The 55031-nt window shown below is 68.2% G+C and carries 53 protein-coding genes and 1 pseudogene (1 of these 54 running past the window's edge); 25 read left to right on the top strand and 29 right to left on the bottom strand.

The genetic code is table 11. The features are described 5' to 3' along the window. On the bottom strand, positions 1–207 hold the 5' end (the start) of the coding sequence (locus PIJ50_RS08705) for a hypothetical protein (RefSeq protein ID WP_271974453.1). It extends 561 nt beyond the left edge of the window; 207 of the gene's 768 nt are visible here — the first part of the coding sequence; the start codon lies at positions 205–207; its stop codon lies beyond the left edge, outside the window. A 108-nt stretch (positions 208–315) separates the two neighbouring features. Here PIJ50_RS08705 and PIJ50_RS08700 point away from each other — a divergent pair, with 108 nt between their 5' ends. After that, entirely contained in the window at positions 316–1266 is a 951-nt protein-coding gene (locus PIJ50_RS08700; RefSeq protein WP_271974452.1) for a stealth family protein, read from the top strand. On the opposite strand, the gene PIJ50_RS08695 is transcribed toward PIJ50_RS08700, so the two are convergent. Next, positions 1209–2456 (bottom strand): glycosyltransferase, encoded by a 1248-nt coding sequence (locus PIJ50_RS08695; RefSeq protein ID WP_271974451.1) that lies wholly within the window; start codon positions 2454–2456, stop codon positions 1209–1211. The two genes, PIJ50_RS08700 and PIJ50_RS08695, sit on opposite strands and share 58 nt — an antisense overlap. Before the next feature lie 134 nt (positions 2457–2590). Here PIJ50_RS08695 and PIJ50_RS08690 point away from each other — a divergent pair, with 134 nt between their 5' ends. The 5 genes from PIJ50_RS08690 (at position 2591) to PIJ50_RS08670 (ending at position 6595) form a co-directional block, all read left to right on the top strand. After that, the gene (locus PIJ50_RS08690; protein ID WP_271974450.1) at positions 2591–3394 is read left to right on the top strand and encodes a glycosyl transferase; all 804 of its coding nucleotides are present in this window, start codon (positions 2591–2593) and stop codon (positions 3392–3394) included. Positions 3395–3440: 46 nt separating this feature from the next. Beyond that, a complete protein-coding gene (locus PIJ50_RS08685) occupies positions 3441–4199 on the top strand; it encodes a TSUP family transporter (RefSeq protein ID WP_271974449.1) in 759 nt (252 codons plus the stop codon). Between the two features lie 10 nt (positions 4200–4209). Next, the gene (locus PIJ50_RS08680) at positions 4210–5127 is read left to right on the top strand and encodes an AEC family transporter (RefSeq protein ID WP_271974448.1); all 918 of its coding nucleotides are present in this window, start codon (positions 4210–4212) and stop codon (positions 5125–5127) included. Between the two features lie 65 nt (positions 5128–5192). Next, the gene (locus PIJ50_RS08675; protein ID WP_271974446.1) at positions 5193–5795 is read left to right on the top strand and encodes a hypothetical protein; all 603 of its coding nucleotides are present in this window, start codon (positions 5193–5195) and stop codon (positions 5793–5795) included. A gap of 65 nt (positions 5796–5860) precedes the next feature. After that, on the top strand, positions 5861–6595 hold the full coding sequence (locus PIJ50_RS08670; protein WP_271974444.1) for a sulfite exporter TauE/SafE family protein: 735 nt from the start codon (positions 5861–5863) through the stop codon (positions 6593–6595). Between the two features lie 31 nt (positions 6596–6626). On the opposite strand, the gene PIJ50_RS08665 is transcribed toward PIJ50_RS08670, so the two are convergent. Genes PIJ50_RS08665 through PIJ50_RS08655 form a run of 3 tightly spaced genes read right to left on the bottom strand, consistent with a single transcriptional unit; the run spans position 6627 to position 9829 of the window. Beyond that, on the bottom strand, positions 6627–7721 hold the full coding sequence (locus PIJ50_RS08665) for a TRAP transporter substrate-binding protein (RefSeq protein ID WP_271974505.1): 1095 nt from the start codon (positions 7719–7721) through the stop codon (positions 6627–6629). A gap of 28 nt (positions 7722–7749) precedes the next feature. Then, positions 7750–9279, bottom strand: a complete 1530-nt coding sequence (locus PIJ50_RS08660; protein WP_271974443.1) for a TRAP transporter large permease — start codon at positions 9277–9279, stop codon at positions 7750–7752. Between the two features lies 1 nt (position 9280). Further along, positions 9281–9829: a TRAP transporter small permease subunit gene (locus PIJ50_RS08655; RefSeq protein ID WP_271974441.1), complete on the bottom strand. Its 549-nt coding sequence runs from the start codon at positions 9827–9829 to the stop codon at positions 9281–9283. Between the two features lie 208 nt (positions 9830–10037). On the opposite strand from PIJ50_RS08655, the gene PIJ50_RS08650 reads away from it, so the two are divergent. Further along, entirely contained in the window at positions 10038–10448 is a 411-nt protein-coding gene (locus PIJ50_RS08650) for a hypothetical protein (RefSeq protein WP_271974439.1), read from the top strand. Here the strand turns inward: PIJ50_RS08650 and PIJ50_RS08645 are convergent. The 5 genes from PIJ50_RS08645 to PIJ50_RS08625 form a co-directional block, all read right to left on the bottom strand. Continuing rightward, complete coding sequence (locus PIJ50_RS08645; protein WP_271974438.1) at positions 10393–11418, bottom strand: ABC transporter ATP-binding protein; 1026 nt, start codon at positions 11416–11418, stop codon at positions 10393–10395. The genes PIJ50_RS08650 and PIJ50_RS08645 overlap by 56 nt on opposite strands. Beyond that, complete coding sequence (locus tag PIJ50_RS08640; protein ID WP_271974436.1) at positions 11415–12194, bottom strand: ABC transporter permease; 780 nt, start codon at positions 12192–12194, stop codon at positions 11415–11417. The genes PIJ50_RS08645 and PIJ50_RS08640 overlap by 4 nt, the downstream gene beginning before the upstream one ends. Continuing rightward, a complete protein-coding gene (locus PIJ50_RS08635; RefSeq protein WP_271974434.1) occupies positions 12194–12982 on the bottom strand; it encodes an ABC transporter permease in 789 nt (262 codons plus the stop codon). Before PIJ50_RS08635 ends, PIJ50_RS08640 begins: the two co-directional genes overlap by 1 nt. Further along, on the bottom strand, positions 12979–13794 hold the full coding sequence (locus PIJ50_RS08630) for an alkaline phosphatase family protein (protein ID WP_271974432.1): 816 nt from the start codon (positions 13792–13794) through the stop codon (positions 12979–12981). Before PIJ50_RS08630 ends, PIJ50_RS08635 begins: the two co-directional genes overlap by 4 nt. A 69-nt stretch (positions 13795–13863) precedes the next feature. Next, positions 13864–14928 (bottom strand): ABC transporter substrate-binding protein, encoded by a 1065-nt coding sequence (locus PIJ50_RS08625; protein WP_271974430.1) that lies wholly within the window; start codon positions 14926–14928, stop codon positions 13864–13866. A 179-nt stretch (positions 14929–15107) separates the two neighbouring features. On the opposite strand from PIJ50_RS08625, the gene PIJ50_RS08620 reads away from it, so the two are divergent. Both PIJ50_RS08620 and PIJ50_RS08615 read left to right on the top strand, forming a co-directional pair. Continuing rightward, a complete protein-coding gene (locus PIJ50_RS08620; RefSeq protein ID WP_271974428.1) occupies positions 15108–15902 on the top strand; it encodes a DeoR/GlpR family DNA-binding transcription regulator in 795 nt (264 codons plus the stop codon). Between the two features lie 125 nt (positions 15903–16027). Next, positions 16028–16672 carry a DedA family protein gene (locus tag PIJ50_RS08615; protein WP_334212721.1) on the top strand — a complete coding sequence of 215 codons (645 nt, stop codon included), beginning with the start codon at positions 16028–16030 and terminating at the stop codon, positions 16670–16672. A 1-nt stretch (position 16673) separates the two neighbouring features. On the opposite strand, the gene PIJ50_RS08610 is transcribed toward PIJ50_RS08615, so the two are convergent. Both PIJ50_RS08610 and PIJ50_RS08605 read right to left on the bottom strand, forming a co-directional pair. After that, complete coding sequence (locus tag PIJ50_RS08610) at positions 16674–17324, bottom strand: anti-sigma factor (RefSeq protein ID WP_271974426.1); 651 nt, start codon at positions 17322–17324, stop codon at positions 16674–16676. Beyond that, on the bottom strand, positions 17321–17863 hold the full coding sequence (locus PIJ50_RS08605) for a sigma-70 family RNA polymerase sigma factor (protein WP_271974424.1): 543 nt from the start codon (positions 17861–17863) through the stop codon (positions 17321–17323). The genes PIJ50_RS08610 and PIJ50_RS08605 overlap by 4 nt, the downstream gene beginning before the upstream one ends. 183 nt (positions 17864–18046) lie before the next feature. Between PIJ50_RS08605 and PIJ50_RS08600 the strand changes: the two genes are divergently transcribed. Together PIJ50_RS08600 and PIJ50_RS08595 are read left to right on the top strand one after the other, a co-directional pair. Then, the gene (locus PIJ50_RS08600) at positions 18047–18835 is read left to right on the top strand and encodes a DUF4394 domain-containing protein (protein ID WP_271974422.1); all 789 of its coding nucleotides are present in this window, start codon (positions 18047–18049) and stop codon (positions 18833–18835) included. 145 nt (positions 18836–18980) lie between these two features. Next, complete coding sequence (locus PIJ50_RS08595; protein ID WP_271974420.1) at positions 18981–20744, top strand: SLC13 family permease; 1764 nt, start codon at positions 18981–18983, stop codon at positions 20742–20744. Between the two features lie 6 nt (positions 20745–20750). On the opposite strand, the gene PIJ50_RS08590 is transcribed toward PIJ50_RS08595, so the two are convergent. From PIJ50_RS08590 to PIJ50_RS08580, 3 genes are all read right to left on the bottom strand, one after another. Further along, positions 20751–21701 carry a cation diffusion facilitator family transporter gene (locus PIJ50_RS08590; RefSeq protein WP_271974418.1) on the bottom strand — a complete coding sequence of 317 codons (951 nt, stop codon included), beginning with the start codon at positions 21699–21701 and terminating at the stop codon, positions 20751–20753. A gap of 63 nt (positions 21702–21764) precedes the next feature. Next, the gene (locus PIJ50_RS08585; RefSeq protein WP_271974416.1) at positions 21765–22514 is read right to left on the bottom strand and encodes a cytochrome c oxidase assembly protein; all 750 of its coding nucleotides are present in this window, start codon (positions 22512–22514) and stop codon (positions 21765–21767) included. Beyond that, on the bottom strand, positions 22511–22933 hold the full coding sequence (locus PIJ50_RS08580) for a DUF2243 domain-containing protein (protein ID WP_271974415.1): 423 nt from the start codon (positions 22931–22933) through the stop codon (positions 22511–22513). Before PIJ50_RS08580 ends, PIJ50_RS08585 begins: the two co-directional genes overlap by 4 nt. A 142-nt stretch (positions 22934–23075) precedes the next feature. On the opposite strand from PIJ50_RS08580, the gene PIJ50_RS08575 reads away from it, so the two are divergent. The 3 genes from PIJ50_RS08575 to PIJ50_RS08565 all read left to right on the top strand — a co-directional run bounded on the left by PIJ50_RS08575 (position 23076) and on the right by PIJ50_RS08565 (position 25651). Then, complete coding sequence (locus PIJ50_RS08575; RefSeq protein WP_271974413.1) at positions 23076–23618, top strand: L,D-transpeptidase; 543 nt, start codon at positions 23076–23078, stop codon at positions 23616–23618. A gap of 72 nt (positions 23619–23690) precedes the next feature. Further along, positions 23691–24353 (top strand): response regulator, encoded by a 663-nt coding sequence (locus PIJ50_RS08570; protein WP_271974411.1) that lies wholly within the window; start codon positions 23691–23693, stop codon positions 24351–24353. Further along, positions 24350–25651, top strand: a complete 1302-nt coding sequence (locus PIJ50_RS08565; protein WP_271974409.1) for an ATP-binding protein — start codon at positions 24350–24352, stop codon at positions 25649–25651. Before PIJ50_RS08570 ends, PIJ50_RS08565 begins: the two co-directional genes overlap by 4 nt. Positions 25652–25655: 4 nt before the next feature. Here PIJ50_RS08565 and PIJ50_RS08560 read toward each other — a convergent pair whose 3' ends face one another. The 8 genes from PIJ50_RS08560 to putA form a co-directional block, all read right to left on the bottom strand. Next, on the bottom strand, positions 25656–26840 hold the full coding sequence (locus PIJ50_RS08560) for an MFS transporter (protein WP_271974407.1): 1185 nt from the start codon (positions 26838–26840) through the stop codon (positions 25656–25658). Beyond that, positions 26837–27547 carry a VOC family protein gene (locus PIJ50_RS08555; protein WP_271974405.1) on the bottom strand — a complete coding sequence of 237 codons (711 nt, stop codon included), beginning with the start codon at positions 27545–27547 and terminating at the stop codon, positions 26837–26839. Before PIJ50_RS08555 ends, PIJ50_RS08560 begins: the two co-directional genes overlap by 4 nt. Continuing rightward, on the bottom strand, positions 27544–29625 hold the full coding sequence (locus PIJ50_RS08550) for an FAD-dependent oxidoreductase (RefSeq protein ID WP_271974403.1): 2082 nt from the start codon (positions 29623–29625) through the stop codon (positions 27544–27546). Before PIJ50_RS08550 ends, PIJ50_RS08555 begins: the two co-directional genes overlap by 4 nt. Before the next feature lie 319 nt (positions 29626–29944). After that, a complete protein-coding gene (locus tag PIJ50_RS08545; RefSeq protein WP_271974401.1) occupies positions 29945–30829 on the bottom strand; it encodes a LysR family transcriptional regulator in 885 nt (294 codons plus the stop codon). A 63-nt stretch (positions 30830–30892) separates the two neighbouring features. Next, on the bottom strand, positions 30893–32545 hold the full coding sequence (locus tag PIJ50_RS08540; RefSeq protein ID WP_271974399.1) for an OFA family MFS transporter: 1653 nt from the start codon (positions 32543–32545) through the stop codon (positions 30893–30895). A 266-nt stretch (positions 32546–32811) separates the two neighbouring features. Beyond that, on the bottom strand, positions 32812–33138 hold the full coding sequence (locus PIJ50_RS08535; protein WP_271974397.1) for a hypothetical protein: 327 nt from the start codon (positions 33136–33138) through the stop codon (positions 32812–32814). Further along, on the bottom strand, positions 33128–35419 hold the full coding sequence (locus PIJ50_RS08530; RefSeq protein WP_271974396.1) for an FdhF/YdeP family oxidoreductase: 2292 nt from the start codon (positions 35417–35419) through the stop codon (positions 33128–33130). Before PIJ50_RS08530 ends, PIJ50_RS08535 begins: the two co-directional genes overlap by 11 nt. Positions 35420–35858: 439 nt before the next feature. Beyond that, the gene (putA, locus tag PIJ50_RS08525) at positions 35859–39233 is read right to left on the bottom strand and encodes a bifunctional proline dehydrogenase/L-glutamate gamma-semialdehyde dehydrogenase PutA (protein WP_271974395.1); all 3375 of its coding nucleotides are present in this window, start codon (positions 39231–39233) and stop codon (positions 35859–35861) included. 112 nt (positions 39234–39345) lie between these two features. Here putA and PIJ50_RS08520 point away from each other — a divergent pair, with 112 nt between their 5' ends. Continuing rightward, positions 39346–39804: an Lrp/AsnC family transcriptional regulator gene (locus tag PIJ50_RS08520; RefSeq protein ID WP_442900719.1), complete on the top strand. Its 459-nt coding sequence runs from the start codon at positions 39346–39348 to the stop codon at positions 39802–39804. Between the two features lie 85 nt (positions 39805–39889). Next, the gene (gene map / locus PIJ50_RS08515) at positions 39890–40639 is read left to right on the top strand and encodes a type I methionyl aminopeptidase (protein ID WP_271974392.1); all 750 of its coding nucleotides are present in this window, start codon (positions 39890–39892) and stop codon (positions 40637–40639) included. 96 nt (positions 40640–40735) lie between these two features. On the opposite strand, the gene PIJ50_RS08510 is transcribed toward map, so the two are convergent. Beyond that, positions 40736–41101: a DUF305 domain-containing protein gene (locus tag PIJ50_RS08510; protein WP_271974390.1), complete on the bottom strand. Its 366-nt coding sequence runs from the start codon at positions 41099–41101 to the stop codon at positions 40736–40738. Between the two features lie 394 nt (positions 41102–41495). Between PIJ50_RS08510 and PIJ50_RS08505 the strand changes: the two are divergent. The 8 genes and pseudogenes from PIJ50_RS08505 to PIJ50_RS08470 form a co-directional block, all read left to right on the top strand. Further along, positions 41496–41883, top strand: a pseudogene (locus PIJ50_RS08505) (ABC transporter ATP-binding protein); the annotation flags it as partial. 136 nt (positions 41884–42019) lie between these two features. Continuing rightward, the gene (locus PIJ50_RS08500; RefSeq protein ID WP_271974388.1) at positions 42020–42376 is read left to right on the top strand and encodes an AGE family epimerase/isomerase; all 357 of its coding nucleotides are present in this window, start codon (positions 42020–42022) and stop codon (positions 42374–42376) included. A gap of 115 nt (positions 42377–42491) precedes the next feature. After that, entirely contained in the window at positions 42492–43391 is a 900-nt protein-coding gene (locus tag PIJ50_RS08495; protein WP_271974386.1) for a LysR family transcriptional regulator, read from the top strand. A 102-nt stretch (positions 43392–43493) separates the two neighbouring features. Continuing rightward, the gene (locus tag PIJ50_RS08490) at positions 43494–44423 is read left to right on the top strand and encodes a VOC family protein (protein ID WP_271974384.1); all 930 of its coding nucleotides are present in this window, start codon (positions 43494–43496) and stop codon (positions 44421–44423) included. A gap of 4 nt (positions 44424–44427) precedes the next feature. Continuing rightward, positions 44428–44988, top strand: a complete 561-nt coding sequence (locus PIJ50_RS08485) for an alpha/beta hydrolase (protein WP_271974382.1) — start codon at positions 44428–44430, stop codon at positions 44986–44988. Then, complete coding sequence (locus PIJ50_RS08480; RefSeq protein ID WP_271974380.1) at positions 44985–45665, top strand: pirin family protein; 681 nt, start codon at positions 44985–44987, stop codon at positions 45663–45665. Before PIJ50_RS08485 ends, PIJ50_RS08480 begins: the two co-directional genes overlap by 4 nt. Beyond that, positions 45662–47236 (top strand): MFS transporter, encoded by a 1575-nt coding sequence (locus PIJ50_RS08475; protein ID WP_271974378.1) that lies wholly within the window; start codon positions 45662–45664, stop codon positions 47234–47236. Before PIJ50_RS08480 ends, PIJ50_RS08475 begins: the two co-directional genes overlap by 4 nt. A gap of 3 nt (positions 47237–47239) precedes the next feature. Beyond that, the gene (locus tag PIJ50_RS08470; protein WP_271974377.1) at positions 47240–48166 is read left to right on the top strand and encodes a pirin family protein; all 927 of its coding nucleotides are present in this window, start codon (positions 47240–47242) and stop codon (positions 48164–48166) included. On the opposite strand, the gene PIJ50_RS08465 is transcribed toward PIJ50_RS08470, so the two are convergent. Then, entirely contained in the window at positions 48167–48994 is an 828-nt protein-coding gene (locus PIJ50_RS08465) for an aldo/keto reductase (protein WP_271974375.1), read from the bottom strand. Positions 48995–49010: 16 nt separating this feature from the next. Then, a complete protein-coding gene (locus PIJ50_RS08460) occupies positions 49011–50192 on the bottom strand; it encodes an MFS transporter (protein WP_271974374.1) in 1182 nt (393 codons plus the stop codon). A gap of 99 nt (positions 50193–50291) precedes the next feature. On the opposite strand from PIJ50_RS08460, the gene PIJ50_RS08455 reads away from it, so the two are divergent. Next, on the top strand, positions 50292–51239 hold the full coding sequence (locus PIJ50_RS08455) for a LysR family transcriptional regulator (protein ID WP_271974373.1): 948 nt from the start codon (positions 50292–50294) through the stop codon (positions 51237–51239). Here PIJ50_RS08455 and PIJ50_RS08450 read toward each other — a convergent pair. From PIJ50_RS08450 to PIJ50_RS08440, 3 genes are all read right to left on the bottom strand, one after another. After that, the gene (locus PIJ50_RS08450; protein WP_271974372.1) at positions 51176–53032 is read right to left on the bottom strand and encodes an amidohydrolase; all 1857 of its coding nucleotides are present in this window, start codon (positions 53030–53032) and stop codon (positions 51176–51178) included. The genes PIJ50_RS08455 and PIJ50_RS08450 overlap by 64 nt on opposite strands. A gap of 107 nt (positions 53033–53139) precedes the next feature. Beyond that, complete coding sequence (locus PIJ50_RS08445) at positions 53140–53976, bottom strand: alpha/beta fold hydrolase (RefSeq protein ID WP_271974501.1); 837 nt, start codon at positions 53974–53976, stop codon at positions 53140–53142. Between the two features lie 98 nt (positions 53977–54074). Next, entirely contained in the window at positions 54075–54755 is a 681-nt protein-coding gene (locus tag PIJ50_RS08440; RefSeq protein ID WP_271974371.1) for a hydrolase, read from the bottom strand. Positions 54756–55031 lie beyond the last annotated feature (276 nt).

Raw genomic sequence — 55031 nt, 5'->3', positions numbered from 1 at the left:
GCGCACGATCACGTCATAGGCGTCCACGTCCACACCGGCCAGATCGTCCGTCACCGTGTCCGCCGGACCGATGAGGATCACGCGCCGTCCCGCGAACCGTTCCGGCTTCAGCGTCGGAAGCCGGCGCGGGTTCAGGGGGGATGCCGTCAACGCGAACCGCAGCCGCCGCTGCGCCAGATCCAGCCGGCGCGAAAGGGATGAGAGCATGGCGTGCGGTCCTTCATGCTGGGGCAGGGCCGTCACCCGGCGGGCTTTGACTTGATAAACCCCAGGCCGAATGTCAAGTTTCCCCGCTGGCAGCCGGAAGGAACGGGAATGATCGACGCGGTCGTCACATGGGTGGACGGGGATGATCCGGCGCATGCCGACAAGCGCCGGCGGTTCGCGGGCGGCGCGGTGCATCCGAACGCCCGATCCTCCACCCGCTTCGCCAGCCGGGGAGAGATCCGGTACAACGTCTGGTCGATCCTGTCCTTCTGTCCCTTCGTGGACCGCGTCTTCATCGTCACCGACGCGCAGACGCCCCGCGCGCTGGAGGTCCTGTTCGCGGACCGGCCGGACTGGCGCGACCGGGTGCGGATCGTGGATCACCGCGACCTGTACCGCGAACACGCGGACCTTCTGCCGGTGTTCTCCTCCCGCTCCATCGAGACGATGCTGTTCCGCACCCCGGATCTGGCCGAGCACTTCCTCTATCTGAACGACGACATCTTCATCGGACGTCCGGTTGCGGAGGATCTGTTCTTCCAAAAGGGGCAGCCGGTGCTGCAGGGGCGCCTTCACCGCTTTCCCAACCCCGTCCTCGCGCGGCTGAAGGCGTGGGTGAAGCCGGGGCCCGCGCGGGCCGGGTTCAAGGACGCGCAGCAGCGCGCGGCCCGGCTGGTGGGGGTGCGGGACCGCTATTTCCTAGCCGAACACCGGCCCCATCCGATGCGCCGGTCCACCTTCGAACGCTTCTTTGACGCGCATCCGGACCTGCTGCGCGCGCAGGCCGCGCCACGTTTTCGCAGCGCCGACCAGTTCTCCCCCATCGGCCTTGCCCATCATCTGGAGCTTGGGGCCGGGGCGAAGGTCGTGCCGCCCAGCCCCTCGGGCTATCTGAAACCCACCAGCCGGCCCGACAAGCGCAAGGCCGTGCTGGAGGCGTTGCGGCAGGGGCGTCTGGACACGGTGTGCATCCAGAGCCTTGATGCCATGGCGCCCGCCGATCAGGACGCGGTGGTGGCCGCGCTGGACGCCTGGGTGGCGGCGGGCAGCACCGCCTGACGGAAGGCGCGGGCGCGGACATCAAGCCCCGGCGGATGGACGACCTCGCCCCCCATGCGGCGCAGCAGCGTGTCGGTGCTGAAGCGCGCCGCCGCCTCGTCCCGGCAGGCGGCCAGGAAGTGCAGGCGTTCGGCATCGTTCGCCGCCAGCCGGTCAATCACGCCCCCCACCTCCGAAGGCTCGCAATACAGCGCAAGGTCGCCGAAGGTCGGTTCGAAGAACGGGGGCAGGACCACGGGCAGGCCGGACATCACCGCCTCGATCACCGTGCGGCCGAACGCCTCGTCCCGGGTGCGGGCGGGGAAGTAGACGAAGATATCAAGTGACGCCAGATACGCCTCCACCCCCGTCGTGCCGAAGGGCAAAACGGTCCAGTTTGCAGGCAGCGCGCCCAGCCGGCGCTGCGCCGTGTCGGCCCCGCCCATGATGGACACGCGGATGTCCGCGCGGTCGGGATAGGCGGCGGCCAGTTCGGCCGGATCCTCCAGCCACTTGCTGGCATGGTCGCGGGCGTGGCGCCCGATCACGATGGGCGCGGTCAGCGGCGCACGGGGGCGGAACTGGAACAGGTCCGTGCGGAAGGCGGGGGGCCAGTCCTCCGTGCTCAGCCGGTCGGGGATGCCGGTGCCGGACAGCGCCTTGTCGGACTCGGCCCGGATGATCGGACTGATGGGGTGGATCCGCGACCGCGGCAGCCCGATGGCCGCCACCCGGCGGTGCAGGCCGGGCCAGTCGAACAGGGGCTTCCCATCCTCGTTCCAGGCGGAGTTGTTGACGATGTAAAGCGCGCGTTCCGCCCGGATGCGCGGGATCAGCCGGGCGAAGTTCGGCGTCATCACCATGCGGGGGCCCCGCGCGATCAGCGTCCGGCAACGGATCCGCCCGACGGCATGCGCCGGCACGATGGCGTGCTGGTAGGACACGAAGCGTTCTGCGATCCGGTGCCGCTTCCACGGCGACCGCTTGACCGGGCAATGCACGATCACGACCTTCATCCCCGCCGCCGTCAGCGTCTGGTATTCCGTCAGGGTGGTGGCCGCGTTGCCGCCCACGAAGGCGCAGTTGGTGACAAGGCACACATCCGCCTCGATGTCGCCGCCCGTGTGGAACCGGTCGCCTTCCACCACGCCGGGCGGGGGCGGGGGAGCAATGCGGTTGAACAGCGCCCAAAGGCCCAGGGATGGTGTCATGGCAAGCCTCCGCGTGACGTTTGCCTGCCATAGCACGCCCTGGCCGCACGCCGCCAGAGCACCGGCGCCCGGCAGAGAGTGGACCACCCCCGGCACCCGTGCTAACCACCCTTCCAACTGGTGGAGCGGAGTTCATGATCAAGCAAGTCATCTGCATCAACTGGGGCACCAAGTACGGCCCGCGGTTCATCAACCGCCTGTATGCCATGGTGGCGCGCAACATCACGCCGCCCTTCACCTTCACCTGCTTTACCGACAGCACTGACGGCGTCCGCCCCGAGGTGGACTGCCAGCCGCTGCCCGAGATCGACTTCGTGATGCCGAAGAACACCAAGGGCAAGTGGCCCAAGGCCCGGTTGTGGAGCGCGCGGCTGGGCACGCTGGAAGGCCCGGTCCTGTTCCTCGACCTTGACCTGGTGATCACCGGCAACCTTGACGAGTTCTTCACCTATGGCGGGCCGGACGACGTGATCCTGTCGCGCAACCCCGCCAAGCCGTTCGAACGGGTGGGCCAGACCTCTGTCTTCCGGTTCCCAGTGGGCAAGCTGGTGTCGCTGCAGGAACGGTTTCTGGCCGATCCGCAGGGGGTGGCCGACGAATACCGCTATGAGCAGCGCTTCGTGACCCGCAACGCGCCGGGCGGTGTGGACCTGTTTCCCAAGGCTTGGGTGCAGCATTTCCGCTACCAATGCATGCACACCTTCCCCTTGAACCTGTTCCTGACGCCGCGCCTGCCGTCCGGCACCAAGATCGTCATCTTCCCGGGCGGGGTGCATCCCGAACATGCCATAAGCGGCGGCTGGGTGGGGCGCGAGGGATGGGGTCTTGGCCAACACCTGCGCGGGTTGGGGCGCAAGCACAAGGACGGGTCGCGCTGGCGGTATCTGCGCCATTACATGAAGCCGACCGCCTGGGTGCGCGACGCCTGGCGGGAATGACCGCCGTTTCAGCGGGTGCGGGATCGTCCCGCAGCAAGGACCTTTCATGTTCGAACTTTCGGCGGAACTGATCGCCTTTCTAGTTGCAGCGGCCTTCTTCGGCGCCTTTGTCGACGCCATCGCCGGGGGCGGGGGGCTGATCACGCTGCCCGCGCTGCTGATGGCCGGGGTGGACCCGTTCACCGCCCTGTCCACGAACAAGCTGCAGGGCGTGTTCGGGTCGGCGACCTCGGCGCTCAGCTATGCGCGGGTGGGGCATGTGAACTTGCGGCGGCAAGGGGTGGCGGCGCTGGTCGCGCTGGCCTGCGGCGGCCTTGGGGCCGCGGTGGCGGGCTGGATCCCGACCGACGCGCTGCGGCTGATCCTGCCGGTCATCCTGATCGGGATCGCGCTGTTCTTTGCGCTGAAGCCCGGCCTGTCGGACACGGACCGCGCGCAGCGGATCACGCCCGCGGCCTTTACCGCCTTCGTGGTGCCGATCATCGCGGGCTATGACGGGCTGATCGGGCCGGGGGCGGGGTCCTTCTACATGATGGGCTTCGTGTTGCTGGCGGGCTACGGCATCCTGAAGGCCACGGCGCACACGAAGCTTCTGAACTTCTCGTCCAACCTGGGCGGGCTTCTGGTCTTTGCCGCGCTGGGCGCACCGATGTGGGCGACGGGGCTGGCCATGGCCGTGGCGGCGGTGGCGGGCGCGCGTCTGGGGGCGATGCTGGCGATGCGGATCGGCGCGGGGGTGATCAAGCCGCTGCTGGTCGTGACCTCCACCGCCATGGCGCTGCGGCTGATCTGGCAGATGCTGTAGGGGATCGGGGATGACGCAGAACGTGGTGCTGGCCCTGATCCCGGTGATCCTGCTGATCGCGCTTGGCGGCGCCCTGCGCCGCCGCGGTTTTGTGGAGGAAGGGTTCTGGCCGCAGGCCGAACGCCTCGGCTATTACGTCCTGCTGCCCTGCCTGTTCTTCGACAGCCTCGCCACCGCCGACCTGACGGGCCTCCCCGTGGGGGCGCTGGCGCTGACCCTCGTCGCCTCCACCGTCGCGGTCGCGGCGCTCGTGCTGTGCGCCCGGCCGCTGATGCGGGTCGGGGGCCCGGCCTTCACCTCGGTCTTTCAGGGCAGCGTGCGGTTCAACAACTATGTCGGCGTCACGCTGGCGGCCGGGCTGTTCGGGGCGCAGGGCGTGGCGCTGGCGGCGGTGTGCAACGCGGCCATCGTGCCCACCGTGAACATCCTTTGCGTGCTGGTCTTCGCGCGCTTCGGATCGGCCCGGCTGACGGCACGGGGCGTGCTGAAGCAGCTGGTAACGAACCCGCTCGTCCTCGCCTCCGCCGCCGGGATCACGTTCCAGGCGCTGTCCCTCCCGATCCCGTCGGGGATGGAGCCTGCGCTGCGCGCGCTGGGCGTGGCCTCGCTTCCCCTGGGGCTGTTGTGCGTGGGGGCGGCGCTGAACTTCAGCACGGCGCGGGCTTGGGTCGGGCCGGTGGCCACATCCTCGGCCTTCAAGTTCCTGCTGATGCCGGTGGCGACGCTTCTGGTGGCGCGGGCGGTGGCGCTGGACGGTCCGGCCCTGACAACGGCGCTGCTGTTCCAGGTGCTGCCGACCGCGTCCTCGGCCTACATCCTTGCGCGGCAGCTGGGCGGGGACGCGCCGCTGATGGCCGGGATTACGGCGGTGCAGACGGTGATCGCGATGGCCGCGATCCCGCTGATGGTCGCGGTCCTGCCGGTCTAGGCGCATGGACGGCGGGGCCCCGAGGGGGTAAGACCGTTCTTCCCCGCACGCAAGGACCCCGCACGATGCTCTGGATGATCCGCGACCGCATGAGGCCGGCCTTGTCGGTCATCGACATGATCCCCAACATCCACCGCACCCCGGCGCTGGCCGCCCTGCGCAAGGCGGCGCTGGACGGGCGCACCCACACCCTGCGCCTGACGGCCGAGGATCGGGAGCTGGCCTTCTACGACGCGCCCGTGGCCCTGATCTCTCCCATCGGGGGGCGCTTGCTGCTGGCGCTGTATCGCGAAGGGCGGCTGAAGCTGAAAAAGCCGCCCACCCCCCGCCTGCCCGTGCTGGAGGCCTATGTCGCGACCGAGCCCGCCTTTCGGGCCGAGGTCGCCGCCCTGCTGGAGGTGGAGGAGGCCCGCAACCGCCGCATGGCCGAGATCCTCGCAGACCCCGCCTGCGCCCGGCCCGAGGAACTGTCCCCGAAGCTGATCGACCGCGTGCTGAGCGCGCATCTGGGCCATGGCGTGTCCGGCAGCCTTCGGATCGCGGGTCTGGACTGCCACCGCACCCGCGTGGCCCCGCCCGAAGAGGACGTGGCGCGCCAGCGGGCCGAGGATCGGGTGCTGTGCTGGTGGGTGGACGCAGCGGGCCAGCGGCAGGGCGACGCCCCCTAGGCGGATCGACTTCCCCCCGGCCCTTGCTTATCCTTGGCCCCGGGGACGGAGAAGGAAAAGACCACATGACCGAAGTGCTGCTGCTGATCGCGGGCCTGCTGAGCGGGGCCGTCAACACGCTGGCCGGTGGCGGGTCGTTCATCATGATGCCCACGCTGATCCTGGCTGGCGTGCCGCCGCTGCTGGCCAACGCCACGAACACCTATGCGGCCCTGCCGGGCTATGTCAGCGGGGCGGCGGGGTTCTGGCCCGCGATCCGGCGGCACCGCTCCCTTCTTCTGCCCTATTCGCTGGTGGCCATCCTGTTCGGCTGGCTGGGGGCGGAGCTGCTTCTGGTCGTGTCCGACGAACAGTTCGCGCAGATCGTGCCTTGGCTGATGCTGGTGGCGGTGCTGCTGTTCACCTTCGGCCGGCAGGTGAACGCCGCCATGCGACGGGTGCGCGGCGGGCGGGCCGTCGTCTGGCTGTTTCTGGCGGCCGTCTGCGTGTACGGCGGCTTCTTCAACGCGGGCCTCGGGATCCTGCTGCTGGCGTTTCTGGCGCTGGCCGGGCTGACCGACCTGAACGCGATGAACGGGCTGAAGCTGTGGATCTCCGCCCTCGTGGCGCTGGTGGCCGTGGTGAAGTTCGCGCTGGGCGGGGTGATCGCGTGGTATTATGGCTCAATCGGGCTGGTGGGGGTCACGCTGGGGGCCTGGGGCGCCACGCAGATCGCGCATCTGATCCCGGCCCGCGCGTTGCGCATCGCGATCATCCTTTACGGCGTCGGCATGACCGGTTGGTTCTTCTGGAAGCTGTGAAGGCTCCGGATCGCGCCGGAGCCTTCATCTGTCATTGTCCGGCGGCCTGCGCGCCGAAGACGTAGCTGTCATAGGTGTATTCGGCCACGCGGAACCATTCGAAGCCCTGGTCGCGGAACGTCTTCCAGCCGGGATAGATCGCGGCCCATTCCGGGAAGCGTTCGGAATATTCGGCGTAAAGTTCGAACGTGGCCTTGTAGGCGGCCTGCATCACATCGGCGGGCAGGGGGCGAAGCTGCGCGCCCTTGCCGACCAGCGACCGGATCGCGGCCATGTTCTTGGCGTCGTACAGCGACTGCATGTTGATGTTGGCGGCCTTGCAGGCGGTGTCCAGCGCGGCCTTGTATTCGTCCGGCAGCGCCTCGTGCTGCTGCTTGTTGATGAAGAAGTGGATGGTCAGCCCGCCTTCCCAGAAGGCCGGGTAATAGTAGTAGGGCGCGATCTGGTAGAAGCCGAGCCGTTCGTCGTCATAGGGCCCGATCCATTCGGCCGCGTCGATGGTGCCGCGTTCCAGTGCGGGATAGATGTCGCCGCCCGGAAGCTGCTGGGGCACCACGCCCAGGCGCGACATCACCTCGCCGGCGACGCCGGCGATCCGCATCTTCACGCCCTTGAGGTCGGCGAGATTCGTGATCTCGTTCCGGTACCAGCCGCCCATCTGCGCGCCCGTGCCGCCGCCGGGCTTGGCCGTGATGCCATAGGCGGACAGGAAGTTGTCATACGCCTCGTTCCCGCCGCCGTGATACAGCCACGCGTTCTGGAGGCGGGAGTTCAGGCCGAAGGGAATGGCCGAGCCGATGGCGAAGGTCGGGTTCTTGCCGGTGAAGTAGTAGCCGCAGGTGTGCGCGATCTCCACCGTGTTGGACTGCACGGCGTCGATGGCCTGCGGGCCGGGCACCAGTTCGCCCGCCTGAAACACCTGGATCTGGAACTTCCCGCCGGTCATGGCCTTCACCGCCTCGGCCATGACGACGGCGCCGCCATAGATGGTGTCGAGGTTGTTGGGGAAGCCCGAGGTCAGGCGCCAGCGCACCTCGGGCAGGGACTGGGCAAGGGCGGGGCTGGCGAGCCCGGCGGCGGCCACCCCGGCCACCCCCGTGCGGGTCAGGAACTTGCGGCGGTCGATGGTCATGTGTTTCCTCCCAAAAACAGCGTCATTGTTGTGGCGCGCCGAAACTGGGCGGCGCGGGCGGGGCAAAGGTGGGGGCGGGGCCGGCGGGCGCGCCGAAGCTGGGGGCGGGGGCGGCGCCATAGGGATTGACCGCGCCGGGCATCGGCACGTTCAGCTGGATCGTGGCCGGGTCCACCGCCGCCGCGCCGGACTTGTAGTGGGTGACCAGTTGCGGGAAGGCCAGAACCAGCACCACCATCGCCAACTGGATTACGAGGAACGGGATCGCCCCCATGTAGATCTGCCCCGAGGTCACCGGCTGGATCGTGACCCCTGTCACCTTGTCGCGATAGGCGCGCGTCGGGGCCACCGATCGCAGGAAATACAGCGAGAAGCCGAAGGGTGGGTGCATGAACGAGGTCTGCATGTTGATCGCCAGCATCACCCCGAACCAGATCAGGTCGATGCCCATCGCCTCGGCCACCGGGGCCAGCAGCGGGATGATGATGAAGGCGAGTTCGAAGTAGTCGAGGAAGAAGGCCAGGAAGAACACCAGCAGGTTCGCCACGATCAGGAACCCCAGCACCCCGCCGGGGATGGAGGTCATCAGGTGTTCGACCCAGACATGCCCGTTGACGCCATAGAAGGTGAGCGAGAAGACCCGCGCGCCCAAGAGGATGAACAGCACGAAGGCTGACAGCCGCGCGGTGGAATAAAGCGACTGGCGCAAGAGGTCCATCGTCAGCCGGCCGTTCATCGCGGCGAGGATCAGCGCGCCAACGGCCCCCATGGCCCCGCCTTCGGTGGGCGTGGCGATGCCGAAGAAGATCGTGCCCAGCACCAGGAAGATCAGGACCAGCGGCGGCACGAGAGAGGTCAGCACCCGCCCCGCCAGCTTCCAGCCGCGCAGGGTTCGCGCTTCGGGCGGCAGGGCGGGGACCTTCTGCGGGCTGACGATGGCCGTGATCGCGACATAGGCCGCGTAGGCGCCCACCAGCATCAGGCCGGGCACCAGCGCGCCCTTGTACATGTCACCCACCGACCGGCCCAGCTGGTCGGCCAGGATGATCAGAACAAGGCTGGGCGGGATGATCTGGGCCAGCGTGCCGGAGGCCGCGATGGTGCCCGCCGCGACCCGCCGGTCATAGCCGTAGCGCAGCATGATCGGCAAAGAGATCAACCCCATGGAGATGACGGAGGCCGCCACCACCCCCGTGGTGGCCGCCAGAAGCGCGCCCACCAGGATCACGGCAAAGGCGATCCCGCCCCGCACCGGCCCGAACAGCTGGCCAACGGTGTCCAGCAGCTTTTCCGCCATGCCCGACCGTTCGAGGATCAGGCCCATGAAGGTGAAGAAGGGGATGGCCAGCAACGTCTCGTTCGACATCTGGCCGAAGATGCGGTCGGGGATCGCCTGGAAGAGGTTGAGGGGCAGAAGCCCCATCTCGATCCCGATGAAGCCGAAGACGAAGCCCACGAAGGCCAGCGCGAAGGCCACGGGATAGCCGATCAGAAGCACCACGATCAACGACAGGAACATGATCGGGGCAAGGTTGTCCGCAAGGAAGTTCATGTCACAGCCTCGCCGCTTCGGCGTCGGCCACGAGGACCGGATCGGGGATCACCCCACGCAGGATCGCGATGCGCTTGATCAGTTCGGACAGGCCCTGAAGCGCCAGAAGGCCGAAGCCGATGGGGATCAGGATCCAGACGGGCCACTGGATCAGGCCGCCGGTGTTGTTCGACACCTCGCCCGAGGCGATCTTGGCCGCCACGACCGGCCAGGACAGCCAGATGGTGATGAGGCAGAAGGGGAACAGGAAGAAGATCGTGCCCAGCACCTCCACCCACAGCTGCTTGCGGCGCGACAGGGCGCTGTAGAGCAGGTCGACCTTCACATGCTCGTTCGCCAGAAGCGTGTAGCCGGCGGCCAGAAGGAACACGGCGGAAAACAGGTACCACTGCGCCTCCAGCCACGCGTTGGAGCTTACGGAGAACACCTTTCGCATCACCGCGTTGATCGCGCTGATCAGGACGGCCGCGAGGATCAGCCACGAGGCCGCCTTGCCGATGATCGTGTTCAGCTGATCGATGCGGCGCGACAGCGCCAGTAGTATCCTCATGTCACCTCCCTCGCAGCGGTTTCGCACCTCCCGCGCCTCCTCGCGCCGATGGGGGTGCAACCTTGGGAATAGCTTATGAAGGGACCGGGAAGGCGGCAAGACAAACGTTTCCGCCAAGGCCGGAGCCGGGGCCGGGGATGCGGCTTGACCCGCCCCGCCGCTTTCCGCCATCAAGGCCGGACGGATGCGGGCAGGGAACGGAGGCCAGATGATCGAGCTCGTCCTTCTCGGCTCCCTCGTGCTGCTGGGACTGCATTTCCTGACGCGGCGCCGGGTGGGCGAGGTTCCGGCCCCCGTTGCCGAACCGCCCGCCGCCATCGCTACGCCGAAACGGCCGAAGCGCCCGAAACAGGACCCCCCCGACCCGGCCGAGGCGTATGATTTCGAGATCCTTTATCGCGAGGAGGACGGAACCGAGCGTCCGCGCCGGATCGCGCAGGTCCGGCACGAAGGCACGGGCGCGGCCCTGCGGATCCTTTGCCACTGCGCCGAGGCGCGGGGGCCCGTCACCCTGCGCAACGACCGGATCCTGTCGTGCCGCAACCTGCGGTCCGGTCGGGCGATCAAGGATCTGGGGAGGTATTGTCAGGCACGGACGGCGAAGAAGTCGGCGCGATGAAGTGCACGGCGTCGGGCCGCGCGCCCAGTTGCAGCCTGTCCCCCGGCGCCGGACGTTCCGCCCCGTAGCCCGCCAGCCGGTCCACGCGCAGCGCCTCGCCGCCCGCGCGGCAATGGATGCGCACGAGCTGGCCCATGATTTCGGTGTCCACCACCTCGGCCTCCAGCAAAGGAAGGTCGGTCACGATCTCGAACGCGGCGGGGTGGATGACGGCGTGGCCGGCGCGGCCCGGGGCGATCAGATGGGCGGGCAGGATGTTCGCCTCGCCCAGGAAGCGGGCGACAAAGGTGTCGGCCGGGCGGTGGAACACGGTTTCGGCCCGGTCGCTTTGCACGATCCGCCCGGCGTTGAGGATGGAGATCCGGTCCCCCATCCGCATCGCCTCGTCCTGATCGTGGGTCACGAGGATCGCGGTCAGGCCTAGTTGGCGCTGCATACGCTTCAGTTCCAGCTGCAACCGCTTGCGGATCTGGGCGTCCAGCGCCGACAGGGGTTCGTCCAGAAGCAGAAGGCGCGGTTCCAGCACAAGGGCGCGGGCCAGCGCCACGCGCTGCTTCTGCCCGCCCGACAGGGCCGCGGGCAGGGCGTCGGCGCGCGGGGTCAGGTCCACCACCTCCAGCATGCGGTCCACGTTGTCGGCAATCCGGGCGCGGCCCAGCCCCCGGCGGCCCAGCGCGAAGGCCAGGTTCTGGCGCACGGTCATGTTCGGGAACAGCGCGTAATGCTGAAACACCATGGCCAGCCCGCGATCGGCGGGGGGAAGCGCGTCGATCCGCCGCCCGGCCAGCGCGATGCTGCCGCCCGAGATGGCCTGAAGCCCCGAGATCGCGCGCAGCAGTGTCGTCTTTCCGCAGCCCGAGGGGCCGAGGAGGACGTGCATCTCCCCCTCGGCCACATGGGCGGTCACGTCGTTCAGCACGCGCGTGGCGCCGTATTCGGCGCAAACGCGGTCCACGGTCAGAAAGGTCATCGTGCGGGCCTCTGGCGGCTCAGCGCGACCGAGGCGGCGGTGAGCGATAGGATGGTCAGGAAATAGAACAGGATGATGGCCGCCGTGACGGCGCCGCTTTCCGTGCGCTTGGCGTACATGTAGATCTGCAGCGTTTCGAACCGGCCGCCGACCAGCATGTTGGCATAGACGAATTCGCCCAGAAGGATGCCAAGGCCCAGCACCACGCCCAGCAGGATCTGCGGCGCGATCATCGGCAGCACCACGCGGGCCAGGATGCGTTCGTCGCGCAGGCCCATCAGCCGCCCGGCGTCCAGCCAGTCGGCGATGGGCAGCCCCGTCAGCGCCCCCTTGATGGACACGTAGAACATCGGAAAGCACAGCGGCACATAGGCCAGCACCAGGATCCACGGCGTGCCGTTCAACGCAAGCGCGGGGTGCGAGAAGACGCGCAGGTAGCCCACGACCAGCACCACCCCAGGCACCGCGTAGGGCAGCACCACCAACCGCGCCAGCCAGCGGTCCAGCGCGGGCCAGTAGATGTGGCCCGCCAGGATCGCGGGCACCATCAACACGGCCGACAGCAGAAGCGCGGCCCCCGACACGGCCAGCGACCGGCCCAAGGCGGCCTGAAAGCGCGGATCGGTCAGGACGCCCGCTACGGCGGCGGTGTCCAGCCCTTCGGGCAGAAGGCCGGTGGACCAGCCGGTGCCGAAGGCCGCAAGGACGATGGTGACAAAGGGCAGCGCGAACAGCGCCGCCGCCAGCGTCAGGAAGACGGAGGACAGGCGGGGCATCAGGACCTCCTCCGCAAAAGCATCTGGCCAAGGACGATGGGCACCAGCATCACCACCAGAAGGCAGACCGACAGGGCGTTGGCCAGCGCAGGGTCCGAAAAGACGTCGCCCGCCACCAGTTCCCCGATCCGCACCGTCACGATGCGGGCGTTGGTGCCCATCAGGGTGAAGGCGGTGGCGTAGGTGCCCATGGCGTTGGCAAAAAGAAGCGTCGCCACCGCGGCCAGTTGCGGCGCCACCGTGGGCAGCCCGACGCGGCCCCAGAAGCGGAGTGGGGAGATGCCCATGAGGCGGGCCGCCTCCTCCATGTCGCGGGGCAGGGCCATGATCACCGGCACGACGAGCACCGTGGCCAAGGCCACCTGAAAGAACGAATAGGTCAGCAACAGGCCGGAAAAGGAATAAAGCTCGAACCCCGGAAACAGAAGGCGCGTCAGCACGCCGTTCGCCCCCAGAAGGATCATGAAGCTGAGGACGGAAGGCACGCCCGAGAAGTTCGCGCCGAGGTTGCCCAGCACCAGCGCCGTGCGCGACAGGGCCGGCACCCGCCCGCGCAAGGCCAGCGCCAGCAGCACGGCCAGCCCCAGCCCGATCGCCGTGGTCAGCGCCGACAGCCACAGCGTCGTCGTGAAGGCGCGGGTGTAGAAGCGCGACCCGAAGATCTGGGCGTAGCGGTCGAACGGACCCGCCCCGCCGAACGATCCCGCGATGGTGGAGATCAGGGGCACCCCGACCACGGCCAGCAGAAACAGCACAAGGGGCAGGGCGTACAGGCGGCGCAGGATCATGGCCGGTCGATCCGTCCGGCATAGGGGGGCAGGGCGCCGGGATCCACATCGGCCAGACGGCAGCACAGGCCCGCGATCTCGGTCTGCAGGGGGGCGGCGTCAAGGGTGAAGCCAAGGGTGTAGAACGGCACCTCCACCTCGTCCGGAAGGGGGCCGGAATGGCTGTGGTCGTCGCTCATCCCGTGATCGGCGGTGACGATGATGTCATAGCCCAGCGCCCGCCAGCCGGGCAGGTAGCGCGCCAGAAGATCGCCCTGCGCCCGCGCCGCGTCACGATACTGGCGCGAGCTGCCGCCCCATTTGTGCCCGGCATCGTCCACGTTCATCGGATGCAGGAACACGAAGCGGGGCTGGCCGCGCGCGATCAGCGCCTGCGCGTCGGCGAACAGGTGATCGTCGGGATAGGCGTCGTCCCAGTAGAACAGCCCGTCCGTGATGGCACCCTTTCCGTCCAGCCGCAGCCGGTCCGTCGCCGGATCGAAGGGGGAGGCGGCGTAGAGTTCGCTGATCCAGTGATAGGCCGCCGCCGCCGTGCGCCCGCCCGCCGCGCGGACGCGCGAAAACACGCTGTCGCCTTCGGACCGGCGGCGGATGTGGTTCGACACGATGCCGTGCTGCGCCGGAGTCCGCCCTGTCAGGATCGTCTCGTACAAGGGGCGGGAGATGGCGGGAAGCTCCGCCTCGATCCGGTGGCAGGCGGCGAGGCCCGCGCGGACCTGGCCTTCCAGCCAGCCCAGCGTTTCGCGGGCGGTGGTGTGGCGCAGGCCGTCCAGGACGATCAGGATCACGCGGGGGGTATGGGGCGCAGCCATGGCGGGGGTCCGTTCATGCAGAAAGCCGGGCGCGGCAGGGCGCGCCCGGACAGGTGGTGCGAAAGGGGCTCACATCTCGGACAGGACGTTTTCCTGCCACAGGCGTCCCAGCGCCGGTGCCGCCTTCTGCCAGGCCTCGGTGTCGATGGGCTTGGCGTTCGTGTACTGCTCGGCCGGAAGGACGCGGGCCTTGGTTTCGGCGGGCAGGGTGATGTGGTCGATGCGGATCGGACGGGCGTAGCCGTTGGCCAGGTTGATCTGCCCCTGGTCCGAGAAGATGTATTCCCGCGACAGCTTCGCCGCCGCCGGGTGCGGCGCGTTCTTGTTGATCACGCTGGCATAGCCCGAGGTGACGGAACCGTCCGACGGGATGACGACGGTGTACTTTCCGCCGCCGACCGTGGCCGCGTAGTTCAGCGCGTTGAAGTCCCACAGGGCCGCCACGTCGATCTCGCCCCGCTCCAGCGCGGCGGGGTTGGCCTCGTTCGCGCGCAGGCGGCCGTCGGCGGCCAGTTCGGCGAACAGCTCGATCCCCGGCATCAGGTCGGTTTCCGACCCGCCGCGCGAAATGGCGGCCGCCAGGATCGCGGCGTTCGATTGCGCGCCCGACCCCACGGCCGACATGGAGAAGGTGTAGTCCCCCTCCATCAGGTCCGCCCAGGAGGTGGGGGCGTCGGCGATGTCGGAGCGGATGATAAAGGCCATCGTGCCGGTATAGGGCATGGCCCACATGCCGTCCTTGTCCTTGGCCCACTCGGGGATCTGGTCCCAGGTCGTGGGCTTGTAGGGTTGCAGCAGGCCGCGTTCCACCGCGATGGGGCCGAATTCCACGCCCACGTCGCCGATGTCGGCGGTGCCGTTCGCGCCCTCGTTCTCGAACTTCGCGAGTTCCTGGGCCGAGCTCATGTCCGTGTCAAAATGCTCGATCCCGTAGGTGCGGGTGATCTGGTCCCAGCTGTCCTTCCAGTTGGCCCAGCTGTCGGGCATCCCGACGGAGGCGACGCTTCCTTCGGCCTTGGCCTGTTCGATCAGGGCCGCGATCTGCGGGTCGGCCGCGTCGGGGATGCCCTGCGCGGACAGCGGAAGGGCGGAAAGGCCCGCAAGGGCCGTGGCAAGAAGAAGCGTGCGAGGCATTCGGGTCGGTCCTTTTCGATCCACGGACCATCGGGCGGTCCGACTTGGCAATCCTTTGCAAATGCACCGCCTTGGCCGGAACCGGTGGGGCGCTGCATTCCGTAGGGCGGCATTAGCATGGCGAAGATGAACGCCCGGATTCGCTTCCGTGAAGATTTGGCGACAGTCAGAGGAAAGGCTTGGCAAACTTTGGCGAAGCTGCGACGTTTTCCACGCAACGCGGAGGCGACCGGATGTGGCGGGCGGAACGGGAACGGCTGATAGCCCAGCGGCTGGACAGCCGGGGGCGGGTGTCCATCGCCGAACTGGTCCGCGACACGGGCGTGTCGCGCGAAACCCTGCGCGCGGACCTTGAAGCGCTGGCCGCCACCGGCCGCATCCGCCGCGTGCGCGGGGGCGCCGTGGTCGCCACCGGGGCGGAGCCCGCGTTCGAGGAGCGGATGCACCACCGCACCGCCGAAAAGCTGGCGATTGGCCGCGCTGCGGCGGCGCTTCTGCCGGGCGGGGCCAGCGTGATGATCGACGCAGGCTCCACCACCGCCGCGCTGGGCCGCGCCCTCGTGGAGCGGCCGGACCTGCGGATCATCACTAATTCTCTGCAGATCGCGCGGGATCTGGCGCCCACGCATGACGTGTTCCTGCTGGGCGGGGTGCCCGACGCCCCGGCGCAGGGCTTGTTCGGAGAGATGACGTTGTCGCAACTGCGCCGCTTTCGCGCCGATGTGGCCGTGATCTCCCCCGTCGGGGTGGACCCGCAGGTCGGCCTGTCGAACTTCAAGCTGCCCGAGGCGGAACTGGCCCGCGCCATGTTCGCGGCCGCCGAACGCCGGATGGCCTTGGCCCAGGCCGAAAAGCTGGGCCATCGCAGCCGCGACGTGATCGCGCCGCTGTCGGCACTGGACTGGCTGGTGACGGACGCGGCCCCGCCGCAGGGCTGGCCCCTGTTGCCGGGATGGACGTGCGTGGGCGGCTAGGCCCGCCTTCCACCCCGGATGTGACGATTGTACGAAACGGGACAGTTGCAAAGTCCCGGCCGTGCGCTTTCTATGCGGAACGGCCCGATGGCCGATCACATGATGCGGCCGTCGCGGTGTTCCCGATGGCACAACAGACGGGCGCGACCAGCATGTTCGACTTTATTACGGGTTTTCTGGACGCGACGGGGCTTTGGGGCGTCGCCTTTCTGATGTTTCTGGAAAACCTGTTTCCCCCCATCCCGTCAGAGGTGATCCTGCCCTTGGCGGGCTTCAACGCGGCGCAGGGGCTGGCGAATGTGTGGGCGACCATTCTTGCCGGCACGGTCGGATCGGTTCTGGGGCTGACGATCTGGTACTGGGTGGGCCGGACCTACGGCCTGTCGCGGCTGAAGCGGATGGCGGACCGGTTGGGGCGTTTCGCGATGATGGACGCGACCGACCTTGACCACGCCTGCGGCTGGTTCGACCGGCACGGGGCCATGGCGGTGCTGTTCGGGCGGCTGCTGCCGACGGTGCGGACGCTCATCTCCATCCCCGCGGGGCTCGCGTTCATGCCGTTCTGGAAGTTCGTCGCCTTTTCGGCCGTGGGGACGTTCCTGTGGTCGGCCTTCCTGACGCTGATCGGCTTCCTTCTGGAAGCGCATTACGATCGGGTGGAGGCGTGGCTGAACCCCGTCTCCACGCTCGTGGTGGTGGCGATCATCGGCACCTACATCTGGGGCGTGGTGACCTATCCCACCCGCATGCGCAAGCGGAGCGAGAAATAGGTCAGACGCCGTCCTGACGGGCGGCCAGACCCTTTGCCAGGATCGCCCCCGTGGGCCGCCCGGTGGGCGAACCGCCCGCAGGTTCCAGCGTGATCTCGTACAGCTGGCCGTTGCCGGGATCGGGCAGGCGCGGGGCGTCGAGTTCCGTGCCCGCCGCGCCGCGCAGCAGGCCCAGCGACACCGGCCCCGTTTCGGCCGAAGGCAGCGTCCAGACCTGCATCTGCCGGCCTTGCGGCACCTGGATGTCGCGGACGAAACGGATGCGGGCGTCGGCATGGCCGAAATCCTCCACCACCGCCGTGGGGGTGCCGGCCTCGTCCACCAGAACGGCCAGCACGATCGGGTCGGGGGTGAACCACGTGCCGCCGATGAACAGGCCGACGGCCAGACCCGCCGCCGTGGCCGCGCCCAAGGGCAGCCAGCGGCGGCGTGCGGGCGCGGGCCCGAGGCGGGCCGCCACGCCGTCCCACAGCCGCGCCGCGCCGGGCAGGTCGGGCGCCGTGTCGTCCAGCGGCCGCAGCCGGTCCCGCGCCCGGCCCACTGCTGCGGCCCAGACGCGGTCATGCTCCAGCGCGTCCGTCAGCTCGGCCTCGGTCGCGGGGTCCAGAAGGCCCAGCACGAATTCCTCGGCGCGCAAATCAGTCTCGCTCATGACAGGCATCTCCTCAGCGTGTCGAGGCCGCGGCGGATCCAGCTCTTGCACGTGCCGAGGGGGACCGAAAGGGCGTCCGAAATCTCGTCATGGTTGAAGCCGCCCACATGGGCCAGAACGATGGCGCGTGCGGCGGCCGGGTCCAGTCGCGACAGGCAGGCGTGCAGGGCGAGGCCCTCCTCCAGCCCCGCGGCGGCGTGGGTCGCGGCCCCGAGGCGCGCGTCCTGCATCGCCGTCAGATCCTCGGGCGCGAAGGTGGACAGGCGCGCGCTGTCGCGCAGGATGTTGCGGCAGCGGTTGCGCAGGATGGCGAAGATCCAGCCATGGGCGGACCCGTCACCGGCGTGGAACTGGTGCGCCTTCTGCCAGATGCGGACCATGGCGTCCTGCACGGCCTCCTCGGCCAGGTCGCGGCGGTGCAGCATCCGCTGGGCGATGCCCAGCATGCGCCCGCCCTCGGCGTTCAGGATCCGGCGCAGCGCGTTCCGGTCGCCCCCGGCGCAGCCGCGCAGTGCATCCGTCAGTTCGGCGGACGTCACCGGCAGCCCTCCCTCCATGGTTCGGCGCAGGTTGGCACGGGGCCGGGGGCAAGTCCAGATCGGGGGCCGCAAACGGGCCGGCGATTTTTTTTCATCCCCGTGCATCCGGACGCGCGCGTCGCGTGTCCTGAAGGGCATGGGCGGCACGACGCCGTCCACGACACGAGATGAAGGGACGATCCCATGACCGCATTCCGCACGGCCGTTTCCGCCACCCTGGCCCTTGCCGCCTCGGCCGGCATCGCCGCCGCCTATCCCGTGATCGGGCTGGTGGACGGCACGACGCTGATCCGCTTCGACAGCGAGGCCCCGTCGAACATCACCACGATGGAGGTCACGGGCGCGGGCGCGCTGGTCGGCATCGACTATCGCCCCGGCAACAAGACGCTGGTGGGCGTCACCGCCGACAACACGATCGTCACGCTGGACCCGATGACGGGGGCGGCTACGACGCTGTCGACCATGAACACGCCCCTGCCGATGGCCGACACGCCGGTGATCGTGGACTTCAACCCGATGGCCGACCGTCTGCGCCTGATGACCGGCACCACCAACCACCGCGTCAACGCCGACACGGGCGAGGTGACGGTGGACGGATCGCTGGCCTATGACGCCGCCGGCATGCACGCGGGCGAGGCGCCGATGATCGCGGCCGCCGCCTATACCAACGCCTTCGGCAAGCCCGAGGCGACGGCGATGTACGACATCGACACCACCATCGGCGCGCTGATCCGCCAGACCTCGCCCAATGACGGCACGCTGGCCGCAGTGGGCAAGCTGGGCGTCGAACTAGGCGACACCACCCCCGCCTTCGACATCCACACGACCGAGGACGGCACCAACACCGCCTGGCTGGTGGCGGGCGGCGTCATCCACACCGTGGACCTGGAAACGGGTGCCGCCACCGTCGTGGGCCCGCTGGAGGGCGTGGACGGGGACCTGACGGACATCGCGGCACTGCCCGCGATGTAAGCCCTTTTGGGCGGGCGTTCGCGCCCGCCCGACCTCCGATCGTTGAGGCAGGTGCCCGAACTCCGGTGGAACGGTGCATCCGCGTCCGTTGGCTGGAACCTCGGCCGATCACCAGCGTTTCCCGAGGATCCTTCGGAGAACATTGATGACCCAACCCCAGGTTCTGTCCTTCCTCATCCTGGGGGCGATGATGGTCCTCTTCATCTGGGGGCGGCTGCGATACGACCTGGTGGCCATGCTGGCGCTGCTCGCCTCGCTCGTCGCGGGCACCGTCAAACCGGAAGACGCCTTCACCGGGTTCAGCGACGACATCGTCATCATCGTGGGCAGCGCCCTTGTGGTCAGCGCCACCATCGCGCGGTCGGGTGTCATCGAAACGGTGATCCGCTGGGTCGTGCGGCGGGTGACGCATGTGCGCTGGCAGCTGACGATCCTCGTCAGCTCCGTCACGCTGCTGTCGGCGCTGGTCAAGAACATCGGGGCGCTGGCCATGCTGATCCCCGCCTCGTTCAAGATGGCGAAGAAGTCGGGGGTCTCGCCCTCGGTCTTCCTGATGCCGATGTCCTTTGCGTCGCTGCTTGGTGGCCTCATCACTCTGGTCGGCACCTCGCCCAACATCATCGTCTCGCGCGTGCGGGAGGAGATCACGGGCGAGCCGTTCGGCATGTTCGACTATGCCCCCGTGGGCATCGGGCTGTCGATCACCGGCCTTCTGTTCCTGCAGTTCGGCTACCGCCTGATCCCGCGCGACCGCCGCGCCGCCCCCACGCTGGACGAGGCTGTGGGCATCAGCGACTACAACACCGAAGCGCAGGTGGGCGAAACCTCCAAGGCCGCCGGCATGACGGTGGCGAAGTTTCTGGGGCTGGTGGAGGGGGGCCTTGTCGTGACCGGCATCGTGCGCGACGAGGCGCGCCGCCGCGTCACCCTTCCCGAAACGCAGATCATGGCGGGCGACACCCTTCTTCTGCGCGGAGAGCCGGACGCGCTGGAACGTGCGGTCAGCGCCGGCGGCCTGCATCTGACCCGTCAGGACGGCACCGGCAAGAAGGAGCCGCTGGGCATCGTGGAAACGGTGGTGACCCCGCGGTCGATCCTTGTGGGCACCAGCCCGGAACGTCTGGGCCTGCACGCCCATTACGGCATCAACGTGATCGCCATCTCGCGCGCGGGGCACCGCATGACGGAACGGCTGGGGGCGACGGTGCTGACGGGCGGCGACGTGCTGCTGCTTCAGGGCCCCGCCGCCATCATGCCCGAGCGGATGGAGGCGCTGGGCGTCCTGCCGCTGGCCGAACGCAGCATCCGCCTTGGCAGCGTCCGGAAGGAGGTGCTGCCGCTGGTCATCCTCGTGGCCGCGATGGGGCTGACGGCGGCGGGGATCGTCCCGGTGGCCGTCGCCTTTTTCAGCGCGGCGACGCTGATGATGGCCAGCGGCGCCATCAGCCCGCGCGACGCCTATGAAAGCGTGGAATGGCCGATCCTTGTCATGCTGGGCGCCCTGATCCCGGTCAGCGAGGCGTTGCAGACCACGGGCGGCACCGACCTGATCGGGGCGTGGCTTTCCAGCGCCGCGGCAGGCCTGCCGGCCTGGGGGGCGCTGACCATGATCATGCTGGCCGCGATGGCGGTGACGCCGTTCCTGAACAACGCCGCGACCGTGCTGGTCATGGCGCCCATCGCGGCCACCTTCGCGAACGAGCTGGGCTTTGCCCCCGACGCGTTCCTGATGGCCGTGGCCGTGGGCGCGGGCTGCGATTTCCTGACCCCCATCGGCCACCAGTGCAACACGCTGGTCATGGGACCTGGCGGATACCGGTTCGGCGATTATGCCCGGTTGGGCGCGCCCTTGTCGCTGCTGGTCGTGCTGGTGGGCGTGCCGCTGATCCTGTTCGTCTGGGGCGGATAAAGGGGCTTATTCCGCCCAGCGCAGATCGCTGGTGAAGGTGATGGTCAGCCAGCGGTCGGGGCCCTTGTCGCCGATGGCGTCGCCCAGTTCGTCGCGCAGCAGGTCCCACTCCAGCAGGGGACGCGTGGCGCGATCCTCGGGGGCGACGATGAAGATCGTGATCTCGCGTGAGCGGCCGGTCCGGGCCACGTAGGCCCGGAAATCGGTGAAGCCGTGCCGCTCCACGAACTCGGACGTGACTTTCAGGACATGGGCGTGCAGATCGGCCGGCGTCACCAGCAGGACATCGGCCAGCGCCGTGCGGATCGTGCGGACCGGCATGGGGATGATCGCAAGGCACACCACCACAAGCGCGGCCGGGTCCACATAGGGCACAAGCCAGCCAGCCGGCGTGCCCCGCAGCAGAAGCGCCGCCCCGAACGACAGCACAAGCGCGCCGGAAATACAGCCCGCGATCAGCCAGCCCTTGATGTCCAGCGCGATCAGGGCCGAACCGATAGTCCGGTTCGCGCGGCTGGCGATCCGCACCATGGCCGCGCAGATGATCAGGGTCGCCATCGAATAGGCGACCGCCGCGCCCATGTGCAGTTCCGTCCCGCCCTCGAACAGGCTACCCAAGGCGTTCACCAGCGCGTACAGCGCCACCGCCATCAGCAGGGTGCCGTTCAGGCCCAGCACCATCGGTTCCAGATGCCAGAACCCCATGGAAAACCGCTTGCGCAGGCGTTCGGACAGATAGCCCGACTGCGTGTCGGCCTGGATCAGCTTGACGACGAAGAGGGCCAGAAGGCTCATCACCGTGTCGAGCATGGAATACACGCCGTCGAACATGATCGAAGCGGAGCCGGACAGGATCCCCATGACGATGCCCATGACCGCCACGACAATGGTCATGGAGATGGACAGGCGGAAGACGCCTTGTTCATCGTTCAGGTCATAGAAGGTTCTGGGCGTCATGGCGGATCCGGGAAAGGGGACGGTCCTCTAGCCTTTTATGAGCCGGATGTCACCCCCGCCCAGTCAGGCGGGGACCAGCCCTGCGGCGTTGCGGTGGCGCTGGCGGAACCAGATCGCGAAGAAGGCGACGGCCAGGCACGCCTCGGCCAGGTCGCCGCCGTAATACATCCACTGGGCGGCGCTGCGCAGTCCCTCGATCGGCACGCCGGTGTTCCGGGGATAGGCGAAGCCGTACATCACCTTGCCTAACACCGCATGGGCGGCGGTGGCCGCGAACAGGACCGTAAGGCGCATCCGCAGGCCGGGGCGGTAGGGCGCCGGGTCCGGCCCCGCGATGGACCAGGAAAACAGGTATCCCGCCAGCACGAAATGGACGTGCAGCAGCACATGCAGCACCGGATCATGCGCCATCACGCCGTAAAGCGGGGTGAGGTAGAGAACATACATCGCCCCGATGTCCAGAAGGGCGGCCGTGATCGGGTGGATCAGCACGCGGACGGGCGGAAGGGCCAGAAGCGCCACCAGACGGCGCGCGGCGCCCACCGACACGCTGCGCAGCAGCAGCGTGCCCGGCGCGCCCAGCATCAGGGCAAGGGGGGCGAACATCCCCAGCATCAGGTGCTGGATCATGTGGCCGCGCAGGTCGTGATGCGCCCAGTGCTGCACCGAAGGCAGCATCGCCACCACGATCAGCAGGATGCCGGCGGCAAAGCTCGCGCTGCGCCCCGCGCTCCATCCGCCGTCGCGCCGCGCGGCAAGGAGGTAGGCGGCCAGCACTGCCAGCGGCAGCAGGGTGAACAGCAGGACCGTCATGCCCGCCGCGCCAGCCCAAAGCCCACCAGCAGCAACGCCACGCCGGCGGCGATCCAGACGGTGTCGTACAGCCAGAGGTTCTCCACCTGCCGGATCTGATGCAGGCGCAGCACCTTGTGGTCGATCACCCCGTCAAAGACCTGAAACCCGCCCATCCCCAGGAACAGGCCGGCCCAGGCGGCCCGCGGAACCAGAACGCGCCGCACTTCGGCCACCAGAAAGGCGCCCAGGATGAAGAGCATCAGTTCCATCGTGTGCAGGATTCCGTCCGACACGATGCCGAAGGCGGGGGTGGACCAGTCGAAAAAGTGGTGCCAGCGCAGGATCTGGTGGAACACGACCTCGTCCACCGCCGCCATCAGCCCGATCCCGAGGGGCAGGGTGGCGATCAACGACCTCCGGGAGTTCGTGCGTTCCATGGGACCACTCCTTCTGTGCGGTGACCCTGATCTTAGGCCATGCGGCCGCCCCGGCAACCGCCGGGAGGGGGCGCCGCGGACCTTCAGTTTCACTTAAGGTTCAAGGGGGATTCGTGGGACGAACCACTACCGGAGATGATCCATGACCCTGTCCCGCCGCAGCCTGATGGCCGCCGCCCTGGCCGCACCCGCCCTGATCGCCACGCCCCTGCGAGCCGAAACGCGCAGCAACGTGTCCAGCTTCCAGATGCAGGACTGGCGCGATCATTTCGACGGGCTGGGCAAGGGGGCGATCCTCGCGGACCTCACCTCCCGCGCGCTGCACTACTGGGGGGCAGACGGGCAGACCTATCGGCTTTATCCCAGCTCCATCCCGATGTCGGAAGACCTGACGCGCCGGGGATACACCGAGATCGTGCGCAAGAAGGTCGGCCCCGGCTGGACGCCCACGCCCGACATGCGCCGCCGCGATCCGTCGCTGCCCGACCATGTGGGGCCGGGGCCGAACAACCCCTTGGGCACCCATGCGATGTACCTGTCTTGGCCCGCCTACATCATCCACGGCACGCACGACACGCGCAAGATCGGGCGGCCGTCCTCCTCGGGCTGCGTCGGGCTATACAACGAACATATCCAGGAACTGTTCGGTCTGGCGCCCATCGGCACGCAGGTTCGCCTGCTGTAGGGTGACCCGATGCGGGACGCGGGTGTTCATGCTATTCCGGGTCCGACCACCGCCTGCACGACAAGGACGAAGATGCGGCTTCTAATCGTCGAGGACGACACGATCCTTCAGGACGGGCTGGCCGTCGGCCTTGGCCTGTCCGGCTATTCGGCCGAAGTGGTGGACTCCTGCGCCGACGCCCGGGCGGCGCTGGCGGCGGGGGGCTTCAACGGGGTGGTGCTGGACGTGATGCTGCCCGACGGATCGGGCCTTGATCTGCTGGCGGAATGGCGGGGCGAAGGGATGCGGCTGCCGGTGCTGGTGCTGACCGCTCGCGATCAGGTGACGGACCGCATCCATGGGCTAGACCGGGGGGCGGACGACTACCTTGGCAAGCCTTTCGATCTGGAAGAACTGGCCGCCCGCTTGCGCGCCATCCTGCGCCGGGCCGAGGGGCGGGCGACGGCGCACCTGCACTGGAACGGCCTGCACCTTGATCCCTCGCGGATGAGCGGGACGCTGGACGGGCGCGACCTGCGCTTTTCGCGGCGCGAGTTCACGATCCTGCACGCGCTGATGGAACGCCCCGGCGCCATCCTCGGCAAGTCCACGCTGGAGGAGAAGCTCTATGGCTGGCAGGAGGATGTGGAAAGCAATACGGTGGAAGTCCACATCCACAAGCTGCGCGCCAAGCTGGGCCCGTCCTTCATCGAAACGGTGCGCGGTGCGGGCTACCGTCTGGCGGAGGCGTCATGATCCCGATCCGGCTGCGCATGTTCCTGATCCTGCTGGCCGCTACCGGCGCCGTCTGGGTGTCGGGCTTCGTCTGGATCCACCAGTCCACCGCGGCCAAGATGGACCGCGTGCTGGACGCGCGGCTGGCCGAGGCCGCGCGCATGGTCTCCACCCTCGTGACCGACGAGCGCGTGTCGATGGAAGGGGCGGCGTCGCTGCCGATGGCGGTGGATCACGCCTATTCGCGCCAGCTGTCATGCCAGATCTGGCGGCTGGACGGCACACCCGTGGCCGGATCCTCGGCCGCGCCGAAGGACCGGCTGGCGGCGACGGAAGGGTTCAGCATGAACACGGTGGACGGGGTGGAATGGCGCGTCTATTCTATGGTGAACGCGGAACGTGGTGTGCGGGTCATGGTCGGGGACAGCATGACCATGCGCAAGCGGCTGATCGGCGACGTGACGCGCGGGCTGATCCTGCCCGCGCTTGCGGTGCTGCCGGTTCTGGCGGGGCTGATCTGGATCGGGCTGGGCCGTGGCCTGCGCCCCCTGCGCCGCATGGCGGGCGATCTGGCTGCCCGCGACGCCGAGGATCTGCGCCCGCTGGACCGCCGCCTTCCGGCCGAACTGTCGCCTATCCAGTCCGCGATGAACGACCTGTTCCGCCGGGTGGAGGAGACGCGGGACCGCGAGCGCAGCTTCACCGCCTTTGCCGCGCACGAGCTGAAGACCCCTCTGGCCGGCCTGAAGACGCAGGCGCAAATCGCGCTGCGGGGAGATGACGACCAGCGCCGCCGCGCCCTGCGCCAGATCGAGGCGAGCGTGGCCCGCACCGACCGCCTTGTGCGGCAGCTGCTGGAAATGGCCGCCGTCGACGCGCGCGAGGCCGGGCAGAACCGCGCCCCGCTGGAGGACATCGTCGCCGACTGCGTTCAGGCGACGGAGGTGCTGGCGCGCGAGCGCGGGGTCGGCGTGACGGTGCTGGTGGAGCGGGACGGCGCCGCCCATGACCGGCTGCTGCTGGGCGCCGCGCTGCGCAACCTGCTGGAGAATGCGATCCAGGCCTCGCCCCCCGGTGCGGCCGTCTCCATCCGGGGCAGCGGCACGCGGATCGAGGTGGCCGATGCCGGGGCCGGGATTCGCGAACAGGACCGCCCCCGCCTGACCGAACGGTTCTTCCGCGGCCGTGGCGCGGCCGCCGGGGGCAGCGGGCTGGGCCTTGCCATCGTGCAGACCGCGATGCAGCGCATGAACGGCACGCTGGAGTTCCGGTCTGGGCCGGGGGCGGGGGTCGTCGCCTCGTTGACGATCGCCCCCTGACCCTTCAGGTCGCGGCTTCGGACCGCGGGCGGGCCAGGGTCCAGATCAGCGGGGCGAGGACCAGCGCCACGCCGGGGAAGATCATCAGGTTCACGAGGCTCCACCCCGAGGCCTGAAGAAGCGCGCCCGAGAAGAACGAGCCCACCGCCACCGTGCCGAAGACGATGAAGTCGTTCAGGCCCTGCGCGCGGCCCTTTTCGGCCTCGGTGTGGCTGGCGGCGACCATGGCCGTGGCGCCGATGAAGCCGAAGTTCCAGCCGATCCCGAGGAAGACCAGCGAGATGTAGAAATGGCTCAGATCCAGCCCGGTCAGCGCCACCGCGCCCGAGGCCGCGATCAGGACGAGGCCGAGCGCCGTGATCCGCTCTTTCCCCCAGCGCGCGATCAGGCGGCCGGTGAAAAGGCTGGGCGCGAACATCGCCAGCACGTGCCACTGGATGCCGTGCGCGGCGGCCGTGATGGAATGCCCGCAGCCCACCATCGCCAGCGGGGCCGCCGTCATCACGAAGGCCATCAGCCCGTAGGACACGACCCCCGCCGCCACCGCAAGGACGTAGCGAGGCGAGGCGAGAAGCTGCCCCACGCTGCGCCCGCCTTCCAGCACCCGCGCGGCCACTGGGCGCGGCGCGTGCAGCCGCGCCAGCACCGGCAGAGCGATCAGCGCCAGCGCGGCCTGGCTGAGGAAGCTGCCCATATACACCGCGCCGGGAACCGATTCCCGCGTCCAGATCACCAGTTGCGGGCCGATGACGGCCGCGATCAGCCCGCCCACCATCACCCACGAAATCGCGCGGGCCCGGTCTTCCGGGTCCCGCCCGTCGGCCGCCGCGAAGCGGTAGGTCTGGACATAGGACGCGTAGGTGCCGGCGATGAAGGTGCCCAGGCAGAAGATCGCGAAGGCCCCCAGCCAGATCCCTCCGGCCGCCACCAGCCCCGAGGCGATGCCAAGGCAGCCCCCGAGCAGATAGCCGTTTCTGCGCCCGAAGCGCCGCATGATCGCCGCCGCCGGCAGCGTGCCTAGGGCAAGGCCGAGGTTGTAGACGCTGACCGGCAGCGTCACCAGCGCCGGGTTCGGCGACAGCATCTGCCCCACCATCCCGCCGAGCGAGATGACGATCGGCCCGCTGGCCGCCCCCAGGGACTGGGCGGTGACGAGAAGGACGAGGTTGCGCTTCAGGTTGTGGGTCAAGGGGTCGCCTCGAAGGTGATGTCGGTGCCGCGAAGGGAAACGGTGCGCGCTGCGGGCGCGGTGATGGTGAAGCCGGTCAGGCAAGCGCGGGGGCCGGGTTCCAGCGCCACCAGCCTGTCCGTGCCGGTGAAGGCCTGCAGGAACGGGCGGTGGGCGTCGGGGTCGGGGGCGGCGAAGGTGACGCGGGTGATGTCGGTCGCGCCGTTCGGGTGGACCTGCTGGCGGGGGTTCCAGAACGCCTCGGGGAAGTGCTGCTGGCAGGTGAAGAAGCCCGCGTCGGAGGCAAGGGGGTCTTCGGCAAAGGCCAGCGTGAAGGCGACGCGGGTTTCCGCGCCGTCGGCGTTGCGGCCGCTGCGGGCGAAGTGGAACGTGTCGAACGCGCCGATGTTGTCGGCGGCGAATTGCGCGGCGTCGGCCTTGGCGTCGGTGGAGCCGAGGACGAGCATCGCCAGCCCCTCGCGGTGTTCGAGGTAGTCGCGGACAAAGGCACCGAAGCTGAAGCGGCCGGGGGCGTGGGGCGGGATGTCCGCCCCCGCGCCGACAGTGATCAGCTCGATGAACGATCGGCGGAACTGGATGATGCGGTTTTCCGTGCCCCAGGGGTGGCGGTTCACGGCCCCGACCTGCAATCCCAGTGCTTCGTATTCCGCACCTGCGGCGTCCAGATCGTGGACCGCGACGACGAGGTGATCGATGTGGCGCATCATGCGCCCATCCTCAGCACCATGCGGAAGCGGACGGCGCCCGAGGCCATGCGCTCGAACGCCTCGGTCGCACGGTCCAAGGGCATCACCTCGATCTGCGGATGGGCGTGGGTCAGGACGCTGAAGTCCAGCGCGCGTTCGGTGTCATGCGGTGTGCCGGTGATCGACCCGAGGATGGCGCGTTCGCCGCCCACGAGGTGCCCGACTGAAACCGCCAGCGGATCCTTGGCGATGCCCAGCAGGACCAACCGCCCTTGCGGCGCAAGGCCGGGAAGGAGGGACTGGATCGCCGCGGCATCACCCACCGTGGTGAGGATCGCCGCCGCGCCGCCCATCCCGGCCAGCGTTTCCGCCGCGTTGCCGTCGATATAGATATGCGCGCCAAGGCGCAGCGCATCCTCGCGGATGTCGCCGCGCCCGATGGCGGCGACGCGGAAGCCCATGCGGCGGGCGTATTGCACCGCCATGTGGCCCAGACCGCCGATGCCGAAGACGGCGACCAGATCGCCCGGCTCCGCCCCCGACTTGCGCAGGGCGTTGAAGGTGGCGATGCCGGCGCAAAGGATCGGCGCCGCCTCTTCCGAAGACAGGTCGTCGGGGATGGAGACAAGGCCGCTGGCCCGCGCCAGCATCTTTTCGGCATAGCCGCCGTCGCGCGAAACACCCGTCGTCGGCTGGTCGCGGCAAAGGTTGAACGCGCCCCGGCGGCACTGGTCGCAGATAAGGCAGGGCCCGCCCATGCGTCCCACGCCGACCCGCTGGCCGATGCGCCAGTGCGTGACCCCTTCGCCCAAGGCGGCGATGCGGCCCACCACCTCGTGCCCCGGCACGCGGCCATTCTCGGCCCGCGCGATGTCGGAACGGTCAGCGCCGCAGATGCCGCAGGCCTCCACGTCCAGCAGAACCTCTCCCACGCCGGGGGCGGGTGTTGGACGCTCGACCAGCTCAAGCCGGCCCTCTGTCACCTGCATCGCGCGATAGGTCTCGCGGCGGGCTTTCGGCGCGGGCGGCGGGGCGTCAAGAACCTCGGCCACGGCGCGCTGCGCCGCTTCGACCGCGCCGGCCAGATAACCGGGCTCGACCGGGCTCGTCTCGCTCCCCGCCATCAGAAGGCGGTGCTGCCACGGGCCACCCACCCAGCCCTGCGGATCGGGGGTCAACATCCCGCCCACCTGATCGTCCGGCGTCGCCGTCAGGGGATCCGCCGCCCAATCCTTGTAGAGCGTGGCGACCGGGCGCCCCGCCTCCTCGCCGAACAGGCGCTGGAACTGGGCCAGCGCGCCCGACAGGATGGCGTCCTTGCCCACGCGCGCGCGCTGTTCCGCCGGCATGCCGACAAAGCCGAACAGCGCGGCCTTGCCCGAGGCGGTGGTGGCGTCGTGGATTTCCATCAACGGTCCGGCCATGCTTTGGGCGGTGCCACTCAGCCCCGCCTCGCGCCAGAAAGGGTGATCGTAAAGGGCGAAGACCTTGGCATGCGGGGCCATCCATGTCGGCGTCCGCTTCCAGCGCAGCGCCGACGCGGCGTCAAGCGTGGGGATGAAGCGCAGCGTCGCCTCGGCCAGTCGCGGTGGCAGGGCGAGGAGGACGCGGTCGGCTTCCAGCACTTCGGCGTCCACAGTCACGGCCACGCCGGTATCCGTCAGCGCGATCTGGCGCACCGGGGCGTTCAGGCGGACCGTGCCTTCGGGCAGTTGCGCCGCCAGCGCCCGGATCAGCGCCAGGGTTCCACCCGCCAGCCGCAGCGAGGGCGCGGCCGCTTCGGAGTTGCGGAACCGGCGCGGCGCCTCGCGCGACATGCGGTGGAAGAGGACGTCGCCTTCGGAATTTTGCGGAAACGCCTGCAGCCCCAGTTCGGCGATCAGCGCAGCCAAGGACGGCTGCGTTTCCGGCCAGAACCACGAGGGGCCGAGATCGAACCCGTCGGCGGACGGTGCGCCGCTTGCGTCCACGGAATGGATGCGCCCGCCCAGACGGTCGCGCGCCTCCAGCAGGCGGACGGACAGGCCCGCGCGGTTCAGCCGGACGGCGGCGGTCAGACCGGCAAGGCCGCCGCCGACGATGAGGATGTTGCTGGACAAGGCAGGCTCCATGTTCGGGCGCGTGGTCCTGCCGTTATAGCAAGAACATCGGGAGGGAGTAGCGCCGTGTTGCGGGTCCGGAGCCTGAGGCCTTTGCCACCCGCGATGGCCATGGCGACATGCGGACGGCCCTGACGCGTTGCCGGTGATGTTGGGGGTTGCCGGTTCCCCTTTGCGTGAGGGCCCGAGTGCCTCAACTTCGCGCGGGGAGGCAGCCACGAACGGGGGCGCACCGGATGCGCGACCGGTCCTGATCCTGAACCAGCCTGAATCCTTTGCCCCTTGGGAGGCGTTGGTTCGCGCGGTGGCAGGGGCCCGTCTACACCTCCCGAACCGGCGCGTGGCGGCGGACCGAGGACAGGAGCGCCTCTAGCTTCGGCGGGCGCGGTTCGCGGGCGAGGAAGGTCAGCGCCACCTCATCCCCCGCGCCGGGAAGCGGGCGGGTCACGAGGTTCGGGATGTGCCGCACCAGATCCAGCAGCCCGTCCGGAATGACCGAGGCCCAGTGCGCCCGTTCCACATGCGAGATGATGGTGAGCATGGAGTTCGACTCCACCCGCGGCGCGCGCGTGCGGCCGGCGCGCAGCAGGTGGGACATCACGATCTCCCGGTTGCGCATGTTGGCCGACAGAAGGCAGAGCGGCACGTCGCACAGATCCGGCCAGTCGATGAAAGGCGCCTGGGCCAGTGGGTTGTCCTGATGGACCAGCAGCGCCAGCCGTTCGCGGTACAGCGGGATCTGGGTGAACTTTTCGGCCAGGGGGATGGTGTAGATCACGCCCGCGTCCAGCGTCAGCATGTCGATCTGCTGAAGGATGTCGGTCGTGGCCCCTACGTCCACCGTCAGGTCAAGGTTCGGATGCTCCTCCAGCATGGGGATGGTCAGGCGGGTCAGATGGGACACGGCGGTGGGGATCACCCCGATCCGAAGCTGACCGGACACGCCCCGGCGCAGGGTCTGGAATTCGGCCCGCATGGCGCGGGCGTCGCCCACGATCCGCTGCGCCCAGACCAGAAGGCGGTCGCCCTCGGGGGTCAGCCCTTCGAACCGGGACCCGCGGCGGACCAGCTGGACGCCCAGCTTGTCCTCCAAGTGCCTGATCGCGGCGGAAAAGGACGGCTGGGTGATCCCCATCTTTTCCGAGGCGCGGCCGAAGTGACGTTCGGACGCAAGGAGGATGAACATCTCAAGCTTGTCGATCATCGGGGGCCCTGAATGCAGGATGCGGCCCCGAGGGGGCCGCATCCGTTGTGTCATGAAACACGCTCAGTTGGCAAACAGGGCCGCCGTCTTGACCAGCGTGAACCAGCAGCCATAGACGACCGGGATGCCGATGGCGGTCCAGGCCAGCAGGGCCGGAAGGTCGAAGCGGCCCTTGTCGATGCCGTAGGAGCCGTATTCGACCTTGGCCGCGGCCCCGGCGGACTGGGCCTGAAGGGCGGCCACCTCTTCCTGCGACATCAGCCATTTCGGGTTGACCGGGCGCACCAGCGCGTTGGCGATCAGGCCCACGACCAGAAGACCGCACAGCACGTAGATGGTCATCGTGTAGGCGTCCGCCCCGGCAAAGCCCTGCGAGATCTGGTACTGCCGGATGTAGTTCACGACCACCGGGCCCAGGATGCCCGCCGTCGCCCAGGCCGTCAGGATGCGGCCGTGGATGGCGCCCACGAACTGCGTGCCGAAGATGTCCGCCAGATAGGCCGGGATGGTGGAGAAGCCGCCGCCATACATCGACAGGATGACGCAGAACGCCCCCACGAACAGCACCTGGTTGCCCCAGTTGGCAAAGGTCGGCGCCGAGGCGTAGAGCGCGATGCCCAGAACGAAGAAGATGAAGTAGGTGTTCTTGCGTCCGAACCGGTCCGAGGCCGAGGCCCAGAAGAAGCGCCCGGCGATGTTGAACAGCGACAGAAGGCTGGTGAAGCCCGCGGCAATGGCGGCGATCTGCATCTTCTGTTCGGCGTTCAGCTCGGCGAAGGGCACGCCCGGCAGGCCGATCAGGTTGCCCGCGAAGATCTCCTGCAGCAGCGGCGAGGCGGCGCCCAGGATGCCGATCCCGGCCGAGACGTTCATGCAGAGCACGAGCCACAGGAGCCAGAACTGCGGCGTCTTGTGGGCGTTCTTCAGATGGACGTGGCCTTGGGTGATCATGGCGTTGCCGGTGGCGGCGGGGGGCGTCCAGCCCTCGGGGCGCCAGCCGGCGGGGGGGACGCGATAGCCGAAGGCGCCCGACATCATGAACACGGCATAGATCGCGGCCATGCACAGGAAGGTCTGCCACACGCCCGGATCGACCGGCGTCGCGAAATGCGCCATCAGGCGGGAGGCGAGGGGCGAGCCCACCATGGCGCCGCCGCCAAAGCCCATGATCGCCATGCCCGTTGCCATGCCGCGACGGTCGGGGAACCACTTGATCAGCGTGGACACGGGCGAGATGTAGCCAAGGCCCAGACCGATCCCGCCGATCACGCCCGCGCCCAGCCACATCAGCCACAGCTGGTGCGTCTTGACGCCGATGGCGGCGATGGCGATCCCCGAGCACCAGCAGATCGCCGCGACGAAGCCCGCCTTGCGTGGCCCGACCTTTTCCAGCCAGCCGCCCCAGATGGCGGCCGAACAGCCCAGAAGGACGAAGAACAGGGTGTAGATCCAGCCAAGGTCGGCGATACGCCAGTTGCAGTCGGTGGTCACCAGCGCGGTCGCCAGCGACATGTCCGCGCAGGACGCGGGCGTGTTCTGCAAGGCCCCGCTCAGCGGCAGCCAGAAGACCGAGAAGCCGTAGGCCATGCCGATGCACAGGTGGATGGCCAGCGCCGCCGGCGGCACCAGCCAGCGGTTGAAGCCCGGTTTTGCGATCGTGCGTTCCCGATCAAGAAGGCCGGGAGAGGCGCGCCCCCCCGTGGCAACAGATGACATGTGGTTTTCCTCCAAGAAACATTCCGCCCCCACCTTGCCACCGGCCTTGCGCCGTCTGGGTCGGGCCCAAGCGGAGGCGCGCGCACGGCACGAACACCCGGCTTTTGCACTAGGACATTTGGTCCATGTGGCACAATGTCGCCAGCCGATCAAGCTGCGAGTTGCGGATTTCTGCCGATTAAGTTGTTGTTATCATTTACGAATCTTGGCGCACGCCAAACGGCCCGCCCCGGGGGCAGGCTGTGGCCGCGACCTTGTGCGGAAGGTCAGGCGGGCGTCCGGGCCACTGCGGCCCGCCTCTCGCCCTCGGGGGTCAGCGCAAGGAAGCGGCGCTGCGTCCGGGGGTCTTCCCGCGTCACCGCGATCAGGCCCATCTCGTCCTCCAGCACCACCACCTCGCGCAGGACAAGGGCGTGCGACAGGCCGAAGTCGTTCGCGAACCCCCGGCTGTCCGCCGAGATGCCCAAGGCCAGCGCGGCAAAAAGCCCGGCGGCCAAGGCGTTGTCGGCAAAGGGGGCGTTCCCTTGCAGGCGGGCGACCAGACGGGTCCAATCCTCCGCCAGCGCCTCCTTGTCCGCCCGGTCAGGCGGCATCGCGCGTCACTCGGACCAGCACGGATTTGGAGGTGGGGGTAAAGCTCCACTCTCCAAACGAGTTGTAGGGCACGAGGGCGTTCAGTTCGGGGTAGTAGCCCGCGATGCAGCCGCGGGGGATGTCGTAGGGCACGACGCGGAAGCCGGTGATCCGCCGCTCGATCCCGTCGTTGGACAGGGTGACAAGGCTCACCCGCTCTCCGCTTTCGACCTTCAGGCCATCCATGTCGGCGGGGTTGATGAACACGATCTCCCGCTCTCCGTACACGCCGCGGTAGCGGTCGTTCATGGCATAGACGGTGGTGTTGTACTGATCGTGGGACCGCATCGTTTGCAGCACGAACGTGTCGGGCTTGTCGGCGCGCATCTGCCATTCGGTCTGGTCCGGCAGGTCGAAGGCGCCGAAATTCGCGCGGGCGGTGGGGGTGCGGAACTCCCGCTCCGACGCGGGGTTGCGCAGCCAGAAGCCGCGCGGCACGCGCACACGGGTGTTGTAGTCGTCGAACCCCGGCAGCACGCGGGCCATCAGGTCGCGGATCCGGTCGTTGTCGTCGGCCATGGCGTCCCAGTCCACGACGGTGGATCCCACGGTGGCCATGGCCAGACCCGCGACGATCGCCACCTCGGACTTCAGTTCGGCCGAGGCGGGAAGGTTGATCCCGCCCGAGCCGTGGACCATCGACATGGAATCCTCCACGGTGACGATCTGCCGCACGCCCTTCGAATTGCGGTCGATCTCGGTCCGGCCCAGGCAGGGCAGGACGAAGCCCACCTTGCCCGGCAGCAGGTGGCAGTGGTTCAGCTTGGTCGCGACGTGCACGGTCAGGTCCAGCTTGTCCATCGCCTGCGCGATCAGGGCGCTGTCGGGGGTGGCGCGGGCGAAGTTGCCGCCCAGGCCGATGAAGGCTTTGGCCGTGCCGGACAGCATGGCGCCGATCGCTTCCAACACGTTGTGGCCGGGGGTCCGGGGCATGGGCACGCCCAGCTCCCGCTCCATCGCGTCCAGAAGGGCCTTGGGGGCCTTTTCATTGATGCCGACGGTGCGGTCGCCCTGCACGTTGGAATGGCCGCGCACGGGGCAAAGGCCCGCGCCCTCGCGCCCGATGTTGCCGCGCAGGAACATGAAGTTCGCGATCTCGCGGATGGTCTGCACCGAATGGCGGTGCTGGGTGATCCCCATGGCCCAGGTCGCGATCGTGGCGTTGGAGGCGATGTAGACCTCGGCCGCGCGGCGCAGGTCGGCCTCGGTCAGGCCCGACTGCTCCTCGATCACGCTCCAGGGCGTCGCCTCTACCAGCGCGCGCCAGTCATCCATTCCGGTGGTGAAGGTGGCCAGGAACGCGTCGTCGATGATTGGGGCGGATCCGGCCGCGCGGGCCGCGTCATCGGCCGCGAAGACGATCTTCGCCATGCCGCGCACCGCCGCCATGTCGCCGCCCAGACGCGGCTGGAAATACATGGTGGAGGTGGGTTCGGACCCGCCGACCAGCATCTCCAGCTTCTTCTGCGGGTCGGCGAAGCGCACCAGCCCCTTTTCCTTGAGGTTGTTGAACGCCACCACCTGCGCGCCCCGTTCGGTGGCCTTGCGCAGATCGGCCAGCATGCGGGGGTGGTTGGTGCCGGGGTTCTGGCCGAAGACGAAGATCGCGTCCGCCTTCTCGAAATCCTCCAGCAGGACGGTGCCCTTGCCGATGCCGATCGCGTCGATCAGCGCCACGCCCGACGCCTCGTGGCACATGTTCGAACAGTCGGGGAAGTTGTTCGTGCCGTAAAGGCGGACAAAGGTCTGATACAGGAACGCCGCCTCGTTGGAGGCGCGGCCCGAGGTGTAGAACTCCACCTGGTCCGGATCGAAGCCGCGCAGAAGGGCGCCGATCTCGTCGAAGGCGGCCTGCCAGGTCACCGGCTCGTACCGGTCGGTGGTCGCGTTGTAGCGCATGGGATGCGTCAGGCGGCCCTGATGCTCCAGATCGTAATCGCTCCACGTCCGCAATTCCGCGACGGTGTGCTTGGCGAAGAACTCCGGCGGCACGCGCAGCTTGGTGGCTTCCCAGGCGACGGCCTTCACCCCGTTCTCGCAGAACTCGAACGAGGAGCCGTGGTTCGGATCGCCCCAGGCGCAGCCGGGGCAGTCGAACCCGTCGGGCTGGTTGGCCTTCAGCATGGTCATCGCACCGGCGAGGGGCTTGCGCGTCTCCAGAAGCTGCTTGCCGCAGCTTTTCAGCGCGCCCCAGCCGCCCGCCGCCTTCGACTTCTTTCCGATGAACATATCGTTCGCCATGACGCGCCCTTCCCAGACCCTTCTTCGCGGCGCGCCGGTGGTGAGGCTTCTGCCGCATACCGTTGCACACGAAGCAGCGGAACTGGACCACAATAAACGTGGTGCGGGGGGAGGTCTAATCTCGATTTCCTATCGCTCGTTCGGCGTTTCCTATCAAAAGGGCATCTTTGTGGGTCCAGAAGCGCCACCCATCACGAAGGCGGTGGAGCGGCAGGGAATGTGCGCAAGGTTGCCCATGGGTTGAATGACATGTCGGTCATCCGGCCGATACGGGTCTGGAGGACGTCTATCAGGGTCGCAGCGGGAACGACCTCAGGATCGGGCGTTGAGGCGCACAAGCAAAAGGCAGCGCCCCGGGGGCACTGCCGAGACGTGGAGGGTGTCGATGCAGGGAGCGGGCAAAACGCCCGGCCCCGCGGGGACGGGGCCGGTGGTCGTGTCAGCCGGCCAGAAGGGCGGTATTCCCTCCGGCGGCGGTGGTGTCCACGCACAGGTGCCGTTCATGCGCCACATGCGCCAGATCGGGCTGGCCCGTCACCAGGGCCACGATCGGGCCCGGCCGCGCGGCCAGTGCCTTTGCGTGACTGCGGGCGGTGTCGGCATCGCCCCACCACAGGACGGTGGACAGCCGGGGCAGGCGCGTCAGGGCCTCGGACGCAAGGGCGCCGTCCGCGCGGACCGCCTGACCGCCCAGCGCTTCCACCGCCGCGACCTGCGCGTCGGCCGCGGCGGCGCCGGGCCCAAGGCACAGGACCGGCGGGCGGGTGTGCAGCGACAGGCGGTTCAGCTCCCCCGTAGGGCCGGGCAGGATCTGTTCGGCCACCAGCGCCGGGCGGGCGCCGTCCAGACGGGCGCGCAATGCGGCCTCGTCGGCCGGGGCCGTCCAGTCGCCGGTCAGGGCCGGGCGTTCCGCGACGGTGAAGCGCGGGACATAGTTCGGCCCGCCCGCCTTCGGACCGGTGCCCGACAGCCCTTCGCCGCCGAAGGGCTGGCTGCCCACGACCGCGCCGATCTGGTTGCGGTTGACGTAGATGTTGCCCACATGCACCGCGTCCGACACCGCCTGCACCCGGTCATCGATCCGGGTGTGCAGGGCGAAGGTCAGGCCATAGCCCTGGGCGTTGATCTCGGCCACGACGCGATCGATCTCGTTCCCCTTGAAGGTCGCGACATGCAGGACGGGACCGAAGACCTCGCGCTCCAGTTCCGCGATGCCGGACACGCGCAGCAGGGTCGGCGGGATGAAGGTGCCGGTTGCGGGGGCGCTGATGCGGTGCAGGACGCGGTCCGCCTTGGCGACCAGATAATCGCGGATGCCGTCGCGGGCGCGGGCGTCGATCACCGGGCCCACGTCCGTTTCCAGAAGCCACGGATCGCCCACGCGCAGTTCGTCCATCGCGCCCTTGATCATCGCGATCAGGTGGGGGGCGATGTCTTCGTGCACATACAGGCAGCGCAACGCGGAACAGCGCTGGCCCGCCGAACGGAACGCGGCGTTGACGATGTCGCGCACCGCCTGTTCGGGCAGGGCGGTGCTGTCCACGATCATCGCGTTCAGCCCGCCGGTTTCCGCGATCAGCGGGGTGCCGGGCGTCAGGTGGTCGGCCATGGTGCGGGCGATCGTCTGCGCCGTCGCCGTCGATCCGGTGAAGACCATGCCCGCCATTCGCGGATCGGAGGCGAGCACCGTGCCCACCACGCGGCCCGCGCCCGTGACCAGTTGCAGCGCACCGGACGGCACGCCGGCGCGGTGCAGCAGTTCGACGGCCAGCGTGGCGATGATCGGCGTCGCCTCGGCCGGCTTCGCGACGACGGCGTTGCCCGCCATCAGGGCCGCCGCGATCTGCCCGGTGAAGATCGCCAGCGGGAAGTTCCACGGGCTGATCGCCCCGATGATGCCGCGCGCCGTGCCATCCGCGCCCTGGTCGGCGTAATAGCGCAGGAAGTCCACCGCCTCGCGCAGTTCGGCCACGGCGTCGGGCAAACCCTTGCCCGCCTCGCGCGCAAGGATGCCGAAGATGGCGCCGAACTCGGCCTCGTACAGATCGGCGGCGCGGCGCAGGACGGCCGCGCGCTCCATCACCGGCGCGTCCCAGATCCGGGCGTCGTCGATGGCGCGGGTCGTGGTGGCGGCGTCGGCCATCAGGACGGTGGCGATCACCTCGCCCGTGGCGGGGTTCAGCACCTCCTGCACCTCGCCCGTCGCTTCGCGCACCGTCAGGGGGCGGGGGGCGGGCAGGGGCACGTCGCGGGCGGCGTTGATGCGGGCCAGCGTGGTTTCGTCCGACAGGTCGAACCCGGCCGAGTTTTCGCGCGCGCCGAACAGCGCGTGCGGGGCGACCAGCGTGGCGGGGGCGACATGGGCGCCTTCGAAGGGATCGCGGGCCACCTGTTCGGGCGTTACGCTTTCATCGACGATCTGGTTCACGAAGCTGCTGTTGGCCCCGTTCTCCAGCAGGCGGCGGACCAGATAGGCCAGAAGGTCGCGATGCGCGCCCACGGGGGCGTAGATCCGGCAGCGCCCCTTTGTTTCGCGCAGGGCGATGTCGTGCAGCCGTTCGCCCATGCCGTGCAGGCGCTGGAACTCGAACCGGATGCCGCCGGCCATCTCCAGGATCGCGGCGACGGTGTGGGCGTTGTGCGTGGCGAACTGCGGATAGATGCGGTCGGCATAGCCCACCAGCTTCGCCGCGTTCGCGATGTAGCTCACATCCGTCGCCGTCTTGGAGGTGAAGAGCGGGAAGTCCGGATGCCCTTCCACCTGCGCGCGCTTGATCTCGCTGTCCCAGTAGGCGCCCTTGACCAGCCGCACCATGATGCGGCGGTCCAGCCGGACGGCCAGATCGTGCAGCCAGTCGATGGTCTGGCCCGCGCGCTTGCCATAGGCCTGCACCACGATCCCGAACCCGTCCCATCCGGCCAGCGAAGGGTCCGACAACACCGCCTCGATCACCTTCAGGGACAGGACAAGGCGGTCTTGCTCCTCGGCGTCGATGTTCATGCCCATGTTGGCGGCCTTGGCTTGGCGGGCCAGACGCAGCACCACCGGCACCAGCTCTCGCATCACGCGCGCTTCCTGCGCCACCTCGTAGCGCGGGTGGAGGGCCGACAACTTGATGGAGATGCCGGGATTGGTTTCCACGCTGCCCTTGTCACAGGCGCGCGCGATGGCGGTGATCGCGTCCTGATAGGCGCGGTCGTAGCGTGCGGCGTCGGCGCCGGTCATTGCCGCCTCGCCCAGCATGTCGTAGCTGTAGGTGAAGCCCTGCGCCTCACGCGTCCGGGCGCGGGTCAGGGCGGCGTCGATGGTCTGGCCCAGAACGAATTGGCGGCCCATCTCCTTCATGGCGCGGCCCACGGCGGTGCGGATCACGGGTTCGCCCAGACGGCGGACCATGCGGCGCAGGGTGCCGGCCTGATCGTCGTCCAGAACCTTGCCCGTCAGCATCAGCGCCCAGGTTGAGGCGTTGACAAGGCTCGACGTCGCCTCGCCCAGATGGCGGCCCCAGTCGGAGGGCGCGATCTTATCCTCAATAAGCGCGTCGATGGTGATCTTGTCGGGCACGCGCAGCATCGCCTCGGCCAGGCACATCAGGGCCACGCCCTCGCGGGTGGACAGGCCGTATTCGGACAGGAAATGCTCCATCAGGCTGGGCTTGGCCTCGGCGCGGATGCGGCGCACGAGGTCCGCCCCCCGGGCCGAGATGGCGGCCCGCTGGGCGCCCGACAGACCCGTCCGCGCGGTCAGTTCGCGCAACAGCGTGGCTTCGTCCTGGAACTTGGCATGGGCGGAAAAGACGGATGGGTCGATCATGGCTGCACTCCTTGCCGATTGACGGGCAATATCAGATTCTGCATGGACGATGGGGCCAAAGATAAACGATATCCTAGGCTGAACGAACAAAATGTAACGGTTGTGTGGAATGATGAAACTGGATGCAACCGATCGGAAGATCCTGGCGGAATTCGCCGCCAACGCCCGCATTCCGATCGCGGAACTGGCGCGCAAGGTGGGGCTGTCGAAGACACCCGTCGCCCTGCGCGTCCGGCAGATGGAGGAGGCGGGCCTGATCACCGGCTACCGCGTGATCCTGTCGCCGATGAAGCTGGGGCTGACCCACGTCACCTATGTCGAGATCAACATGACCGACACGCGCGAACCCGCGCTGCAGGCCTTCAACACCGCCGTGCGCGCCATTCCCGAGGTCGAGGAATGCTACATGATCGCGGGTGGCTACGATTACCTGTTGAAGGTCCGGTCCCGCGACATGGCGGATTTCCGGCGCATCATGGCGGAAAAGATCTCCGCCCTGCCGCACATGTCGAACACCTCGAGCCGGGTGGCGATGGAGGCGGTGGTGGAGCAGAACCATACCCTGCTGTAAGAGAGGCGACTTTTGACGCGGACCGGCGGGACTTTCCCGGCCTTTGCCGCTATCATCGGAGTCCATGTCAGACGGAGCGTTCAGCATGACGATCACCAAGGACGACGAACTCGTGGGTCTGAAAGCCATCGGCCGGATCGTGGCCAACACCCTGAGGATCATCTCGAACGCGATCGAACCCGGCATCACGACGCGGGAGCTGGACGAGATCGGGCGCGAGGGTCTGGAGCGTGAGGGCGCGCAGTCCGCGCCGAAATCCACCTACGACTTTCCCGGCACGACCTGCATCAGCGTCAACGAGGAGATCGCGCATGGCATCCCCGGCGGCCGGGTGATCGCGCCGGGCGATCTTGTGAACATCGACGTCTCCGCTTCGAAGAACGGGTTCTTTGCCGATACGGGGGCGACGTTCCGGGTGGCGCCGGTGCGCTCCTCGCTCGATCGCCTGTGCCGGGACGGCAAGCGCGCGATGCAGATCGGCATCGCACAGGTCGGGCATGACAGGCCGCTGGCGGGCATCGGCAAGGCCATCGGGCAGTTCGCCTCGGCCCGCGGTTATACCCTGATCCAGAACCTTGCCAGCCACGGCGTGGGCCGGTCCCTGCACGAATACCCCGAAGAGATCGCCACCTGGCCCACGCGCGGCGACACCCGCCGCATGACGAACGGCATGGTGCTGACGGTGGAGCCTTTCCTGTCCAACGGCGGCCTTGTGGCGAAAGAGGGCACCGATGGCTGGACCCTGTACAGCCATCCGCGGGCGCTGGCTGTGCAGTACGAACACACGGTCGTCGCGACGCACCGCGCGCCCCTGATCCTGACGCTGCCCGGCTGACAGCCCGCGTCTGCCGGACCGACGCTGTCATGCCTTACGGAAGTGGGACGCCGCCTGCCGTGGGGAAAGGGATGGCCGCGGCCGCCCCGGGGAACGTCACTCCGGCGCGTCGACGCCCATCCGCTCCAGCATCGCCTTCATCTCCTCGATCTCGGCCTCCTGCGCCGCGATGATTTTTCCCGCCATCGCCCGCGTGTCCTGATCCTTGCCATGTTCGAGTTCCACCATCGCCATGTCGACGGCGGACTGGTGGTGCGGGATCATCATCAGCAGGAAGTCCGCGTCCGCATTGCCCGAGGAGTCCATCCCCTTCATGGACTCCATCATCCTGTCCATGGTTTCCATGTAACCGGCCATGGGCTCCGCTGCCGGGGCCGAATGGTCCGCATGCGACTGCGCGAGGGCCGGCGTTGCCAGCAGGGCGGCCAGCGCGACGGTTGGACAGATCTTCTGGATGGACATGACAGCTCTCCGTTGTTTCAGGGTTGATGACACTAGCGTTCGGAAGACGTTATGGCTTGGCAGGAGGTCGCTGCCATAGGCCGGTGTGGATGATTTGCAGGCGCACGGGACCACGGTCATTCACGCATGGTCGCACATTCATAGCATCTTCCACAAAGCAACACGAACTTCACCTCGCCAATGCAGCGGATGGCGACTTCGGGTAGGGGGGTGTCAAGACGAGTCCGTTCAGGACGCAGTGCGGCGATGGCTTTCGCCCGACATGGCCTTGCCCGCGGCAACTTCCGGCGGACCGGATCAGCGGGTGAGGATCGCCGCGATGCCGGCCCGCCCGGACCGGATCATCGCGAACGCATCCACCAGTGCCCCGAATGCCTGCGACTGGAACGAGGCGGCGTTGACCGAAGTGGGCCTGCCCGCAGCCTTTGCCGACCGCTTCCCGCACGAACTCTCGGGCGGCCAGCGCCAGCGCGTCGCCATCGCCCGCGCCCTGATTGTGGAACCGCCCGTGGTGCTGCTGGACGAACCGACCAGCGCCCTTGACGTCAGCGTGCAGGCCGAGATCCTGAACCTGCTCTCCGACAAACGTGACGAGCGGGGGCTGACCTACGTTCTCGTCAGCCATGACCTGTCGGTGGTGGCCCACATGTGCGACCGCGTTCTGGTCATGCAGGAAGGCCGTTTCGTGGACCAACTGACCCCCCGCGAATATCAGCGCTGGCCGCGCCACCCATCCCTATGCGCGGCATCTGATCGCCGCCAGCTTCCCCGAGGCCGCATGACCCATATCCTGCACGACCCCCCCCATGACACCTGGCTGCGCGCCCGGGCGGCCGCGCTGATCGACGCCTTCCGTCTCAGCGTCCAGCCGGGCCGCATCGCGACGCTTGACCTTGAAAGCCACCCCTGGCCGATCCGGTGCAGGAACTGCACACGGTCACCCGGCTTGTCCCCTCCTTTGCCCTGGGAAAGGCGTTCGGAGCGCAGGACACCGATGCGGGGATGGAGCAGCTTCTGACGCGGCACCGGGATACGGATCATGGCGGCTATGTCTGGTCCGCGGACGACACCGGCGTCGCGGACGGCACGAGGCTTGCCTACAGTCATGTCTTGGTGCTGCTCGCCGCGTCCAGCGCAGTGACCGCCGGGCGTTCCGAGGCGCGGCGCAGCCAGAGCATCAGGCAGCCGCTTGGAATGCATGAGCCAAGACACGGAAGATTGCGCCGATCTCAATCGGATCTGGGCGGGACTTTCAACACAAACGGCTGCTCGTGACAGGGCGACTGCATGCCTGGCCTGCGCTTCGCCCCCGTGCACGCGTGGGTCGCTTTCAATGCACCGCAGGACGTTGTATCCGCGGGATAGTCAAACTGAACGCAACAGGCTTTCGATGAACAACTACAAGGCCCTGCGGACCTTCCTGCTTGCGGCGGAGAAGAAGAGCTTCGTGCAGGTCTCGCGCGAGCTGGGCATGACGCCCGCGGCCGTCACCCGCGCGATCGCCGCTCTGGAATCGGATCTGGGGGTGCAACTTTTCGTCCGCACGACGCGGCAGGTTTCGCTGACGGCGGACGGGGCCGTTTATGCCGCGCAGATCAAGGGGGCGATGGACACGCTGGATCAGGCGCGGCGTGACGTGATGAACGCCCACAAGGCCGAGGAGGGGCGGTTGCGGATCAGCTCCCCCACCTGGCTGGGCAAGACCGTGCTGCCGCCGATCCTGTCGGCCTTCAAGGACACCTATCCCCGGATGAGCTTCGAGATCTCGTTGTCGGACGGGCTCGTGAACATCGTAGATGACGATTACGATCTGGCGATCCGCATCTCCTCGGCGCCTTCGGACAAGTTCACGATCTGGCGCAAGATCTGCGCGATCCCGCGCATTCTCGTCGCCGCGCCCGGCAGCCGTTTCGTGGACATGATCCATCCGAACGAACTTCAGCCCGACGACTGCCTTGCCTACAGCGGCAGCAGCCGGGGCGAGACGTGGGTGCTTTCGGATGGCGGGTCGTCGATCAGCCTGACGGCGGGGCGGGCCTTCAGCGCCAACAGCGGCGAGGTTCTGGCGGACATGGCCGCCGAGGGTCACGGTGTCACCCTGCTGCCGGGCTTCAACATCGCCGAACACATCCGCGCCGGGAAGCTGGTCCATGTGTTCAAGGGCTGGACGCCGCCGGACCTTTGGCTGACGCTTTATTATCCGCCCTATCAGGCCCTTCCGCCGCGCGTTGCCACCTTCTCCAAGTTTTTCGAGCAGCAGGTTCCCGCGTTCGTCATCGCGGCCTACTGAACCTTCATTGCAAAAGCGGCAACAGATAGCCAACAATTATCCCCATTAATGTGAAGCACGTTCAGGTGCATCCTGTCTTCAACACGAACACAGGAGATCACCATGACTCTTCCGATCCACGGCCTGCACCACGTCACCGCCATCGCGTCCAGCGCGCAGGGCAACAGCGACTTCTTCACGCGCACCCTTGGCTTGCGCCGGGTGAAGAAGACGGTGAATTTCGACGATCCGGGCACGTATCATCTGTATTACGGCGATGGGCAGGGCACACCCGGTTCGGTGATGACCTATTTCCCCTTCCGCCACGTCGGACAGGGCCGCCCCGGCCTCGGTGAGGTGGGCGAGACGGCGTTCTCCGTCCCGCAGGGCACCCTCGGCTTCTGGAAGGAACGGCTGGCCGCGCAGAACGTGCAGGGGCTGGTGGAGACGGAGGCCTTCGGTGAGAAGCGCCTGCGCTTTCTTGGCCCCGATGGCGACGGGCTGGCCCTGACCGAGGTGGCGCAGGACGCACGGACAGGCTGGACCGGGACGGTGCCCGAAGCCCAAGCGGTGCGCGGCTTCCGCGGCGCCACCCTGCGCCTGCGCGACGAGGGCGCCACGGGCGAGTTGCTGCGCTTCATGGGTTACGATCGTCTTGGAACCGAGAACGGCGTCACCCGCTACGGCATCCCGAACGGCAACGGCGCCGACATCATCGACATCGAGACCCTGCCCGGCGCCGAACATGCCGAGCAGGGCGCGGGATCGGTCCACCACATCGCCTTTGCCGTGCCCGACCGCGCGGCGCAACTGGAGGTGCGCAAGGCGCTCGTCGACACCGGATACCAGGTAACGCCGCCCATCGACCGCGACTATTTCTGGGCGATCTACTTCCGCACCCCCGGCGGCGTGCTGTTCGAGGTGGCGACGGACGAACCCGGCTTCACCCGCGACGAGCCCGCTGACCGGCTGGGGCAGGACCTGAAGCTGCCGACCCAGCACGAACGCCTGCGCGACCGCATCGAAGCCCATCTTGAACCGATCACGGACTGACGCCATGCACGCTCTCGTCACCCCAGGCTCGCCCACCGTCTTCGCCTTTCACGGCACGGGTGGGGATGAACACCAGTTCGCCGGCCTTGTGGCCGATCTTTGGCCCGGTGCCGGTCTGGTCGCACCGCGCGGCGCGGTGTCCGAACACGGCGCGAACCGCTTCTTCCGCCGCACGGGCGAAGGGGTCTACGACATGGCCGACCTTGCCGCGCGGACGGAGGAGATGATCGCCTTCGTCCGCCGGCAGCCCGGCCCGCGCTTTGCCTTCGGCTATTCCAACGGGGCGAACATTCTTGCCAGCATGTCCTTTGCCGCCCCCGACCTGTTCGACGGCATTGCCTTGCTGCACCCGCTGATCCCGTTCGCGCCGCCGCCGGCCGATTTCGCAGGCCTGCCGGTTCTGATCACCGGCGGGCGGCGCGATCCGATCTGCCCGCTGCCGCTGACCGAGGGCTTGGCGCAGTATTACCGCGACGCCGGCGCGACCGTTACCCTGACCCTGCATGAGGGCGGGCACGAATTGCGCCATGCCGAACTCCTCGCCCTGAAAGGACTGATCCCATGATCCTGATCCACGAGAACATGAGCCGGGGCCGCACCCGCAAGGGCTGGGCCGATGCGTTCCACACCTTCAGCTTCGGCGATTTCCTCGACCCCACCCGCATGGGCTTTGCCCGCCTGCGCGTGCTGAACGAGGATACGATCGTGCCGGGCGCGGGTTTCGCCCCGCACGATCACGCCGATATGGACATCCTGACGCTGGTCCTGTCCGGCCGCATCCGGCACGAGGACAGCCTTGGCAACGTGGCCGAGATCGCACCCGGAGAGATGCAGCTGATGCGCGCGGGGTCGGGCGTCACGCATTCGGAGATGAACGCCTCGGACACCGAGCCTGCGCATGTCTTGCAGATCTGGGTGATCCCCGACCGCGCGGACGGGGAGCCGTCCTATCAGTCGGCCCCGCTGGCCGAAGGGCTTCTGGCCTCACGCACGGGGCCGCTGGTGCTGGGATCCAACACGCGGATCACGCTGGCCCGCCCGAAGGATGGTGACAGCACGCGGATCGAGGTCGCGCCCCATCGCGCCGTTTTCGTGCATCTGGTCGAAGGGATGGCACGGATGGAGGGCGAACGCCTTGTCGCGGGCGACGGGCTGGAGCTGACCGAAACGCCCCCCACGCTGGACTGGCAGACCGACGGCACCATCCTGATCTTCGACATGCCGCAGGAGCGTTGGACATGACCGCGATCCCGCAACGGGCCACGGGCGGCGCATGGGCGCCGTTCGGGCAGACCGCCTTCACCGTGCTGTGGGGGGCGACGGTGGTGTCGAACATCGGCACCTGGATGAACGATGTGGGGGCGGGGTGGCTGATGACCTCGCTCGCCCCCTCGCCGCAGATCGTGGCGATGGTGCAGGCGGCGACGACGCTGCCCGTCTTCCTGTTCGCGATCCTGGCCGGTGCGGTGGCGGACATCGTGGACCGTCGCCGCCTGCTGCTGGTCGTGAACATCGCCCTGTCGGTCGTGGCCTTCGCCGTCGCGGCGGTCGTGCAGGCCGAGGCGATGACGCCGGTCCTGCTTCTGGTCTTCACCTTCCTTCTGGGCAGCGGGGCCGCCTTCATCGCGCCTGCATGGCAGGCCATCGTGCCGAAGCTGGTGCCGCGGTCGGACCTGACGGCGGCGGTGGCGCTGAATTCGATGGGCATCAACATCAGCCGTGCGATCGGGCCGGCGGTGGCGGGGATGCTGATCGCGGCCTTCGGCCTCGTCTGGCCCTTTGCGCTGAATGCGGTGTCGACGCTGGTGGTGATCGCAGCGCTGATCTGGTGGAAGCCTGCGAAGGAAGCCGAAAGCACGCTGCCGCCGGAACATCTCATCGGCGCGATGGTGGCGGGGCTGCGCTATGCCGCGCACACCCGTGCGCTGCGGCTGGTGCTGGTGCGGGCGGCGGCGTTCTTTCTGTTCGCCAGTGCCTTCTGGGCGATGCTGCCGCTGGTGGCGCGCGTCGTGCTGAATGGAGGGGCAGGGCTTTATGGCGGGCTTCTGGCCTCGGTCGGCGTCGGTGCCGTGGGCGGCGCGTTGCTCTTGCCCGGGCTGCGGGCCAAGTTGGGGCCGGATCGCACGGTGATGGCGGGCACGGCCGGCACGGCGCTGGTGCTGGTGACGCTGGCGGTGGTGCCGGGCACGGTGCCCGCGCTGCTGGCGGGGCTGGTCGCGGGCGCGTCCTGGATCGCGGTTCTGTCCAGCCTGAACGTGGCGGCGCAGGCGGCGCTGCCCGATTGGGTCCGGGCGCGCGGGCTCGCGATCTATCTGACGGTCTTTTCGGGCGCGATGTCGGTGGGCAGCCTTGGCTGGGGGGCGGTTGCGACCCATGCCTCGATCACCGCGACGCTGCTTGTGGCGGCGGCGGGTCTTCTGATCGCGGTGCCGCTGACCTTTTGGGCGCGCCTGTCGGGATTGGCCGAGGATCACGCCCCCGCCCATCACTGGGCTGCGCCTGTCGCAGCGGCGAACGATGCGCCGACCACCATCTGGATCGCCTATGACGTGCCCGAGGCGCATCACGACCGCTTCACCCGCCTGATGCAGCAGCAAAAGGCAAGCCGCCGCGCGCATGGCGCCTATGGCTGGGTGCTGCGGCAGGACACGTTCGATCCGACGCGCCTGTTTGAAAGCTGGCACGAAGCGTCATGGCTGTCGCATCTGCGCCACCACGACCGCGTCAGCCTGGCCGAAAAGGCCCTGCAGGACGAGATCCGCGCCCTGCTGACCGCCGCCCCCCAGATCCACCACACCATCGGAAAGGCCTGAGCCATGAGCTGGAATCCCACCCAGAACCCTGAATGTCCCGAAAGCCTTGACAGCATCGAGACGCTGATCATCCCCCGCGCCCGCGATCTGGGCGGGTTCGAGGTGCGCCGGGCGCTGCCCGCCCCGAAACGCCAGATGGTCGGCCCGTTCATCTTCTTCGACCAGATGGGCCCGGCCGAGTTCCTGACCGGCGGCGGCATCGACGTGCGGCCCCACCCCCACATCGGCCTCGCCACCGTGACCTATCTGTACAAGGGCGAGTTCCACCACCGCGACAGCACCGGCGCCGACCAGATGGTTTATCCCGGAGAGGTGAACTGGATGATCGCGGGCAACGGCGTCACCCATTCCGAACGCACGAGCGAGGAGATGCGGACGAAGCCCGGATCGCTGTTCGGCATCCAGACATGGGTGGCGCTGCCGGAACAGGCCGAGGATCAGGCTGCGAGCTTCGAGCATCACGGTCAGGACGCGCTGCCCTTCCTTGACGAAGGCGGCAAGCAGATCCGCCTGATCCTAGGATCGGCCTATGGCGAGACGGCTCCGGTGAAGACCTTCACCGAGACGTTCTATGCCGATGCCGTGCTGCAGGCGGGGGCGAAGCTGCCCTTGCCGGACAACCACGAGGATCGGGGCGTCTATATCACCAGCGGCTCCATCACCGTGGCGGGCGATACGTTCGAGGCGGGGCGCATGATGGTCTTCCGCCCCGGCGACCGGATCACCCTGACGGCAGGGCCGCAAGGTGCGCGGCTGATGGTGCTGGGGGGCGAGACACTGAACGGCTCGCGCTACATCTCGTGGAACTTCGTCGCGTCGTCGCAAGAGCGCATCGACGCGGCGAAGGAGGCGTGGCGGCAGGGGGATTGGGCCCATGGCCGCTTCCAGCTGCCGCCGGGGGATGATGCGGATTTCATCCCCCTGCCGTGATCAGTCCCACCGGGGGGCGAGGTTCGCAGGGCTGACGATGCGGCCTGCGGGGGTGGCCAGCGCGTGGATCGCGGCCATCTCGTCCCCCGACAGTTCAAAGTCGAAGATGGCGAGGTTTTCGGGCAGGCGTTCCACCTTTGCCGTCTTCGACAGGGTAACGACGCCCGGCTGCTGCACCTGCCAGCGCAGTGCCACCTGCGCGGCCGTCTTGCCGTGCTTGGCGCCGATCTCGGCCAGAACCGGATCGGTGGCCGATTTGCCGTCGGCCATGGCGTAGTACGCGGTCAACGACATGCCCAGTTCCCGCGCGGCGGCGAGCACCGCCGTCTGGTCCAGCCACGGATGATACTCCACTTGGTTCGTGACCAGCGGCGCGGCGCTCAGCTTCGCGGCCTCGTGCATCTGGGCGGAGGAGTAGTTGCTGACGCCGATATGCCGGGTCATTCCGGCGTCGCGCGCGCGGTTCAGGCCGTCGATCTGGTCGGCACGCGACACGTCGCTGCCGCCGGGCCAGTGCAGAAGCAGCAGGTCCACATGATCGGTGCCCAGCTTGCGCAGGCTTTCCTCGACTGAGGGGATGAAGTCGGCGGGCGCGAACTTGTCGACCCAGACCTTGGTGGTCAGGAAGATCTCGTCCCGTGCCACGCCCGAGGATGCGATGGCGGCGCCCACGGCCTCCTCGTTGCCGTAGATCTGGGCGGTGTCCACGTGGCGGAAGCCAAGGCGCAGCGCCTCGGGCAGGACAGCGGCGACTTCGCCCGCGTCCATGCGGAAGGTGCCGAAGCCGAGGGCGGGGATGGTCGCGCCGTTTGCGGTGATGCTGTGCATGATGCTCTCCTTTTTCTCAGGTGGTAAGTGTGGGCTGCGGATGCGCGCGGTCCAGTGCGGCGCTGCGGAGGGTCAGGATCAGGGCGCCCGCGACCAGCGCCGCGCCGACCCAGGGCGTGGCCCCAAGGCCGAGGGGGGAGCCGACAACCGTCCCGCCCACCCATGCGCCGATGGCGATGCCAAGGTTGAAGGCCGCGATGTTAAAGGCCGAGGCGACATCGACCGAACCGGGCCGTTCCTCTTGCGCCAGTTGCACGACGTAGATCTGAAGCCCCGGCACGTTGGCGAAGGACAGAAAGCCCATCGCGGCCAACGTCACCAGCGCCAGCGCGGGATGCGGCGCGGTGAAGGTGAACAGCGCCAACACGGCCGCCTGCGCGGCGAAAAGCCCGATCAGCGCACGCGCCGGATCACGGTTGGCGATGCGCCCGCCCAGCAGGTTCCCCGCCGCGATGGCCAGTCCGTAAAGGACAAGGATCAGGCTGACCTGGGCCGAGGAGAAGCCGGAGATGTCTTCCAGAATGGCGGCCAAGTAGGTGAAGGCCACGAAGGTCCCGCCATAGCCAAGCGCGGTCATCGCATAGACGCGCAGCAAGCGGGTGCTGGTCAGGACGCGCAGCTGGTCCCGCAGCGGGGCCGCCTCGGGACGTTCGATGTTCGCGGGCAGCAGCAGGGCGATGCCGGTCATGGCGACGGCGCCCAGCAGGCTGACGCCCCAGAACGTCGCGCGCCAGCCGAAGGTCTGCCCGATCAGCGTTCCCAGCGGCACCCCCGTCACGATGGCGAAGGTCAGTCCCATGAACATCAATGCGATGGCCGAGGCGCGCTTGTCCGGCGCGACAAGGCTGGCGGCGATGGTGGCGCCCACGGAAAAGAACACGCCATGGGCGAAGGCCGACAAGACCCGCCCCGCCAGCAGCGGCGCGTAGGAGGGGCTGAGCGCGGCGAGGGCGTTGCCAAGGATGAACAACGCCATCAACCCCAGCAACAGCGGCTTGCGCGGAAGGCGTGCGCTCAGCGCGGTCAGGATCGGCGCACCGAAGGTCACGCCAAGCGCATAGACGCTGACGATCAGGCCGGCGGTGGGCAGGGTGATGGACAGGTCGGCGGCCACGGTGGGCAGCAGGCCGACGATGACGAATTCGGTGGTTCCGATCGCATAGGCCGCGATCGTCAGGGCGATAAGGGCGGGGGGCATGGCGGCTCCTTTCTGTGGCCACCCATATGACGCGGGCGATATCGCTTGATAACCGCCTCTATCCGAGGAACACTTGTGCTTGAAATGCAAAGGTGGGCGATGGACAACCGGCTGGGAGAGATGGAGATCTTCACGCGCGTGGCAGCATTAGGCAGCTTTTCCGCCGCCGCGCGGCAGCTTGGGCAGACGCCTTCGGCCGTCAGCCGCGCCATCACGCGGCTGGAGGAACGGCTGCGGGTGCGGCTGCTGGTCCGGTCCACCCGGAGCCTGACCCCGACGCCGGAGGGAGAGGCCTATCTGGCCGAAGCGCGCCAGATGCTGGACCGGCTGGCGGAGATGGAGGATCGGATCGGCCAGCGCGGCCAGACCCCGCGCGGGCCTTTGCGCGTCAGTTCCACCGTGGGGTTCGGCACGCTGGTGGTTCTGCCGCTGGTGCCGGCGTTCCTGCGGACCTGTCCCGACGTGCAGCTGGACCTGACGCTGAGCGATGCCGTGGTGGATCTGTGGCAGGAACGGACAGATCTGGCGCTGCGTTCGGGGCGGCTGAAATCGTCATCCCTGACCGCACGGCGGATCGCGACGATGCGGCGGGTGGTCGTCGCCGCGCCGGAATACCTGGCGCGGCGCGGGGTGCCACAGCGCCCCGCCGACCTTGAGGGGCATGACGCGCTGCTTTACAACTTCCAGCCCCCCGAATGGATGTTTCACGCCGGCGGCAATGCGCTGCGACAGCCGGTGCGCGGCCCGTTTGCCGCCAGCGACGGGACCATCCTGCGCCAGGCCTGCCTGGCCGGTCTGGGGCTGATGCGGACAGGGGACACGGTGGTGGCGGCGGACCTTCTTGACGGGCGGCTGGTCGAGGTTCTGGCCGATTACGCCCCGCCCGAGCCCGAAACCCTGCACGCCGTTTATGCGGGGCATCCGCATCTGGCCTTGCGCATCCGTGCCTTTGTGGACTTTCTGGCGGCGCATGTTCCCGGCGGTCACACCGCCCAGCAGGCGCAGCCAAGCGCGCCCCAAAAGCTGCGCAGGTCCGACACCGGCTGATGTCCACCCCAGGCGCGGGCATGATCATGGCCATGCACCCCGCAGGACGACGCGCAGCCGCATGTGATAGCCGCCTGTTGCGCCACCTGCGCCTGACCCCAGCCGGCATAGCCGCCGAAGGTCCGCACGGGCGACCAGTCGGGCATGGCGGGCGGGATGGGAGTGGCGTGGTCGGCAAAGGCGCCCTTGGCGAAGACGACGCGGCCGCCCACCATCGTCAGGTCTGCGGTGATGTCCGGGATGTCGGCCTCGGCGCAGGTGAAGAAGTCGCGGTCGGGCACCACCAGATCGGCCAGATGGCCCGGCGCGATGCGGCCACGCCGCCCCTCGTCGTTCGAGAACCACGCGACCTTTTCCGTCCACATGCGCAGCGCCGTTTCCCGGTCCAGCCGGTTGCGTTCGGGCGTGATCCGCAGCCCCCCGACCGTCGCGCCCGAGATCATCCATGACAGCCCTACCCAGGGGTTGTAGCTGGACACCCGGGTCGCGTCCGACCCTGCCGAGGTGCGCACTCCCCTCTCCAGCATCTTGGCGACGGGGGGCGTGGCTTCGGCCGCCCGCGCGCCATAGCGTTCGACGAAATATTCCCCCTGATAGGCCATGCGGTGCTGCACCGCGACCCCGCCGCCAAGCGCCGCGATCCGGTCGAGCGAGCGGTCCGACACGGTTTCCGCATGGTCGAAGAACCAGTGGATCCCTTCCAGCGGGATGTCGCGGTTCACTTTCTCGAACACGTCCAGCGCGCGGGTGATCGTCTCGTCATAGGTGGCGTGCATCCGCCAAGGCCAGCGGTTTTCGGCCAGGATGCGGACCACGTCCTCCAGATCGTCCTCCATCCCGGGGTCGAGATCGGGGCGGGGTTCGCGGAAATCCTCGAAATCGGCGGCGGAAAAGACCAGCATCTCCCCCGCGCCGTTGTGGCGGAAATAGTCGTCGCCCTGCCGGTAGGTGACGGACTTCGTCCACTTCAGGAAGTCCTCCTTCTCCTCTTTCGGCTTCTGGGTGAAGAGGTTGTAGGCAAGGCGCACCGTCAGCTGGTCGTCGTCGTGCAGCTTCTGGATGATTTCGTAATCCTCGGGATAGTTCTGCATCCCGCCGCCCGCGTCGATCACGCCGGTGATGCCCAGCCGGTTCAGCTCGCGCATGAAGTGGCGGGTGGAGTTCAGCTGATAGTCGAAGGGCAGCTTCGGCCCCCGCGCCAGCGTCGCATAAAGGATCCCGGCATTGGGCTTTGCCAGCAGCAGGCCCGTGGGATTGCCGCGCGCGTCGCGCTGGATCTCGCCCCCCGGCGGGTTCGGCGTGTCCTTGGTGTAGCCGACGGCGCGGAGGGCGGCGGCGTTCAGCAGGGCGCGGTCATAGAGGTGCAGGATGAAGACGGGCGTGTCGGGGGCCGCGGCGTTGATCTCCTCCAGCGTGGGCAGGCGCTTTTCGTCGAACTGGTGTTCCGTGAAGCCGCCGACGATGCGCACCCATTGCGGGGGCGGCGTGATCTCCACCTGCCGGCGCAGCATGTTCATGGCGTCCGACAGGGACCGCACGCCGTCCCACCGCAGCTCCATGTTGTAGTTGAGGCCGCCGCGCACGACATGGGTGTGGTTGTCGATCAGGCCGGGCAGAACGGACCGCCCACGCATGTCGAGGATCCGCGTCCTTTCGCCCGCCAGCCTCAGGATCTCGGCGTCGTTGCCGGTGGCGGTGAAGGCTCCGTCGGTGATCGCCACGGCGGTCGCGGTGGGCGCTGCCCGGTCCAGCGTCGTGATGCGGGCGTTGTGGAGGATCAGGTCAGGATGCATGGGCTTCTCTGTTCTTGTCATTGCATCAGCCCGGATCGCATGTGCGAGGGGCGCTGGAAAGGCCGTCGAGGACGGGCCGCTGCCATGATCGACGGCGTGGGGGCCGATCAGCCCTTGATGAAGGCCAGCAGATCCTTGTTCAGCACGTCGGCGTTCACCGTCAGCATGCCGTGCGAGAAGCCGGGATAGGTCTTCAGGGTGCCGTTCTGCAGCAGCTTCACCGACCTCTCGGCCGAGGCCTTGATCGGCACGATCTGGTCATCTTCGCCATGCAGGACCAGCGTGGGCACGGTGATCGCGCGCAGATCCTCGGTCTGATCGGTTTCCGAGAAGGCCTTGATGCCGTCGTAGTGGGCTTTGGCCCCGCCCATCATGCCCTGGCGCCACCAGTTCTGGATCACGCCCTCCTGCACTTCGGCACCCTCGCGGTTGAAACCGTAGAACGGGCCCGCAGGCACGTCGCGGAAGAACTGCGCGCGGTTCGCGGCAAGGGCGGCGCGGAAGCCGTCGAACACCTCCCTCGGGGTGCCGTCGGGGTTGGCGTCGGTCTTCAGCATCAGCGGCGGGACCGCCGAGACGAGGATCGCCTTCGACACCCGGCCTGCGGGCTGGCCGTGTTTCGCGACATAGCGGGCAACCTCGCCGCCCCCCGTGGAATGGCCGATATGGACGACGTTCCTCAGATCCAGCGCTTCCACCACCGCGAAGGCGTCGGCGGCGTAGTGGTCCATGTCGTGCCCGTCCGACACCTGAGAGGACCGACCGTGCCCGCGCCGGTCATGGGCGATCACGCGGAAGCCCTGGCCCAGGAAGAACAGCATCTGCGCGTCCCAGTCGTCGCTGCTCAGCGGCCAGCCGTGGTGGAACATGATGGGCTGGGCGTCTTTCGGGCCCCAGTCCTTGACGAAGATCTCGGTGCCGTCGGTGGTGGTGACGAAGGTCATGGCGACGTCCTTTGATGTGGCGGCGAAGGCCGGCAGAAGGGGAAGGGTCACGGTGGCCGCCGCGGCCATCAGCAGCGCGCGGCGGGAAAGGGACAGGGTCATGCGGGGATGGGGGCCAGCGTCGCGCCGGTGTGGCGGCCGCGGGCCGGGGCCCCGTGAACCATGGTGTAGGCGTAATCCACGCCCATGCCGTAGGCGCCGGAATGTTCGCGCACCACGTTCATCACCGCATCATAGGTGTCGCGCTTGGCCCAGTCGCGCTGCCATTCCAGCATCACCTGCTGCCACGTCACCGGGATCACGCCCGCCTGCACCATGCGCATCATGGACATGTCATGGGCTTCCTTGCTGGTGCCGCCCGACGCGTCGGAGACCATGTAGATCTCGTAATCCGTGTCCGCCATCGCCGACAGCGCGAAGGAGTTGTTGCAGACCTCGGTCCACAGGCCCGACACGACGATCTTCTTGCGGCCGTTGGCGGCCAGTGCGTCGCGCACCTTCTGGTCGTCCCAGGAGTTCATCGAGGTCCGCTCCAGCAGCGGCGCGTCGGGCACCACGTCCAGCAGTTCGGGATAGGTCTTCCCCGAGAAGCTGTCGGTTTCCACCGTGGTGATCGTGGTCGGGATGCCGAAGATCTGCGCGGCCTTGGCCAGGGCCACGGTGTTGTTCTTCAGGACCTGCCGGTCGATCGACTGCACGCCAAAGGCCATCTGCGGCTGGTGGTCGATGAAGATGATCTGGCTGTTCGTGGGCGAGAGCAGGTCAAGTTTGCCGGTCATGATCTTTGTTCCTTGTCAGAGGGTTGCGATGTCTGTGAGAAGACTGTGCCCTGGAACATCCTCAGCGATAATCGCAATAGTTTTCACTTATATATTGCATCCATGGCAATGGTTGACCGCCTTCGGCATCATGCCAACTGTGCCTCGCGGATGGTCAAGGACGATGACAGCCAGAACGAAGGTGATCGGGAGGGGTCTGCTGATCTGGCCCCGCTCCACGGCCTGATCGATCTGTTCCGCATCGCGGGTGAAAGGGCGAGCGTACAGCCCGATACA

The sequence above is a fragment of the Falsirhodobacter sp. 20TX0035 genome (assembly GCF_028307215.1).
Taxonomy (GTDB): domain Bacteria; phylum Pseudomonadota; class Alphaproteobacteria; order Rhodobacterales; family Rhodobacteraceae; genus Falsirhodobacter.
The sequence above is the reverse complement of the archived record's forward strand: the minus strand, read 5'-3'. Positions and strand labels throughout refer to the sequence as shown.

What these genes read in the sequence shown, in the direction of transcription:
- PIJ50_RS08675 (WP_271974446.1), top strand. Translation starts at nt 5,193, where the DNA reads ATGCTCTGGATGATCCGCGACCGCATGAGGCCGGCCTTGTCGGTCATC.
- PIJ50_RS08680 (WP_271974448.1), top strand. Translation starts at nt 4,210, where the DNA reads ATGACGCAGAACGTGGTGCTGGCCCTGATCCCGGTGATCCTGCTGATC.
- PIJ50_RS08480 (WP_271974380.1), top strand. Translation starts at nt 44,985, where the DNA reads ATGATCCTGATCCACGAGAACATGAGCCGGGGCCGCACCCGCAAGGGC.
- PIJ50_RS08645 (WP_271974438.1), bottom strand. Translation starts at nt 11,418, where the DNA reads ATGACCTTTCTGACCGTGGACCGCGTTTGCGCCGAATACGGCGCCACG.
- PIJ50_RS08510 (WP_271974390.1), bottom strand. Translation starts at nt 41,101, where the DNA reads ATGTCCATCCAGAAGATCTGTCCAACCGTCGCGCTGGCCGCCCTGCTG.
- PIJ50_RS08660 (WP_271974443.1), bottom strand. Translation starts at nt 9,279, where the DNA reads ATGAACTTCCTTGCGGACAACCTTGCCCCGATCATGTTCCTGTCGTTG.
- PIJ50_RS08600 (WP_271974422.1), top strand. Translation starts at nt 18,047, where the DNA reads ATGACCGCATTCCGCACGGCCGTTTCCGCCACCCTGGCCCTTGCCGCC.
- PIJ50_RS08495 (WP_271974386.1), top strand. Translation starts at nt 42,492, where the DNA reads ATGAACAACTACAAGGCCCTGCGGACCTTCCTGCTTGCGGCGGAGAAG.
- PIJ50_RS08540 (WP_271974399.1), bottom strand. Translation starts at nt 32,545, where the DNA reads ATGTCATCTGTTGCCACGGGGGGGCGCGCCTCTCCCGGCCTTCTTGAT.
- PIJ50_RS08625 (WP_271974430.1), bottom strand. Translation starts at nt 14,928, where the DNA reads ATGCCTCGCACGCTTCTTCTTGCCACGGCCCTTGCGGGCCTTTCCGCC.
- PIJ50_RS08690 (WP_271974450.1), top strand. Translation starts at nt 2,591, where the DNA reads ATGATCAAGCAAGTCATCTGCATCAACTGGGGCACCAAGTACGGCCCG.
- PIJ50_RS08530 (WP_271974396.1), bottom strand. Translation starts at nt 35,419, where the DNA reads ATGGCGAACGATATGTTCATCGGAAAGAAGTCGAAGGCGGCGGGCGGC.
- PIJ50_RS08585 (WP_271974416.1), bottom strand. Translation starts at nt 22,514, where the DNA reads ATGACGGTCCTGCTGTTCACCCTGCTGCCGCTGGCAGTGCTGGCCGCC.
- putA (WP_271974395.1), bottom strand. Translation starts at nt 39,233, where the DNA reads ATGATCGACCCATCCGTCTTTTCCGCCCATGCCAAGTTCCAGGACGAA.
- PIJ50_RS08445 (WP_271974501.1), bottom strand. Translation starts at nt 53,976, where the DNA reads ATGACCTTCGTCACCACCACCGACGGCACCGAGATCTTCGTCAAGGAC.
- PIJ50_RS08485 (WP_271974382.1), top strand. Translation starts at nt 44,428, where the DNA reads ATGCACGCTCTCGTCACCCCAGGCTCGCCCACCGTCTTCGCCTTTCAC.
- PIJ50_RS08440 (WP_271974371.1), bottom strand. Translation starts at nt 54,755, where the DNA reads ATGACCGGCAAACTTGACCTGCTCTCGCCCACGAACAGCCAGATCATC.
- PIJ50_RS08470 (WP_271974377.1), top strand. Translation starts at nt 47,240, where the DNA reads ATGAGCTGGAATCCCACCCAGAACCCTGAATGTCCCGAAAGCCTTGAC.
- PIJ50_RS08555 (WP_271974405.1), bottom strand. Translation starts at nt 27,547, where the DNA reads ATGATGCGCCACATCGATCACCTCGTCGTCGCGGTCCACGATCTGGAC.
- PIJ50_RS08545 (WP_271974401.1), bottom strand. Translation starts at nt 30,829, where the DNA reads ATGATCGACAAGCTTGAGATGTTCATCCTCCTTGCGTCCGAACGTCAC.
- PIJ50_RS08590 (WP_271974418.1), bottom strand. Translation starts at nt 21,701, where the DNA reads ATGACGCCCAGAACCTTCTATGACCTGAACGATGAACAAGGCGTCTTC.
- PIJ50_RS08655 (WP_271974441.1), bottom strand. Translation starts at nt 9,829, where the DNA reads ATGAGGATACTACTGGCGCTGTCGCGCCGCATCGATCAGCTGAACACG.
- PIJ50_RS08650 (WP_271974439.1), top strand. Translation starts at nt 10,038, where the DNA reads ATGATCGAGCTCGTCCTTCTCGGCTCCCTCGTGCTGCTGGGACTGCAT.
- PIJ50_RS08565 (WP_271974409.1), top strand. Translation starts at nt 24,350, where the DNA reads ATGATCCCGATCCGGCTGCGCATGTTCCTGATCCTGCTGGCCGCTACC.
- PIJ50_RS08465 (WP_271974375.1), bottom strand. Translation starts at nt 48,994, where the DNA reads ATGCACAGCATCACCGCAAACGGCGCGACCATCCCCGCCCTCGGCTTC.
- PIJ50_RS08595 (WP_271974420.1), top strand. Translation starts at nt 18,981, where the DNA reads ATGACCCAACCCCAGGTTCTGTCCTTCCTCATCCTGGGGGCGATGATG.
- PIJ50_RS08630 (WP_271974432.1), bottom strand. Translation starts at nt 13,794, where the DNA reads ATGGCTGCGCCCCATACCCCCCGCGTGATCCTGATCGTCCTGGACGGC.
- PIJ50_RS08615 (WP_334212721.1), top strand. Translation starts at nt 16,028, where the DNA reads ATGGCACAACAGACGGGCGCGACCAGCATGTTCGACTTTATTACGGGT.
- PIJ50_RS08460 (WP_271974374.1), bottom strand. Translation starts at nt 50,192, where the DNA reads ATGCCCCCCGCCCTTATCGCCCTGACGATCGCGGCCTATGCGATCGGA.
- PIJ50_RS08475 (WP_271974378.1), top strand. Translation starts at nt 45,662, where the DNA reads ATGACCGCGATCCCGCAACGGGCCACGGGCGGCGCATGGGCGCCGTTC.
- PIJ50_RS08640 (WP_271974436.1), bottom strand. Translation starts at nt 12,194, where the DNA reads ATGCCCCGCCTGTCCTCCGTCTTCCTGACGCTGGCGGCGGCGCTGTTC.
- PIJ50_RS08635 (WP_271974434.1), bottom strand. Translation starts at nt 12,982, where the DNA reads ATGATCCTGCGCCGCCTGTACGCCCTGCCCCTTGTGCTGTTTCTGCTG.
- PIJ50_RS08685 (WP_271974449.1), top strand. Translation starts at nt 3,441, where the DNA reads ATGTTCGAACTTTCGGCGGAACTGATCGCCTTTCTAGTTGCAGCGGCC.
- PIJ50_RS08670 (WP_271974444.1), top strand. Translation starts at nt 5,861, where the DNA reads ATGACCGAAGTGCTGCTGCTGATCGCGGGCCTGCTGAGCGGGGCCGTC.
- PIJ50_RS08520 (WP_442900719.1), top strand. Translation starts at nt 39,346, where the DNA reads ATGAAACTGGATGCAACCGATCGGAAGATCCTGGCGGAATTCGCCGCC.
- PIJ50_RS08580 (WP_271974415.1), bottom strand. Translation starts at nt 22,933, where the DNA reads ATGGAACGCACGAACTCCCGGAGGTCGTTGATCGCCACCCTGCCCCTC.
- PIJ50_RS08700 (WP_271974452.1), top strand. Translation starts at nt 316, where the DNA reads ATGATCGACGCGGTCGTCACATGGGTGGACGGGGATGATCCGGCGCAT.
- PIJ50_RS08695 (WP_271974451.1), bottom strand. Translation starts at nt 2,456, where the DNA reads ATGACACCATCCCTGGGCCTTTGGGCGCTGTTCAACCGCATTGCTCCC.
- PIJ50_RS08450 (WP_271974372.1), bottom strand. Translation starts at nt 53,032, where the DNA reads ATGCATCCTGACCTGATCCTCCACAACGCCCGCATCACGACGCTGGAC.
- PIJ50_RS08490 (WP_271974384.1), top strand. Translation starts at nt 43,494, where the DNA reads ATGACTCTTCCGATCCACGGCCTGCACCACGTCACCGCCATCGCGTCC.
- PIJ50_RS08535 (WP_271974397.1), bottom strand. Translation starts at nt 33,138, where the DNA reads ATGCCGCCTGACCGGGCGGACAAGGAGGCGCTGGCGGAGGATTGGACC.
- PIJ50_RS08610 (WP_271974426.1), bottom strand. Translation starts at nt 17,324, where the DNA reads ATGAGCGAGACTGATTTGCGCGCCGAGGAATTCGTGCTGGGCCTTCTG.
- PIJ50_RS08570 (WP_271974411.1), top strand. Translation starts at nt 23,691, where the DNA reads ATGCGGCTTCTAATCGTCGAGGACGACACGATCCTTCAGGACGGGCTG.
- map (WP_271974392.1), top strand. Translation starts at nt 39,890, where the DNA reads ATGACGATCACCAAGGACGACGAACTCGTGGGTCTGAAAGCCATCGGC.
- PIJ50_RS08575 (WP_271974413.1), top strand. Translation starts at nt 23,076, where the DNA reads ATGACCCTGTCCCGCCGCAGCCTGATGGCCGCCGCCCTGGCCGCACCC.
- PIJ50_RS08455 (WP_271974373.1), top strand. Translation starts at nt 50,292, where the DNA reads ATGGACAACCGGCTGGGAGAGATGGAGATCTTCACGCGCGTGGCAGCA.